Below are 42,542 nucleotides of genomic sequence, written 5' to 3' on the forward strand. Positions count from 1 at the left end.
ATTGAAGGGTAGCGACCAAACCAAGCCGTTGTTAACGAATCGTGAAAGAGAAGTATTTGAACTCTTGGTCCAAGATAAGACAACTAAAGAGATTGCCGGACAACTCTTCATCAGCGAAAAGACAGTGCGCAATCACATCTCGAATGTGATGCAAAAACTAGGCGTGAAAGGACGGTCTCAAGCTGTAGTCGAACTTGTTCGGCTAGGGGAATTGAAGATTTGAACCGCACCGTTTGGACCCTCCCTCTCCAGAATGCGAGAAGGGAGGGTTTTTTTGTTCGGGTGAGGGTATACAATTCGAAAAATGTACTTGCTCCAGAAGTCCTAAATTCCATCTCTTCCATTACAATTATTTACCAATTATACTGAGCACACAATCTCGATTATGTTAACCAGGGCGGTGAAGTATAATATCTGGAACAGGTTCGACGTGAAAAAAGGCCGGGAGTGGATTTGGGGATCGTTGGAGCATCGAAACGGCGTTATGGAAGCGGCACGGAAGAATATTGGCTGTTTTGAGAGGCTGTTTCGTTTGCGGATAAATGCGGCACGGAGGATTGTAGAACATGTCAGTTATTAACGAGTCCAAGATTGCCGCAGACACAGCCAAGGTTTGGAGACTATCTTACGTCACAAGCAGTTGGGCTCGGCAGCTCTTCATTTTCTCACGCCCATCTTCCGGATATACCATCTGCGTTTATGAAAGGAGATCGACCTATAATTCTGGGCCAGTCTGATGATTCGTTCACGAGAAAGTGATGCCGGGTTTGAAGAGAGGCTTTTGTTAAGGGAACTTCTTACAACCAGATGACCGGGGTAGTGAGCTTTCACGAAGTTACCGTAAGTTTCGAACTCGGAGAAGCCGGCATAACTCTGTTTGTTGGTTTTCTTGATAATCGCCCAGTACCACCTAGTCTTATGCCTGGCCTCAATTTTAGACTTCAGCCGGGAGAGCTTCGATTTGTCGAACAGCATATAGTGGGCAACGAAAGAGCGCGAGGCGGTTGGCTTGGTCCCCAGTAATTTCTTATAGGTGCGAAAATACTCGGGACGACTCCAGTTGCGGCAGTAAAAAACGGTTTTTCCGTTGACGAGAAAGACATGAGGGCGGATGAGTATGGTGTCGGCGTCAATCACAAGATAATACCTTTGCTTGGTCAAGTTTCCTCCCGCCAGCTTCAACAATTGTTGGAACAGCCAGCCTGAGCGATTGGTGCGTTTGGTTTGGTAGTGAATGTCTTTTTTTGTAATCGGTAGAACGCGTTTTTCATTGATGAAGGTGCAGTTTTTACGCCGGCAAAGGTCTTGGATTCGCTTGCTTGGCGGCGATACAACCATGATCTTACCGACGGGATGCTTCACTTGCTTACGGATACTGTCAATGACATAGGGAAGGGTGCCAAGGTCTTTCTCAATAGCTGGGATCAGGACATCAATTTTGATAGAGCTGTTGAAGGTGCTTTTCGCTGAACTTGTCAACTTCTCAACTCCATTTCTAAGCAGTTTCAAGCACATGTGTGTACAGGCCGGCCAGTGTCCGACTTTCCAGATAGGATATGATTTTCTTCCTTATGGTGAATACGACAGATACGGAAATCCTGCGAAATGGGTGTTTGTCTGCCTTCTTGAGTCAATGACTCTCCTCACTTTGTCTCGTCGAAATCGTTGACCTGCAACAATGGAAAGCTTCGCATACCAAGAGTACAAATGCCTCTCGTTTTAATAACCTAGCTTTCCTTTTTATTGGTTGAAATGCTGCCGTTGGTCGGACATGAAAATTCACCCCATGAGTTCATGTTACTGAGGGGAAGGTACACAAATAACTAGCCCTTCTTAACATTGATGCTTCGAACAGTCAGCGTAATGGCCCACATAAAGAGAGAGGCAAAAAATATGACTAACCATACCAAAAGGTTTCTTATATAAAGGCTAAATCAAAAGGGCAGGGAAAAAAGAAAAAAATCCCCGCACCCGAGGATTATAACCTGCCAATATTTCTGCTTACTTCAAATCCCGTCAGACTTTTTTTCATTCCAACTTGATTGGCTTCGTAATTAGACGGAATTCCGGTATCTGGTCCATATTCGTCACTCGCTCCGGCAGGGCTTGACTGTTCTAACGCCTCGATGTAATCAGCACCTGCTTGAAACAGGTCTTTTGTGTCACCCTGCTCCTTGGTTTCCTTGGGATTCGCCATTGAAACACCCCTTTCAACGGTAATTTTCCCAAACAAGGGTAAATAAATTCCTTTTAGAGCGGTTGGACACAGCGGTGGATGCTAATGGCGTGGAGCCCATAACATGATGGCTACACCGACGACACATACCAAAGCTCCGATCCAGTCGTACATGTCCGGCGTTTTCCGATCGATCCACCAGCCCCAAAGAACTGCCAGAACGACAAAAACACCGCCATAAGCGGCATACACTCTGCCGAATGTCGGGAAGTTCTGGAGCGTGGGGACGATCCCGTATACAAGAAGAATGATACCGCCAACGATGCCGTACCAAAGGGGCTTGGATTCACGCAGCCACAGCCAAACCAAATACCCGCCGCCAATCTCTGCCAGCCCGGCGAGAATGAATAGAATAATCGCAAGCACAAAGACCCACTCCTTTACAGGCAATTCTACTAAAGAAGGGAGTGACTGGGAAATGGAACACAACTCGTGCTTACGTCCATTTAATTTGGCCGGGGAAAGAAAAAGGCAGCCGCTCTGGCTGCCCGAAACCTCTGATTAATTCTCAACGCCGATGATGGTGAGAAGAATAAACAGCACCAAGATGACTAAGATGCCCTCGCAGCCAAAGATACCTTTAGACATTCAATTTCCTCCTTTTTAGGTTGCCTCACTGCAGCATATGCCTAAAGGGGAGGAGATGTATGGGCGATTTCACCACTTATGCATCACATCATTCCAAAGTCTTGTATACTTACTTTGAAGAGACTTCGAACATCCAGCCTATATGCAAAAGGATGTCGTTTTCGCAGGAGGATGGATCATATGCTTGCTTCATTTCTACAAGCGTCCCGCTCAACAGTCGTCTTCTCAGGAGCTGGCATGTCGACCGAAAGCGGGCTTCAGGACTTTCGTTCTGCCGACCGGGGGATGTGGAACAACCGAAACCCTGTCGAGCTGGCGGATATTGACGCGATGAACGGGAATCGGGACGAGTTCGTCAGGTTTTACCGCTGGCGGATTGAAGAAATGCTGAAACATCAGCCCAATCAGGGACACAAGATTCTGGCAAAATGGGAACGAGCGGGAGTGATCAAAGGGATCATCACCCAAAACGTCGAGAACTACCATGAACAGGCAGGGACAGCTACGATTGCCAAACTGCACGGAGACCTGGGCACGCTGCGGTGCATGACATGCGGCACACAGTATCCCTGCACCGATTACCTGGCTCCGCAGCTGCTAACAAGCTGCCGGACGGAAGGGTGCGGCGGATTTGTCCGCCCTAATGTCGTCCTTTTCGGCGAAATGCTGTCACAGCGGCAAATCGAGCTGGCCAACGAACTGCTGAACGGGGTAGGGCTATTTATCGTGCTGGGCTCATCCCTCTTGGTCAGCCCGGCAAATGAATTTCCCTTGATCGCCAAACGGCGCGGCGCCAAGCTGGTTATCGTCAATCGCGATCCGACGCCTGTTGATAAGTACGCCGACCTGGTGATCCATCGGTCGATCGGCGAGGTGTTGGCGTCGGCGGACCAGGAACTATGACGTCGTTAACGCCTGCTTCACAACCTTCCCCACCGCATTAACCGGCAAGTCGCGAACGAATACGACATCGGGTATCTTGTAGGCAGCCAACCGCTTCCGGCATTCGCCGACGATCTCGGCATCTGTCAACGTACTGCCTTCTTGCTTGACGACGTAGGCGAGCGGTGTTTCCCCCAATGTTTCGTGGGGGACACCGACTACAGCCACTTCCAGTACACCGGGGATTTTCTGGATGACGTCTTCCACCTCGCCCGGGTAAACATTGTCTCCGCCCACCAGGATCATTTCCTTATACCGTCCGGAAATGTACAAATATCCCTCGCGGTCGATGGTGCCTGCATCTCCCGTATGGAACCACCCGTCGATCAACACTTTGGCTGTCGCTTCAGGTTTGTTCAGATAGCCCTTAAAGAGGTAAGGACTCTTCACGATCACTTCTCCTACCTGCCCGGTTGGCATCTCCTGCCCTGTGTCAGGGTGGACGATCTTCACCTGTACATGTTTGAAAGGCTTGCCGACAGAATCTACGGTGTCCATGCCCATCAACGGGTGCCAACCGCTGACGAATGACGCCTCCGTGCTGCCGTATCCCTGCGCCATGGGAATGCCCAGTTCCAGATACCGCCGAATCAGTGCCGAAGAGGCTTTTGTTCCGCCGGTGGATACGAACTTCAGGGAGGAAATCTCCCGATTCTTCCGCTTCCATTCCTCCAGCAGGTAGGCGTAAACCGAGGGGAAGGCAAACATCGTTTCGATGTTTTCTTTTTCGATCGCAGCCAAGATCGAGGCGGGATCCCTTTCCGTCAAGAATACCATGGTGTTGCCGCTGTAAATGTTGTACAAAATCATCGAAGTGCTGCTCATGTGAAACAGCGGGTGAACGGCCAGAAAGCGGACAGGCCGGTCGAAGCGCGGACGGCTTTCCTGCAGGTACCTGTCGTAGCAGGCGTGGGAGAGCATGCATCCCTTGGGAATGCCGGTCGTTCCCGAGGTGTACAGAACGAATGCAAGATCGTCCTCCGACAGGTCGACTTCAGGCGGAATCGCGGTCTTCCGATCGGTGAAGATGGCGGCAAATTCGTCCGTCAGCTCCATCCCTTCTGCCACAGGTACCCGTATCGGGACAAGTCCCGTCGCTTGGATCCGGGAGAGGGACTCCTCGAATTCCTTGTCGTAAAACAGCATCTTGGCCTGTGCGTCCTGCATGATGCCCTCCAGTTCGTAGGCTGTCAACCGCCAGTTGAGCGGGATCGCAACCGCGCCAGCCTGCAGCGCCGCCAACAGAATCGTCGGGTAGGGATGATCGTTTTTGCAGAGGATGCCGACGCGGTCCCCTTTGACAACGCCCAAATCCGCCAGAAAAGCGGACAACTGGATCGTCCGTTGATAAAATTCTCGATAGGTAATACGTCGATGCGGGGAAACGAGCGCTTCCGCATCGGGTGTTTGCGCAGCACGCTCTTTTAAATAAGAATGTAAGACTGCCATGTGGATACCTCCAGCAGGAAATTGCCGTTTGATTCGTTAAAGCTTCCACTCAAGAGGGACTCGACAACTTCTTCGAAAAGGCTTCATATTGAAGCTTTTTTTAATATGGGCCGTTTGCGGTTTTTTACTCTTGATTGGCAAACCTTCAACCGACAGGGGCAACCGTTTTGTGAAAGTTTGGAGTAGGATAGATCCCCTAAAAAATGTTAATATTATCGTACGTCTTGATCTTCATTTCCATCGGAAAGTCGACATCCGAAAGGGGATAGTCTCGTGAAGCAGCTAAAAACCGTTTGTCCGCACGATTGTCCGGATACCTGTTCGATTATTGCAACGGTTGATGACCAAGGCAATGTGATATCGACAAAGGGGGACCCCGAACATCCATTCACGCGCGGGGCCTTGTGCTCCAAGGTGCTGCGCTATGCAGAGCGGGTTCACTCGCCTGAACGATTGCTTTATCCGATGCGCCGGAGCGGCCCGAAAGGCAGCGGCTCGTTCGAGCGGATCAGCTGGGAGCAGGCGCTTGACGAAATAGCCGACCGGCTCAAGCAGGCGGTCGCAAAGCACGGGGGCGAAACCGTCTACTGCCTGTCCGGCAGCGGCAATATGGGCTTGATCCAGATGAATGCCCACGTTCCTTTCTTTCACAAAATCGGTGCGAGCCGCAGCCGCGGCGATCTCTGTTCTCCTGCCGCTGATGAAGGTTGGAACTACACCATGGGCGACATGGTCGGCAGCCGGCCGGAGTCGGTGGCCGATACCGATCTGCTGATCGTCTGGGGCATGAACATGGCGTCGAGCAACATGCATATGCTGGCTTTTTTCAAGCAAGCAAAAAAGAACGGCGCCAGGATGATCGTGATCGACCCGTACAAAAACCGCACGGCAAAACAGGCAGACTGGTACATTCCCATCCGCCCCGGCACCGATGCCGCATTGGCCCTCGGGATGATGAACGTGCTCGTCGGCGAGGGACTGATCGATTGGCCGTACATCGAGAAATACACGCATGGTTTCGATAAACTGCTGCAGATTTTGCCGGAGTATGCCCCGGAGCGCGTCTCTGCCGCGACCGGGGTGCCGGCGGAAGACATACGCCGTTTGGCCCGCCTCTACGGTCAGGCCCGCGCACCTTTTATCCGGCTTGGCATCGGGCTGTCCCGCAGCCGGCGGGGGGGCATGTCCATCCGAACGATCGCCTGCCTGCCGGGACTGGTTGGCGCGTATCACAAGCCGGGCGGCGGAGCGCTGATGTTTACCGGCAAAGCGTTTCCGAGAAGGATGGAAGTGCTGACACGCCCAGATCTCATGCCCGGGGAGACGCGCATCCTCGACCTGGTACGGTTTGGCCATAACCTGCTGCATGTCGCAGAGCCGCCGATCACCTGTCTGTTTGTGTCAGGGGGCAATCCGGCGCTTTCCTGTCCGGACAACAATCTGGTCCGTCAGGGTCTGCTGCGTGACGATCTGTTCACCGTCGTACACGAGCAATTTATGACGGATACAGCCAGATACGCCGATATCGTACTGCCGGCGACGACGTCGTTTGAAAACTTCGACGTGTACAAGAGCTACGGCCACACCTATCTGCAAAAGGCGGAGCCGGTAATCGCTCCGCTCGGCGAGGCGCGCAGCAATCGGGACTTTTACAAGGCGCTGGCGGAGAAAATGGGTTTTGACGACGAGGTCTTTACCAGGCCGAATGAAGAGTTGGCGCTGGATCTGTTTCCGACCTTGAAGCAGGATGAGGCAAAGCGCGCAGCGTTTCTCTCCGGGAAAGCGATTGAGCTCACGGACTGGGACGATCTGCTCTCCGGCGGGTTTCCCACTCCGTCGGGCAAGCTGGAATTTTACTCGGAGCGCATGGCACGCGACGGACATCCGCCGCTGCCTGCCTACCTGGAGCTGCCGGAAGAGGAAGGAGAACTGCACCTGTTGACGCCGCCCGCCCATTTCACCTTGAACACATCCTTTGGAGCCGTGGCAAAGCTGCGGGAACAGGAGGGGAAGCCAACGCTTAAAATCCATCCCGAATCGGCGAGAGAGCGGGGCATTGAGGCAGATGAGTGGATCGAGGTATACAACAAGCGAGGTACAGTGCGCTTCTGGGCACAGCTCACGGACGATGTGCCGCTGGGCGTCGCAGTCGCAGAGGGCGTCTGGTGGACAGAGCACACGCCTGACAACCACTCCATCAACGTCCTGACCAGCGACCGCTTGACCGATATGGGCTGGGGCAGCACGCTTCACGACAACCGGGTGTCGATCCGAAAACTAACGTAGGCTGCATTTTCCCCTGACCGGCATGGGAGCCTTCTGGGCAGCGAGTCAAAAGAGCAAAAAGAATAAGCGGGACGAGTAACTGCGCCTGCATCATTAATCAACGGGACCCTGGGGCAAAATGCCCTTCAGGGTCCTTTTTACAGGTAATTGTCAACTTGAATTATTATAAGGTTGACTAAAATCCGTATTATATGTTAACTTGTTTACTAAATAAGTTTACATATATTCGGAATAAGGAGTGAAGGAGCATATGAGCCGGCCTGGCAGCTCGCCTTTTTCCCTGATCCTGGTCGCGCTGTTTGCGGCCCTTACCGCGATCGGGGCGTACATCAAGATTCCGCTGACAGTCGATCCGTTTACCCTGCAGATCCTGTTTGTCTTTCTGTCGGGGGCGCTTTTGGGCAGCAAGCGGGGAGCTTTAAGCCAGCTCCTCTACCTCGGGGTTGGACTGGCCGGGTTTCCCATCTTCACCTCCGGCGGAGGCATCATCTACGTGCTGAAGCCGACATTTGGCTATTTGATCGGTTTCGTGCTGGCCAGCTATTTGATTGGAAAGCTCATCGAGAAACGGAGCAACCTGCGCTTTCGGGACTATTTGCTGGCCAACTTCGCCGGGATGATCCCGGTCTACGCTTGCGGCGTGCTATATCTCTACCTGTCGATGAACACCTGGGTCGGGGAATCGGCAAGCTTTTGGTACGTTTTCATGACGGGGTTTGTGCTTAATGTGACGGGGGATGTGATCCTCTGTTTCGCCGCGGCGATTCTGGCTGTCCGTCTGCAAAAGGCGCTGCCCCGATTGCCGTACATGAGTGCAAAAGGAGGCAGGTAAGCGTTGGAGCATCTGGGAGTATTCATCACGGGAACGGGGACCGGTGTGGGAAAAACGCTGGTGACAGCTTACCTGGCCGCCCTGTTTCGCCGCGCGGGAATCGACGCCGTGCCATACAAGCCGATTCAAAGCGGGAGCATCCGCCGGGGAGAAGAACTGGTCGCAGAGGACGTCGCCTTTTACCGCGACGTTGCCCGGCTTCCCTATGATCAAGGCGATTTATGCACGTATTGCCTGGAAGCGGCCGTTTCCCCTCACCTGGCAGCACAGCAGGCTGGTCAGACGATTGAACCGCAGCGCATTGCGGAACAGTATCGGCGATTAAAAGCGAAGCATCAACTTGTGCTGGTCGAAGGGGCAGGCGGGCTCGCCGTGCCGCTTGCCGCCAAACCTTCCTTCGTCTATATGACGATGCACTTGATCCACCTCTTGCAGGTGCCGATCATCCTCGTCACGCAGCCGGGCTTGGGAACGATTAATCACACTTTGCTGACGGTATCCTACGCCAGGACCCATCACATTCCAGTTGCCGGATTGATTGTCAACGGAATGCCGGCAAAGCCGACCTGCATGGAAACAGATAATGTCAAGATGATCGAAAAATTGACACAGGTTCCTGTTTTGGGAATTTTGCCGAAGTTTGAACAGCCGCTGATCCCGAGTGTAAAACAGGCAGTGTTGCATGCTGCCGAACCGAGGACAGACGCCGAGAAGATTTTGCGGCGATTAAAAGAAATGGGGGAACAGTCATGACAAATTGGTTGGAACTGGCGAACCGCGTCTTGGCCGGCGATGAGCTTGCCGACGAGGAAGCGATGGCCATCCTGGAGTGCCCTGACGAGGAGCTGCTCGCCTTGCTGCACGGAGCTTTTCACATCCGCCAGCGCTATTTTGGCAAAAAAGTAAAACTGAACATGATCGTAAACGCCAAAAGCGGTCACTGTCCGGAAAACTGCGGGTACTGCTCCCAGTCGTCCGTCTCCAGCGCGCCGATTGAGAAGTATCCGCTCATGAACAAGGAGGATTTGCTCAGGGGAGCCCAGCAGGCTTACCAATTGAAGGCGGGCACATACTGCATCGTCGCCAGCGGCCGCGGTCCGTCCAGCCGCGATGTCGAGATCGTGGCAGAAGCGGTACGGGAGATCAAAGCGAATTACAACCTGAAGATCTGCGCCTGCCTCGGCATCATCAAACCGCAGCAGGCTCTCCTGTTGAAGGAAGCGGGGGTGGAACGCTACAATCACAACCTCAATACATCCGAACACCACCACGCCAACATCACCACCTCCCACACCTACCAAGACAGGGTGAACACTTTGAACGCAATTAAGGAGGCGGGCATCTCTCCCTGCTCCGGTGTGATCATCGGCATGAACGAGACGAAAGCGGATGTGATCAGCGCGGCACGGGCCCTTAAAGCGCTGGATGCGGATTCCATTCCGGTCAATTTCCTGATCCCGATCGAAGGGACGCCGCTTGCCGGAGCAAACCAGCTGCACCCGCGTTATTGCCTCAAGGTGCTGGCCCTGTTTCGCTACATCAACCCGACGAAGGAAATCCGCATCTCAGGCGGCCGGGAAGTGCATTTGCGCAGCTTGCAGCCCCTGGGCTTGTACGCAGCTAATTCGATATTCGTCGGCGATTATTTAACGACGGCCGGTCAGGAGGGTACGGCCGATCATCGCATGCTGGAGGACATGGGCTTTGAAATCGAGCTGATCGCGACATAAATGCAACAGCCGCCTGCACTAAAAGTCAGGCGGCCGTTCCCATTTTTCCTTACTTGAGCTCGTTCAGACGCTCTTCCAGACGATCCCAAGTTTCGGTAATGCCTTGGAGCATCCCCATGTCCATGACAGTCTTGAGGGCCTCCGCCGACACGTATTCCGAACGGCTGACCAGCTTCGTCCTACCGCCCAGATCGATAAATTCCATTGTGACTTCGGTCGACGGCATAGAGTCATTCGAATTGCCTTCGGCATCCGAGAAGTAATCGGTGTAGACGATCTTCTCCGGCTCGACAATCTCCTTATAAACCCCTTTGCCCCAAGATTCCATACCGAAGAATTCACCAAAGTTCCGATCGACGCACTTCATGCAGTAATGCCAAATGCCGCCCGGACGAAAATCGACAGTGCAGACCGGTACCTCCCATCCTCTTGGTCCCCACCAGTGTTTCAGATGCTCCGGCTCTTTAAACATCTTGAACACGAGATCGCGCGGCGCATCGAAAACGCGCTCCAGCACCAGCACACGTTCGTTTTCTACTCTTGAATCCATTGCGTTGTTTGACATTGTAATACCTCCTCAAGATCGTGAAAGATTTTATGATTTTTCCTTGCTTTGCAGTTCCCGTAAGTAGTCATCCAGATTGTCGAATCTTTCTTCCATAACCCGCTGGAAGGACTGTACCCAGGAATTCAGTGACTGGAAGGGCTCGGGCCGGAGTTTGTAGATCCGGCGGTTGGCTTCGGCCTGTACTTCTACAATCCCGTTATCGTAAAGCACCTTCAGATGCTTCGAGGCTTGGGGCTGCCTCAGCCCCAGCCGGTCGGCGATTTCTCCCACGGTCAAGGGTCCGTCGCGCAAGAGTTCAACGATATTCATGCGATTCGGTTCGGCCAAAGCACTTAGCGTCGTCATGTTCATGCCCCGATGCTTCCCTGACATGCTGCTCACCTCATTAAGTAATGGTCCCTTGGTATCAGCTCAACTCCTTTATCATATTGTCGTCTTCCTGTTGAGAATAATATACTCTAAAAGGAATATTCCCGTCAAGGAATATAATTGTTAAAAACGGCACGATCAAGCAGTGGCGCAGAAGAGAAAGAAAAGTTTGACTAGTGAAAAAGTTCAAGTTGGAATACTATGATAGAAGGGGGATAAAGGAAAACAAAGGTAGGAGGTTGCCTCATGAAAGAGAAGGTTGTGATCGTCACGGGCGGGAGCAGCGGGATGGGCAAGGCCATGGCCAAGAGATTTGTGCAGGAAGGCGCGCGGGTCGTGATAACCGGGCGATCAGATGAGCGCCTGCAGCAGGCCAAGACCGAAATCGAACAGACGGGCGGGGAAGTCTATCCCTTTCCCATGGACGTGCGCGACCCGGCGAAAGCGGAGGAAATGGTCAAGGCGGCAAAAGAGCAGTTTGGCCGCATCGACGCTCTCGTCAATAACGCAGCGGGAAACTTTATCTGCCCGGCCGAAGACCTTTCGATCAACGGCTGGAATGCAGTGGTCAACATCGTCTTGAACGGCACCTGGTACTGTACGCAAGCGGTCGGCAAGGAGTGGATCGCCAGCGGCCGGCAAGGCAGCATTTTGAACATTATCGCTACATACGCCTGGACGGCGGGAGCCGGGGTCATCCATTCGGCCAGCGCCAAGGCAGGGGTGCTGGCGATGACCAGAACACTGGCCGTAGAGTGGGGAAGCAAGTACGGCATCAGGGTAAATGCCATCGCTCCCGGTCCGATCGCGGATACGGGTGGAGCGGACCGCTTGTGGCCGACAGAAGAGGCGCACCAGCGGACCGTAAACAGCGTGCCGGTAAAGCGGTTGGGTCAGCCGGAAGAGGTAGCCCACTTGGCCTGCTTCCTGCTGAGTCCAGGTTCCGAATACATCAATGGGGATTGCATCACGATCGATGGCGGGCAGTGGCTGAGCCGCAAGTCTTTTGAGTGATCCCTTCAAGAGCCATTGGGCAGCGGCATCGCACATGAGAAGCGGTCCGGTGATTTTTTCTATTTTGGCTGATGCAGGCCGCACGGACTACAGCTGGAAAAAGGAGAGACGCAAGTGAACAGGCAAAAAATCGGTCCTGTCGAAGTCATCGAGGGGGAGCGCGGCAGCCGAATTCCTTACTCTGCTACCCTGCTGATTCACGGCCGGGATCACTCCGCTTTGATCGATTGCGGCGCTGGGCATGCAGCCCTTGAAGCGATTCGCCAGGCCCACGCCGTAAAACAGATCTTTTTGACGCATTACCATATTGACCACACATGGGGCGCCTATCTGTTCCCGGAGGCAGAAAAGCAGATCAATCCGTACGATCTGGGCAAGGTTGCCAGCTTGACCGAGCTGGCCAAGGCAAACGGTGTTTACGCCGTACTGGGGGAGGAGGGTGCGAAAGCTTGGGTAAAAAAACAGGAACAGTCGGCTCAAGGGGGCGTTGCTTCCTGGAAAAATTGCCTGGGCCTGATCCATTCCTCCTATCATTTCGATCAAGTCATGGAACTGGCGGGTGAAAAAGTCGTGATGATCCATGCGCCCGGACATTGCGAAGGCTTTTGCTGTCCCTATTTTCCCGATTACGGAATCCTGCTCGTCGGCGATATTGACCTGACTTCGTTCGGGCCGTGGTACTGCAATGCGGACAGCCAGATTGACTTGTTTATCCAGTCGGCGAAAAAAACGCTTGAGGTGGAAGCCAAGTACTATATTACCTCTCACCAAAAAGGAGTGGTAACAAAGGAAGAGTACACAAAGAGGCTAGAAGATTACTTGGGGATCATTGAGAAGCGGGACGAAAAAATCAAACGGGCGATCAAGGCGGGGTGTTCCCCTAAGCAGTTGGTGTATCAAGATGTTTTTTACTACAAAAAGAATCATCTGGAGAGCCGGCAGTACATGCCATTTGAACAGATTGGCCTGGCGAAACACCTAAAGCGCCTGATCCATCAAGGCGAGCCATACGTGGATTACTATCAGCAATTTATCACGGAACATCACATGTTCGAAGAGTATATCGACTATCTGGCGCAGGAATAAATTGCTACTGCAAAACCTCGACAGTTTCATCGTGCAATAGGACGCGTTTTTTACGTGTAGGACTACCAGACCGGTTTTCGAGACTCATTGACTTCTCGCGGGATTATCCTTACGGTTATTCCAGTAGGCACCGATAGTGGATGAACAATAGTTGGACAAGTAGCAAAGCCGTTGCGACGGAACCCATGTACCTTGGCATTCATCACAGAGCAGACGCCCCTTTGGACGAAAGAAGGTGCTGTCGGTTACGAAACTACTGTTCAAGGAGTGAGTCGGAATGAAACGGAAACTGGGATTGTCCCTGCTTATGGCAGCGATTGCTGTCGCGTCTATGTTTGTCGGGGCTTACGCCTCACCGGTTAAAACCGTACTGAACGGTCAGGATTCTCAAGGGATGTTTATGGAATCAGAACTACCCGGCGGCGGATTGCAGCTGCCGAAAAATCAGCGCTTGCACCTGTTGACCGACCAGAAGTGGGTGGAAAAGGAGGGCCACCTGTCTGACTTGATCCGCCTGCAGTGGGTCGGCGACCGGGCCAAGCCTGCGATCGCTTGGGCTGACGAGAACGGCAAGGACAAAGCCGCGATCATCGCCCACGACAAAGCGAATGACCCCAGCCAGCCGCCCCACAAGCACATCTCGATCGAAACGACGATGTCGCCGGAAGGGGAGCATGCGAATGAATTATTCACCCGGTTCGAAGTCCCGTTCGACCAAGACGTCGCGGAGATCAACACCCATTCATCCAACTTCACCGTGAGAAGCGGGGCAGCCCGGGTCACCGGGGAAGACGGGCAAAACAAGGAGTTTCAGATTCAAAAGGAAAATGACACAAAAACCGGCGTCAACCGCTGGGCGATTCGCGGGGATTCCACCCGTGAGACGGGGAACAACGCCGGTTCCGATTTTCAGATTGTCCGCTTTGACGACGAGGGAGGGGCGTTGGACGCGGCGCTGTCCATCATCCGAAGCAACGGGTACGTAGGGATCAACACAACCACGCCGGAGCGGCGGCTGGATGTGAACGACAACCGGATTCGGGTGCGCTCGTCGTATACGCCGGCATCCTCCTCGGCGGAGGGTAAGCAAGGGGATATCGCCTGGGATGAAAACTATCTGTACGTATGTGTAAAAGACAATAACTGGAAAAGAATGCCTTTGTCCTCCTGGTAAGAGACAGCATCACATCGCATCGCATGGCGGCATTTGCTGAAGATCGTTGTCAGCAGATGCCGCTTTTTTTCTAAATCGAATGTTTTGACAAAAGTGCGACGAATGTGAACAATAAAACTATAAAACTATTTCCCCTTGAAGGAGTGGCATCTTGATGCTGTCTTGCCGTGAAGAAGTATTGAGAATAACTGATGAACTAGTGAATGTAGAAAGCGTGGTCAATACAGAGGGAGAGATCAGGATGGCCGATCGGCTGCATCAGATCATCGCTGCCTTCCCGTACTTTGCCCAGCATCCCGATCAAGTGATCAAGACTCGGACCGTAGACGACGAACGGGAACGGTACAATGTGCTGGCCTGTGTCAAAGGCACGAAGGCGCCCAGCAGCAAAACGGTCATTTTGATGGGACACATCGATACGGTAGGCATTGAGGACTACGCCCACTTGAGGGAGAAGGCTTGTGATCCGGGCCGACTGATGCTGGCGCTTCGCGAAGAACCCCTGCCGCAGCCGGTGAAGGAACATTTGGACTCGGGGGAGTGGCATTTTGGCCGCGGGGTGCTGGATATGAAAAGCGGCGTCGCCAGCCATCTGTACCTCTTGAAATACTACTCCGAACATCCGGAGGAGCTGGCGGGCAACCTCGTGCTGCTGGCCGAATGCGACGAAGAAGACGGCTCCCACGGGGTCCTGTCCGCCTTGAAAGAGTTGAAAAAGTGGCGGGACCAGCATGGCTTTGACTACGTCGCCCTGATCAACTCCGACTTTGTCTCGGCCGACTGCGAAGGGGACGAGAACCGCTACATCTACAAAGGGACGATCGGCAAGCTGCTCCCCTCGTTTTTTATCACCGGGGCGGAAACCCATGTCGGTTCCTGCTTTGAAGGGCTGGACCCGAACTTCATCGCTGCAGAGCTGACGCGGCAGATCAGCTACAACCCGGATCTGGTCGACGACGCCCTCGGAGAATTTCCGGCGCCGCCCGTCTCTTTGAAGCAGATGGATCTGAAGCCGTCCTACACGGTCCAGACCGCCTTGGCAGCGTATGTGTACTACAACTTTTTCATCCTCTCCTGGTCGCCGAAGGAGGTGCTGGCGAGGCTGAAGGAGCAGGCGGAGATCGCCTTTGACAGCGCCCTGCGAACGCTGCGCGAACGCCATCGGCTGTACTGTGAGCGAAGCGGCGCCGCCATTCGCGAACTGCCTTGGAAGACCCGCGTCCTGATCTACGAAGAGATGCAGGATATGTTGGTAAAAGAACACGGGGAAAGATATGTCCAGCATATGCAAGCGTTCAAGGAGAAGCTGCTCGAAGACAAGAGCCTGGATACGAGGATGTTTGCCGCCAGGGTGGTGGAAGAAGCGTGGAACTGGATGAAGGACAAGAGCCCCGCAATCATCCTCTTCTACTCTTCTCTCTATTCTCCGCGCGTGGAAGTGACGGGAGGGGACGAACGGGAACAGCAGCTGTTGGACGCCCTGGAGCAGGCGATTGCCGCGTTTCAGCCGCACTACCCCCGCCCGATCGTGGCGAAGAACTTTTTTCCGCACATCAGCGACATGAGCTTTGTCGCCCTGAGCGACGACGAAGAAGGAATCCGTGCGCTGTGCGACAACAACCCGGCATGGGGCACGAAGCACTACGTGGAGTACCAGGACATCCGCGATCTCAACGTCCCGGCGATCAACATCGGGCCGTACGGATTTGACGCCCACAAGAAATACGAGCGGATGGAAATTGCCTATTCGGCAGAGATGGTGCCCAATTTGACCAATGAAGTGATTCGCCGTCTGCTGAAATAAAACGGTCCGACCGAAGCCTTCCCTCTGAAAAGAGACGGAAGGCATTTTTTTCAAAGAGGGAATTTTGTAAATATACTTGCAGATTTGTAAAATTGAAATATAATAAAATATAAAAATAGAAACGTTTTCCGAAATACAGAAACGATTAAATAATCATGGCAGACTCTTCGAGATGGGGGGATCAAATCAGGATGATCAAAGTGAAGAATCTGTACAAGTCATTTGGTTCGTTAACCGTCTTGAAGGGTGTCGATCTTTCGGTTGACGAGAGAGAAGTAGTGGTCCTGCTCGGGGCCAGCGGTTCCGGAAAAAGCACTCTGCTCAGATGTTTGAATTTTCTGGAAGTATATGATCAAGGAGAGATCTGGGTCGACGGCAGGCACATCGAACCGCATAAAACGGACCTGAACCGGTTTCGCGCGGAAGTAGGCATGGTTTTTCAGCATTTCAACCTGTTTCCGCATAAGACTGCCTTGGAAAATGTGATGGAGGCGCCGGTCTACGTCAAGAAGATGAATCCGGCAGAAGCGAGGAGCATGGCGCACGACCTGCTGCGCAAAGTAGGCATGGCGGACAAGGCAGACGTCTACCCCGACATGCTGTCGGGCGGACAGAAGCAGCGGGTGGCGATCGCCCGGGCGTTGGCGATGGCGCCGAAAATCATGCTGTTCGACGAGCCGACCTCGGCACTCGACCCGGAATTGGTCGGGGAGGTGCTGCAGGTGATGAAGCAGCTGGCCAAGGAAGGCATGACAATGATCGTCGTCACCCACGAAATGGGATTTGCCCGCGAGGTAGCTGACCGGGTCGTGTTTATGGACAACGGCCAGATTCTCGAACAGGGCCAGCCCGGCCATTTTTTCGGGAATCCGCAGCATGAGCGGACCAAACAGTTTTTGAAAAGCATTTTCAAATAAAACAGAAGCCAGAGGGGGCAATCAATTTATGAAAAAGAAAGCAAAATGGATGATATCAGTCTTGACGACGGTGCTGGCGGGGGCGCTGGCGCTGACCGGGTGCGGTTCGTCGGAAAACGCCTCGACGGGAGGCAGCAGCAGCGGCAGCCAGCCTTCCGACTCCGGAAAACCGGATTTCACCTACGCGATGAGCGGATTGTACAAGCCGTTCAACTTTACGGAGAACGGCGAGCTGACCGGTTTCGACGTGGAGATCGGGAAGGCATTGGCCGAGAAGATGGGGATGAACCCGAAGCCGGTGACCAATCCGTTCGAGACGATCATCCAGGGGCTGCAGGCGAAAAAGTACGATACGGTTATCGGCAGCTTGACCATCAACGAGGACCGTTTGAAAGCGGTTAACTTCAGCGACCCGTACTATCGCTCGGGTTCGCAGGTTTTTGTCCAGGAATCAAACAACGATATCAAAACGGTTGATGACATCAAAGGAAAGAAAATCGGCGCACAAAAAGGCTCGATCTACCTGGAGATCGCCAAGAAGATGACCGATCAGGACAATATCACCTCGTACGACAGCGACATTACGGCATTGCTTGATTTGACGACCGGACGTACGGACGTGGTGATCACCGATCAGATGGTCGGCTTGCGCTTCATGAAAGAGAACCCAGGCAAGATCAAGGATGTTGACAAACCGATGAGCTACGACGAGCAGGCCATTGCCGTGAGAAAAGAAGATACGGAACTGCTGGAAAAAGTGAACAAGGCCTTGGCGGAGATTATCGCAGACGGTACGTATGACAAGATCAGCGAGAAGTGGTTTGGCCGCAGCATTTTGGGCGAAAAGCAGTAATCCGCCGCAACGAACAGGGGTGTCGCAGGCCGGCACCCCTTGTTTTCAAGAAAGCTCGGGGAGTGATGAAGCTTGATCATCTTTGAAATTCTCATGCAGAACTATCCGCTGTTTTTCAAGGCCGCATGGCTGACGCTTCGGTTGACGGCTGTGGCGCTCTTGCTGGGATGCGGCTTCGGACTCATCTTCGCCTTTTTTCGGATTTCTCATGTAAAAGCGCTTAACTACCTCGCGCATGCATACATTACCGTCATTCGCGGCACGCCGCTCATCGTGCAAATCTGTATCCTCTACTTCGGAATCACCAATATCGTCGTACTCTCGAAGTTTTGGGCCGGGGCGTTGGCGCTGGCGGTACACAATGGCGCCTACATCGCGGAGATCTTCCGCGGCGCGATCCAGTCGATCGACCGCGGCCAGATGGAAGCGTCCCGGTCGCTCGGGATGTCCTACCCGCTGGCGATGCGCAGAATTATCCTGCCGCAGGCTTTCCGCAGGGCGATTCCGCCGCTCGGCAACCAATTTATCATCGGGCTGAAGGATTCGTCCCTGGTCGCATACGTAGGTATGATGGACTTGTGGGGAACGGGATTAAGCGTAGCGGCATCCAACTACCGGCAATTGGAGACCTACATCGTCATCGGCTTGTTCTACCTGGTGATGATCATGCTGTTCACGTATTTTGTCCACCAGCTGGAAAACAGGCTTCACACCGGGAAAAAGCAGAAAAAACAGAAAGAGAGCAGTGCTTTGCCACTATCTGAGTAACAGGGGTTGTGGATATGGTTCAATCGATCGACAGGGCAATGAAGATTATCTCTATACTCATCTCCGACGAGAACAAGCCGTCTTGGCCGATCTCGGAACTGGCCGCGGCCACATCGCTTCCGCTCGGCACCCTTCATCGCATCATGTCTACGCTGATCGCGCACGGTCTGGTGATGCAGGAACCCGTGACCAAGCACTACCGTGCCGGATATGCCTGGGTCGAGATAGGCCTGCGCCTTTTGGACAAGCTGGATTTTCGCCATGTCGCCAGGCCGGTGATGGAGCGGCTTGCCCAGGAAGTGGAGGAGAGCATCTATCTCAATATCCCGGAAGGCCTCGATTCGATCCCGATTGAAAAAGTAGACAGCCCGTTGATTATTCGCATCGCAGAAAACCTCGGAGAGCGGATCCCCATGCCGATCGGGGCTCCCAACAAGGCGATTCTGGCTTATTCGCCAAAGCAGGAGGCCGAGAGGATTGTCAGCCAGGTGCTGCCGCCCGAGGAGCGGCAGGCGTTTTTCGATCAACTGTCCAGGATCAAACAAGCCGGTTTCGCCGTCAGCTACGGGGAGCGGACCGAGGGCACCATCGCTGTCGCCGCGCCCATCCTCAGCTACCACAAAACCGTGCTGGCGGCGCTGTCGATCAACGCTCCCAGCTTTCGGGTGACAGAGGATCGGCTCTCCTTGCTGATTGACGCAGTAAAGAAGGCGGCTGCAGAAATATCGGCAAAAATAGGCAGTCCGTAAATGAGTTCCCCCATGGGTATAAGCCATGCGGGTTTTTTTTATCCGAAAAATGCCCCGAAATGTGGCAGGCTTCTGGCATCATTTGACGAATATTGTTTTGGTGAACATGCAGACTCAGCTTGTTTGGCGTTCAGCCTTGTATACATATTTCTGACGCGATCATCAAGTAGGAGGATACGAAAGTCATGCGAAAAAGGAAGAAGTCGCCTGCCATCAACTGGAAATGGACAGTTCCCGTCGGAGGGGCGATTCTGCTGGCAGCATGTTTGTATGCCGCAGGAAGCTCGTCCGCCGATCCGCAAAAGACAGTAGCTCGGTTTCAGCAGGCGATGGAAGAAAACGATGCGAAATTACTATTATCCCAGATTGCTCTTCCGGAAACCGCAGCGGAACGCTCGATGTGGACAGAGGATGCTGCCAGTCAAATGATAGCGGCGGTAAAAGCGAGTGGAAAGCTCGCCGAACTCGTCGAAGGCTTGTCGAAAGAGGCTGAACAATACCAGGGAAAATCCGGGGCCGCTCCTGCTTCGAGTGAGGAAAAGAGCCGCGAGTCCACCTTTGTGCTGAAAAAGAGCGGGAAAAAATGGATGATCTTCGATGACTACAAAGTGCAATACACCCCTGCCTATGCGAAGACAGCCGTCCCCCGAGAGATTGCGCTGGCAACGGATGAGCAGGGCGTCGAGATTAAACAGAGCAGCGGCGGCGGGTCATCGGCGGACAACCAAGCGTACATGATCGGTCCGCTCCTGCCCGGCGAACACCGGATCAAGGCGAAGATGCAGACGGCTTTTGGCGAAGTCGAATCGGAAACCCGTTTTACCGTCCCAATCGGTAAAATTCCCCCTGTCACCGTCAACCTGGAGACAAAAGAAGTGAAGATTGCGGCCAACCTCCCCGGCGGGCAGCTCTATTATCAGGGAAATCCGCTCGAAGCCGAGTTTTCGCCGTCGTGGGGGTCGTATACCGCGACGATTGAAGATGTGCCTTTTGCACCGCTTGACTTCACGTTGAAGGTTCAGACGCCGTTCGGAGAATTGGAGCAGCAAAAGACGCTGGCTCAATCGGATACCAGCCTCGAATTTGCCTTTGATCTCACGGCCGCTCCGCAGTTTAAATCGGCGATCACAGGGGTCTTGCTGGAGTACGAGAAGGCCTGGATCGAATTCGTCAAGGACAAGTCCGGCCTGAAGGGCCTTGCGCCGCTGCTCGCCAAAGATTCGCCAAAAATCGCCCAATTTCAGCGGGAGATCGCCGAGGTGCCCAAACTGATCTTTGACGGCAAACTGACCGGTCTCGCGATCAATTACAACTCGGCGACGATGGATGACCCCACTCGCCTGCAGGTGACAGCCAAAGTAACCTATGAAGGCAAATGGATGCACTCCGAGTCGAAGATTGTGACGCAGGAAGGAAAAGAGGAGCATTATATGACCTTTGATCTGCAGTTGGCAGGGGATAGCTGGAAGATACTCGACAGTCGGGAAAATTACGTCTGGTCGACTGATAAAGGTACATATGAAGACGTGCCCGTAAACAAGTAAAAGGGAAGTGCGGCAGGCTGGAGCTTGAGAGTAAGCTCCAGCCTGCCGCGTTTTGTTGAATGATGCAGGGCAGCGGCATAGGGGTCCCGGCAAACGCATCCCGTTGCCTATCGGAATAACGGGGCTATTTGTTTTTATGTACTAGTTGCATTATGTGTATTAAGTGATATAATACACCATATACATTCTGACTGCCATTATGCCGATCAATTGGTCTCCCGCTGTTACGTCATTCGCTGGTCGGCATAACGGAACGAATCACGATTAATCTCAATTCGGATAAGAAAGGGTGGAGTCACATGCAATCGATTGTTTCTTTATTTATAGTAGTCCTGGTGATCGGGCTCGTGGTCTGGATGAAAAGCAGAGGGAGGAAGCAGCCGATCAAAAGAAATGGCTTCGGAATATTGGCGCCAATTTTAGTGGTGATTCCGCTGATGTCCTTTAGCTTGTACCAAATCACGCATATACCAGGGAAGCCCTTCCACTTTCCTCCCTATTGGGAGCTGCTGATCGCCGGTGTATTGGGCATATTGTTCGGTATGATCATGCTTAGCCAAACGGCGTATGAGCGAAGAGAGGACGGGCTGGTTTATTCAAAGCCGAATAAGAATTTCAAATTCGTCATTCTTGCGATCATCGCGATCAGAATCGCGTTGGCCCAGTACTTCAAGAGCATGGATTATCTCGAGCTGACCGTACTGACGATGTTCATGGCCCTTCTTTACCTCGGCATTTGGAGAATCGGCAGCTTTGTTAAATTTCGCCATGTCTCAGCCTTGGATTAACAAGGAAGCCACTCAATCGGCCGCTAAATGAAACTCTTGTAAAAACAGCAGGTATCGGCTACACTTCCCTATATATCGAATTTCTATGTAGGTGATCCCGATGTTTAACCGCGAACTGGTTAAGGGGAGCAGTTCCCTTTTGATCTTGCAGCTGCTAAGCGAGCAAGACATGTACGGATACGAGATTGCGAAAGAGATGGAAAGGCGCAGCGATGCCAGCTTGCTGTTCAAGGAGGGCACGCTTTATCCGGCCCTGCAGAAGCTGGAGCAAAAAGGGCTGATTTCATCTTATTGGAAAGTGCAGGAGCGGGGCCCGGATCGCAAGTATTACGCGATCACCTCGGAAGGAAGGGTGCGGCTGCAGGAACAGACGAGCGAGTGGCAGCGATTTGTCTCCGTGATGGGGAAAGTGCTGGGGGGACCGGCCGATGAACGCTAAGAAAACAGCATACCTGTACGCTGTCGCCGCCAACCTGCCCAGGCGCCTTGACCGCAGGCAGACACTCGCCGAATTGGAAAGCCATATAGACGAAGCGATCTGCCAGCTGATGGCCAGCGGCCTGTCCGAGCAGGAGGCGACTTCCCGGGCCTTGTCCGAACTTGGCAGTCCGCTCGAGGTAGCCAACGGCTTTCGCGGCATTCGCCCTTTTTCAGCCGATTACTTCAGCAGGGCAATGCTCTTGCAAAACGGTCTGCTGTTTCTCGGCGGCATTCTCGTACTGGCGGTCCAGGCCGTCTGGGGGGAAAAGAACGCCTGGCCGCTGTTCTCCTTGATCGCGCAGTACAAAACAGAGATTCTGATTGGCTATGCGACCTCCTGGCTTGCATTCGGCTATTGCCTGGGACAGAGGTATGGTGTGACAGCTGAGCGCCATATGAAGAAAATGGTGCGGCTTCCGCTCACGTTAAATTACTTGTTCATGTTTTTGGTGCTGCTCCAGGTTCTGCCCAGAGACTGGTTTGGACCGCTGCTTACCACGCCGTTTCTGATCGCATGCGCAGCGGCTACCCTGTTGTTTTCCAGTCTGGCCGGCATTGGCTGCAGGTGGGGGAGACAGCAGATGAGGCTTGACTAAGCTTTGGGCAGCAATCCGGCTGCCCGCTCCGTTTTTTTGTCAATATACATAGAATATCTAGGTATAGGGAGAACCACATGAGCCTGATGATGATCGTGTTTCTGTTCTTGTTTTTGCTGCTGATGTCGCTGGCGGGCGGCGTTCTTGTTTTCAAGCGGCACCGTGTGCTGGGTTTGATCCTGGTAGGTGTGCCGCTGGCCGTCTTTGCAGGCGTGTTTTTTCTATATAAATGGTTTAGTTACGAGACCACGCCACAATCCCTTGATCTGCAGGTGACCAGGGAAGGGGATGCCTATCTGCTGGAAGGCAAGTGGAGGGGACGGCTCGATCCGGACAGCTTCTGGACTGATTTCATTGTGTTTCATCTACCGGAGGGAAGCGAAGTTCACGTGACCCAGATAAAGGAAGCCAAGCCTGATCCGGCTTTTTACGACCTGACAGACGAGGTGTCGAGGGTCGTTGATCAGAACCCCAACACGCCGGACAACAGCCAGATTCAGATGTTCGCACTTAAGCTGGAGAAAACATTCCAGGTCCGTTTTGCCCTGCCGGATCAGCTTCGACTTGAAGACGTAACGATTCAGTACGTGCATGTCGTCTATCCGCCCATGGATCCGCTTTTTTACTGGGTCAAGACGTACAATGGAGAAGTGCCCGATCCGCCGGGGTATACGAGATGAAGCGAAGGCAGCCGATCAATACGGCTGCCAGCGCAAGCGGCGCGCTTGCTGATAGCGTTCGGACACATGGGGCCAGCAGACGATATTCCAAAAAGCTTCAATGTACTTCGGCCGCTCACTGTGATACTTCAAAAAATAGGAATGTTCCCATACGTCGAGCACCAGGAGAGGGATGGACTCCCATTGGGTCAGGTTCTGGTGCTTTTCAGCCTGCAGAATCTCGGTGCGCTGCGCTCTTGGCGACCAGACGAACAGCGCCCAGCCCCCGCCCTCCACTTTTTCTGCCGCTTTGGAGAAGTGGCGCCGGAACGCTTCGAACGAGCCGAAGTCACGGTCGATCTGGTCTGCCAATTCACCTTCGGGAAGTCCCCCGCCGTCAGGCGACATGATCTCCCAAAAAAGCGTGTGCAGGTAATGGCCGGCGCCGTTGAAGGCAGCCTGCCGCTCCCAGTGTTTGATCAGGTCGTAGTCGTCATCCTCGCGGGCCTGAGCCATCATCTTTTCCGCCGTGTTCAGGTCGTTGACGTAGTTACGGTGCAGGATATCGTGATGAATCCGCATCGTTTCGGCGTCGATGTAAGGCTCCAGGGCATCGTAGCTGTAGGGCAGCTCAGGAAGGGTGTGGCGTCCGATTGGGACCGGGCGGCCGATTGGCACCGCTTCCCTCCGCTTGAGCTGTTCACTCCTCTCACTCGATTGATGCTCGTGCACATGCCGCAAAAACCTGTGAAAGTTTCGCTGAATTTCTTCCGCCTTCGCCGTCAGATGGGCGAATTCCACTTCCGAATCCGGCAGTTGAAATGACGCAGCCCGCCGGCCAATTTCGGTGAAAGCAGCGGCAAACCTGTGCAGGTCCTGCTCCGCCCCGCGGGGAAGCTCAGCTTTTCTCTGCAAGTAATCGATCCATTGGCGCCCCCATTCGCTCCAATTGATCAACTGCTGAACATTCGACTTCAACGCGATTCCTCCTTCTCTATGTTCCTTTTACGATATGAAAACAGCCCAAATTTGGTTAACAGACCTTTGCGGATTACGCGTCTCGGTATTAAAATGGGAGTACCCGTCTAAATCTAGCGGCATATCGTAGTAGCACGGATCGCATCCTGTTATCAAAGGAGACTAACCATGATTGAACGCAGAGCAATTGGCATTATCGATTCGGGTGTTGGCGGTTTGACCGTTGTACGGGAAGTAATGAGGCAGCTGCCCCGGGAAGAAATCATCTACTTCGGGGACAACGCCCGCTGCCCGTACGGATCAAGAACAGCTGAAGAGATACGGACTTTTACGAATCAGATGATTCAGTTTTTGCTGCAGTATCCGATGAAAGCGTTAGTGATTGCCTGCAATACGGCGACAGCTGTAGTGCTTGACAAGGTGCGTGAACAGCTCGACCTGCCGGTTATCGGCGTAATAGAGCCTGGGGTGCGAGCGGCGATTTCCGCTTCAGTAACAGGAAGAATTGGGATTATTGGGACAGAAACAACCATTCGCACAGGAGCTTATCAGCGGGCTTTGAAAAGAGTGCAGCCCGATCTATATACTGTAGGGCTGGCTTGTCCTCCGTTTGTTCCGCTGGTAGAACACCGTTTACAGGAGACGGATGAGGCACAAAAGATTGTTGCGGAAACATTGGCGCCGATGCAGGCGGAAGATGTCGATACGCTGATTCTTGGCTGCACCCACTATCCGCTCCTCGCTCCCTTGATTCAGCAGGTGATGGGCAGCCACATTACCTTGATCAACTCCGCCGAGGAGACGGCAAAGGAACTCGGCGTATTGCTGTCCGTGCAAGGCATACTCGCTCCGGATGAAGAGCTGAACGTGCCCAAACACCGCTTTTTTACCAGCGGCGAGGAGGGAATTTTCCGGCAAATTGGCGAGAATTGGCTCGGCCGCCCGCTGGAGCTGGAACGGCGTGAGCTGGAGCCGCTTTATCTAGGTTGATTCAAAGCATAAACCCAAGCCCTGCTCGTATACATAGTAGTACAAAGTGTGTCGAGGGGGATGGGAAACATGAGGATAAAGCGGATCGGCAAAGTGACGGCCGCGCTTGGCATGAGTGCGATTTTAATGAGCGGTTGCAGCCTTTTTGGACCGGAAAAGGAAACGAGTAAGACCGGTATTGACGTTCCGCCCGTAACGGAGACGGTTGCCCAGCCGTTCGGCCCGGACGGACCAGTCGTTGAAGGAAAAGACGAGGAACGGAGCAATGCGCCGGCCGTGGAACAGCAGACCGTGTACCTGGAGGACGCCAATGGCTATGTCGTTCCCGTTTCGTTGGCCCTGCCCGCATCCGAAGGAAAGGCCAAACAGGTACTGAACTACATGGTAAAAGGCGGCCCGGTGGAAAATCTGCTTCCGTCGGGATTCCATGCGGTGCTGCCGCAGGGGACCGAAATCAAAGGGCTCAATATCAAGAATGGTACAGCCACGGTCGACTTTTCCCCGCAGTTTAGGAAGTACGAGGCAAAGGATGAAAACAACATTCTGGACGCCATTGTCGGCGCGTTGACCCAGTTCCCGTCGGTCAAAAACGTATCGATCTGGGTCAACGGCACTCCGCTGCGGGAAATGCCGGTCGACAAGACGCCGATTCCCGCTGTTCTGGATCACGCCCACGGAATCAATCTGGAGCTTACGGAGAACGCTGTGCCTGGCCGTACCAGTGCGGTTACTGTCTATTTTCAGGGACAAATTGACGACAAACGCACCTACTACGTTCCGGTGACGCGGTTGATTCCGCAGACGGACAACATCGCCAAAGCGGCGCTTGAAGAACTGATCAAAGGGCCGAAGGAAGGCTCCCTGCTCTTCAGTTCATTCCTGGGAACAACCAAGGTACTGGATGTGCAGCAGAAGGACGACACCGTCACGGTGAATCTCAGCGGCGAAGTGCTGAAGTACGACTCCGGAAAAGAGGCACATCCGGAAGCGATGGAGTCACTCGTCCTTTCGCTGACGGAGAATACGGGCGCCAAGAAGGTACAGGTTTTGGTGGAAGGACAGCCGCTTGCCACTGCAGGGGCAAACGACTACAGCAAACCGGTCACCAGGCCCAGCCGCATTAATGCGATCTCGTTCTGACCTGCATGACTGAGACAAACAAATACAGCAGAATCTTCCTTTAAAGATAGGATAGACACCTACCAGATCCCGACCAGTGAATAGAGGTCGGTCATACCCTCCCACGGCGATCGGGCCGCTGTACTGTTTGTATAGCGGGTCCCGCGCCGGCGGGAAATCTGCACCTTGCAGCTGAATGATTTTGTTATTGACAGCCTTCACATGCTCTGATAAGATAATATCAGAACAATTAGAATAAACTGACTATATTTACTAAAACCGGTCACATCCGGTTTTTTTATAATACTCAATGTAAAACTGAGTTTTATATAGTAAAACTCCTGGGGGTGTATGAAGTGATGTAGGATGTCGAAGGATCCGGTTCTCTACAAAAATGACAAGGAGGAGAAAGTATGAAAAAATCAATCCGCGCTCTCTTTGCGGCCGTCACAGTCGCCATGACGCTTGTTGTAACCGCTTGCGGCAGCAGCGGTTCTGCCGGATCCGGCAGTCAGTCGGGGGGAGGAGATATCGTAAAAATCGGCATGATCGCTGATCTGTCCGGCAAGTCCGCCCTGTCCGGCAAATTTAAAAAAATGGGCGCGGAATTGGCTGTCGAGGAAATCAACGCGGACGGCGGCGTAGGCGGCAAAAAACTGCAGCTTGTCATTGAAGACAATCTTGGGACGCAGGAAGGTTCCGTCTCTGCGTTTCAAAAACTGGTTGCCGATCCCGATATTGTTGCGGTGATTGGCTCGATTCGCAGCACCAACAACAAAGCGATGGACCAATTCGTAAAGAAGGCCGGTGTCCCGGTCGCGATGGGCGGAACGAATGTCGGACTGACAAAAGAGTTGAAAAACAAATGGTATTTCCGTTTCCGCCCGCATGACGGCTATGCAGCTGAGTCCATTGCGAATTTTACCGCCGACAAGCTCGGGTTGAAGAAAATCGCCATCGTCTATGACACCGATGCATTTGGAACGGGCGGCAAGGACCTGCTCTTGGAAAACTACAAAAAGAAGGGGATCACACCGGTTGACGTGGAGGGATACACCACCGGCACCAAAGACTTTACGCCTTTCCTGGAAAATATCCGCAAGTCCGGGGCGGAGGCGGTCAACACCTACATGACCAATTCGGAAGACGCTGCGCAAATGGTCAATCAGATACGTCAACTGGGCTTAAACGTGCAATTGATTGGATCGCCCTCCATCGCCCAGGAAGTCACGTTGAAACTGGCGGGAGACAAATTGAACGGAGTGTACAGCGTCAACGATTTTGCGTTGGACCAAAGCCCGGAAACCATCGCATTCGTAGAGAAGTTCAGGAAAAAATACGGCGAAAACCCTGATGTTTATACCGCCTGGGCCTATGACGCCCTGCATATGTTCAGCAAGATTATAGCGGAAAATGGGACCGATCCCGAGGCGATTCGCACGGCAATGTTGAACATCAAAGATTACAAAGGAGCGGAAGGTACGTACTCCTTTGATGAATACGGAGACGGGCTGCACTCGTATTCGATTGTAAAAGTGGAAAACGGGAAAATTGTGACGCAAAAATGAGTACTCAGGTTGGTTTGCCGGGGCGGCCCCGCCGGGCTCCCCGGTCATTTCCGCAAAGGGCGGAAGGAGGGTTTGAATGGACGCATTAAATATGCCGTTTCAACTTCTGGTAAGCGGGCTTGCGATGGGAAGCATATACGCGCTGGTGGCACTGGGGTTTGTTTTGGTCTATGTGGCAGTCAATGTGGTGAACTTTGCCCAAGGCGATTTTGCCATGATGGGGGCATTTATCACGTTTACGCTGGTATCCGCTCTAGGTTTGCCGATCTGGATTGGATTGTTGGTCGGCGTGATTGTGATCGGTCTGTTCGGCTATTTGTTTCAATTAGGGGTCTACCGCCCGTTTCGAAACCGGAAAAAAGCGTTTCTTCCGGTGATGATCAGCACGCTTGGCGCATCGATGGTACTGCAAAGCGTCTTTTTACTCATATACGGGCCGTACCCCCAGAAACTGCCAACCTTGTTTACGGTAGACACGATTAAACTGGGCGAAGTCGCCATATCGACGCAGTATTTGGCCATTCTGGGATTTGCGCTCCTGTTGTTCCTGTTTCAATACATTTTTTTCGAAAAGACGATGATCGGAAAGCAGATGCAGGCAACGGCCCAGGATCCCGACACGGCCAGGCTGATGGGGATCAATGTGAGCAGGATGCACGCCATAACTTTTATTTACTGCACCGCTCTCGGCGGTATCGCCGGCATCCTCGTGGCTCCGGTTTTTATGATCACACATACCATGGGACCCATGATCGGATTGAAAGCGTTCGCATCCGCGATCGTTGGCGGATTAAGTGATGTAAAAGGAGCGATTATGGGCGGGCTTGCGATTGGCGTCATCGAAACGTTTGCTGCGGCGTACATTTCAGGACCATACAAAGATGCGTTTGCGTTTCTCGTGTTGGTGCTCTTTCTGATCTTCCGTCCTTCCGGCATTTTCGGAGAAAAAGTGGGACAGAAAGCGTAAACAGCCCGTACAGAAAGGATGTGACGACCTATTGAATAAAGAAAAGAAGCAAGGTGGTAAAAGCATGCAACCAATGGGGAATCTGGCCAAAATCGGCATTCTCCTGCTGGTGGTGCTGGCCGCTGTCGCGCCGTTTTTGCTGCCGGGCGGAAGGCTTGGTGCCTATTACATGACGACGATGATCAAAAGCGTCACCTTTTGCATCGCGACGCTGGGCTTAACGGTCGCACTCGGGTATGCTGGTCAAATCACACTCGCCCAAGCCGCTTTCTTTGGCTTAGGGTCGTACTCGATTGCCATTGCCTGTTCCCTCTACGGCTTTCCTGTATGGGTTGGCGCTCTCCTGTCTATTCTCGTTCCGCTCCTCGTCGGACTATTTTTGGGAGCGGTTTCGCTTCGCCTGGTCACCCACTATTTAGCGCTGGTGACCATTGGTTTTCAGGTGATAATCCAGTTGGTCCTGCACAATTGGCACAGTTTTACGGGTGGTGCCGACGGGATACGCAACATTCCCCGCCCCTTCGGATTGACCAACGATACGGCCTACTATTGGTTTGGACTTGTGGTACTGCTCGCTGCGGTTTACCTGGTCTTCAAAATGAAACACTCGCGGCTGGGACGTGCGTTGTTCGCCCTTCGGGAAGATGAACTGGCCGCAACCGCCTGTGGGATCGATCTGTTTAAGATGAAAATGCTCGCCTTTTCCATCAGTGCCGGGCTGGCCGGGTTGGGCGGATTTTTATTTGCGGCCAGCTACGGGTATATCAGCCCGCAGACGTTCGTCTTTGAACAATCCGTCATGTTCTTTGCCATGGCCATTGCCGGCGGGGCCGAATCAATTATCGGCACGATGCTCGGCACCATATTGCTGACCTGGCTGCCGGAATGGCTCCGCGCCTTTAAAGAATACTATTTGGCCGTCTACGGCGGTTTGATTATCATCGTGATGGTGTTCGTTTCGGATGGGATTTGGGGATTGCTCTCCCGGACGTATCACAGAATCCGCACGGGCAGGCAAACCAAATCAGACAACGTGCAGCAGATAAAGTTTCCCCGCGGCCTGGAACTTTCCTTTCTCAGAGAACGCCAAGCAAAGAAGGCCTGGGATGAGCATCCGGTAACGGCGGCGGCGTTGGAGAAAGCAGATACCCATCGTTCGGTTGTCCTCCTGGAAGCCGTCGGGCTGAAAAAGCATTTCGGCGGGGTAAAGGCCGTGGACGGCGTTGATTTTCAGGTGCGAAAAGGGGAAATTCACGTCCTGATCGGGCCGAACGGTTCCGGAAAGACAACGGTGATCAATGTGCTAAGCGGACTCTATTCGGCTACTGGCGGGCAGGTCCGTTTTAAGGGAAAAGAGATGACCAACAAAAAGCCTCATGTGATTGTGCAAAATGGTATATCCCGGACCTTTCAAAATATTCGGCTCTTCCCTGAACTGACGGTGATAGACAACGTCATGATCGCCGCACAAGTGAGAAGCAAGTCCGGTTTGATGGGAATCGTATTCGGCAGCAAACCGGCGCGGCAAGAAGAAGAGCGAATAAGAGCGAAGGCAGAAGAAGCGCTGGCGTTCGTAGGGTTTACCCATTTTCACGAGAAAGTGAAGAATTTGTCCTACGGTCAGCAGCGGATGGTGGAAATTGCCCGAGCGTTGGCAACAGAACCGGAGCTTTTGCTCTTGGACGAACCGGCTGCCGGCATGAATCCGGAGGAAACAAAAGAATTGGTTCTATTGCTCAAAAGGTTGAATGAACTGGGTCTGACGCTTTTGCTGATCGAACACGATATGGATCTGGTGGTGGAAGTGGCAGACAACCTGACTGTTCTTGACTTTGGCAAGAAGATCAGCGAGGGATCCATCGATCAGGTGTTGAATGATGCTGAAGTGATCAAGGCGTATCTGGGGGAGGAGTTTGCCCATGCTGAAGCTCGCTGATATCGAAACCAGATATGGGGAAATCGTCGCTTTAAAGGATGTCTCTCTCCATGTGGAAGAAGGGGAGATCGTGGTGCTGCTCGGTTCAAATGGAGCGGGAAAGACGACAACGCTGAAGACGATATCCGGTTTGATCCATCCCATCAAAGGTACCATTCAGTTTATGGGAAAGCGCATTGAAGGAATGGATGCAGAACAGATTGCGAAGCTGGGGATTATCCATGTGCCAGAAGGCAGAAAAATATTTCCCGGGTTAACGGTAAGGGAAAACTTGCAGTTGGGAACGTCAAATCGCAAGGCGTCCAGGCGAGAGATCCAACAAGGAATCGATGAAGTTATCGCGATTTTTCCCGATCTGGAACGCTTGCTGGACCAACTGGGGTGGTCTCTGTCCGGGGGGCAGCAGCAAATGTGCGCCATCGGCCGCGGATTGATGGCAAAACCGAAATTGCTCATGCTGGATGAGCCCTCCCTCGGTCTGGCGCCGGTAATTGTAAGGAACATGTTTCAGACAATCAGGAAGATTAATCAGCAGGGCACAACCGTCCTGTTGGTGGAGCAAAATGCCCGCCAAAGCCTGGCCATTTCCCACCGTGGCTACATTCTTGAGACGGGCAGGATCGTCCTGCAAAACCAGGCAGTTGAACTGCTTTACGACGAACAGGTAAAAGAGGCTTATCTTGGATCGGCAAAGCTTGCGGGAGAAGGGAAAGCCAGGAGATGATCCCGACGGTACTCGAAAGGGAGCAGCGTCGTTCGTTGGAAGCGGCTATCCCCCTCGAAAACAAAGGGTTGTATCGTGAAGAGTACAACCCTTGGTCAATCGTCATACAAACAGGCCTGAGCTGCTGCTCAGGTTTTTCCTTATATCCAGACCAATGCTCAGGCGCGGAAGCCGAACAGGGGATGTACCGAATTGGCCTAACGAGTGGCAGAAGCACCATTGCCTTGGTATAATATGAAAAGCGTCGCAGCAGCAGGCGGCCGGCTTCCCTCTCAGGCGGACCGGCAGCCGGGTGTCACGACTTTTGAAGCGCAGAAGATGACCGACGATACATAGGAGGACGAACAATGAGAGTGGATGGACGGGAACCAAACCAACTGCGCCCGGTAACGATCACGCGCAATTACATAAAGCACGCGGAAGGATCATGCCTGATTGAAGTGGGGGACACCAAAGTGATCTGCACCGCTTCACTGGAAGAACGGGTGCCGCCGTTCATGCGGGGGGGCGGCAAGGGCTGGGTGACGGCGGAGTATTCGATGCTGCCGAGAGCGACGGAAACACGCAATGCCCGTGAGTCGTCCAAAGGGAAAGTGGGCGGACGGACGATGGAGATTCAACGCCTGATCGGGCGGGCGCTCCGCTCTGTGGTGCAGCTGCAGGCGATGGGCGAGCGCACCATCTGGCTGGACTGTGATGTGATCCAGGCTGACGGCGGGACGCGCACCGCTTCCATTACCGGCGCTTTTGTGGCGATGGTGGACGCGATGCGCAAACTGGTGGACAGCGGTGTCTGGAAAAGCTTCCCGCTCACCGATTACCTCGCGGCTACGTCCGTCGGCGTCATCGATGGATCGGCCGTACTCGACCTCAACTACAAGGAAGACTCCAGCGCGATCGTCGATATGAACGTAGTGATGACCGGTACCGGCAAGTACGTTGAGCTGCAGGGGACGGGCGAGGAGTCTCCGTTCAGCGGCGAGCAGCTGCAGGAACTGCTTGATTTGGCCAAACACGGGGTGCTGCAGCTGATCGACATCCAAAAACAGGTACTTGGCGAAGTCGTCCTGTTCGCCCCGCCGCAGCCGGAACCGGCTGCCCAGGCTCAGACGTCGCGTCCTGCAGGAGACAGAACAAATGGCTGAGGCAGCATCCGTGAGAAAAGTCGTGTTGGCAACCCGAAACCAGGGGAAAGTGCGTGAACTGCGGCAGATGCTTGCCCCCTTGGGCTGGGAAGTAGCAGGCCTGGACGAATTTCCTGGAGCGCCAGAGGTCGTCGAGGACGGTGACAGCTTTGAGGCGAACGCCTTGAAAAAGGCGCTGACGATCTTTGCCTATACAGGACTTGCCGCCATCGGTGACGATTCCGGGCTGGAAGTTGACGCACTCGACGGGGCACCTGGCATCTACTCGGCCCGGTACGCCGGGGAGGAGGCGACGGACGAGCAAAACTGGCGCAAGCTGCTGGATGAGCTTCGCGATGTTCCCATGGACAAGCGAACCGCTCGTTTCCGCTGCACGCTAGTGATGGTGAATGGTACAGAGCCGGCTCTGACGGCACAAGGAAGCTGCGAGGGAGTCATCATCCGCGACCCGGCCGGCGAAAACGGCTTTGGCTACGACCCGGTGTTTTACCTGCCCGAGCGGAAGTGCACGATGGCTCAGCTTCCCGCCGAGGTGAAAAACCAGATCAGTCACCGGGCAAAAGCGCTGCAAAATCTAGTTACGCTGATCAGGGGGAATCAGGTGTGAGCATTCTCGTACTGAGCGATACGCACGGATTGGTGCAGGAGGTAAAACAAGTGGTGAACCGGCACCCGGCCGAGTTGATTTTGCACTGCGGAGATTTTTGCGTCGACCGCAGGCGGCAGCCGTTTGCCGGGATGGAGCTGGTCCGGGGCAATTGCGATTCAGATGACAGCGTTCCGCTCGACAGGCAGATCAAGTATCGCGACCTGCGGATCTACCAGACGCACGGTCATCTCTACGGGGTGAAAAGCTCGCTGCAGAAGCTGCACTATCGGGCGGAGGAGACCGGGGCCAATGTCGTGCTGTTTGGCCACTCCCACTTTCCGCTGTGCACGGTAGAGCGCGGGATCCTCTTTCTCAATCCGGGGAGCCTGCAGCTGCCGCGGGGGTTTGCCACTCCGACCTGTGCGGTGATCGAGCAGCGGGAATCTAGCAGCGACGGCATTGAAGTAGAAGTGAAGTACTTTGACCACCACGGCAAAACGGTCAAGGAACGAGGCGGACGCTTCAAGCTGCGTCGGTGATTCTTGATATTCTCTAAGTATGTGATATACTATAATGGTTATAATGGCAGGTAAACTGTTCTCACTCGGAAAGATTGCAGCTTCCGGGTGGTTCGCTCATGTTTCTTGGATTCAATCTAGGAGGGGAAGTTTAAGTGGCAGCGAAATGGGAAAAGTTAGAGAATAACCAAGGGGTCTTGACGGTCGAAGTAGAGCCGGAACAAGTGGACCAGGCCTTGGATCAGGCATTTAAAACAGTTGTAAAAAAGGTGAACATACCTGGTTTCCGCAAAGGCAAAATTCCGCGCAAAATGTTTGAAGCGCGTTTCGGCGTCGAGTCGCTGTATCAGGACGCCCTTGATATTTTGCTCCCGACCGCTTACGGACAAGCTGTAAAGGAAGCCGGGATCGAGCCGGTAGACCGCCCGGAAGTAGACGTAGAACAGATGGGCAAAGGCGAAAAGCTCATCTTTAAAGCTACTGTGACCGTGAAGCCGGAAGTGAAGCTGGGCGATTACAAGGGACTGGAAATTGAGCCGAAAGACTTCGCCGTCAAGGACGAAGACGTCGATGCCGAGCTGAAGCGCATGCAGGAGCGCCACGCAGAATTGTACGTGGTGGAAGACGGCAAGGTAGAGTCGGGCGACATCGCTTTGATCGACTTTGAAGGCTTCCAGGACGGCGACGCTTTTGAAGGCGGTAAAGAGGAAAACTACTCCCTGGAAATCGGTTCCGGAACCTTTATCGCCGGATTTGAAGACCAGCTGATCGGCGCAGCAAAAGGCGAAGAGCGCGAAGTCAAGGTCACGTTCCCGGAAGACTACCACGCGCCGAACCTGGCCGGCAAAGAGGCCGTTTTCAACGTAAAAGTAAACGAGATCAAGCGCAAGAACCTGCCTGAACTGGACGACGAGTTCGCCAAAGACGTCAGCGAGTTTGACACCTTGGATGAACTGAAAGCGGATATTAAGAAAAACCTGGAAGAAAAAGCGGTTCGCGATAAAGATACGTACATCCGCCAGGAATTGGTGCTGAAAGCAAGCGAAAATGCAGAGATGGATATTCCTGCCGTCATGATCGATCAGGAAGTCGATCAAATGCTGCGCGAGTTTGCGCAAAGACTGCAGTTCCAAGGCCTGAATCTGGAGCTCTACTACCAGTTCTCCGGAATGGATGAGAGCACGCTCCGCGACCAGTTTAACGCAGAAGCCACCACTCGCGTCCGCACCGCATTGACGCTGGAGGCGATTGCCAAAGCGGAGAACATCGAAGTGACAGATGAAGATGTAACGGAAGAGCTGAATAAACTGTCTGAGATGTACAAACGCCCGGCAGACGAGCTTCGCAGCATCTTCACCTCGCAAGATGGCATGGCTGGTCTCTACCATGACATCAAAACGCGCAAAACAGTCGATTTGTTGGTAGCAGAAAGCAAAGCATCTGCATAATCTAAGTACAAGGCACGAAATTTGAGTTCGTGCCTTGTTTTTCCACCTTCCTTTTTTCACGCGGGAAGGTGTCTATACATAAGAATGAAGTGTGTAAAGGAGGCAAAGCCATGCTGATTCCTATGGTCATTGAGCAAACGAACCGCGGCGAAAGAGCGTATGATATCTATTCGCGTTTGTTAAAAGATCGGATTATTTTCTTAGGAACGGCTATTGACGACGAAGTAGCCAATCTCGTCGTGGCCCAACTTCTCTTTTTAGCTTCGGAGGATTCGGAGAAGGACATCAGCTTGTACATAAATTCGCCGGGTGGTTCAGTGACGGCAGGTCTGGCGATCTACGACACGATGCAGCACGTCAAACCGGACGTATCGACGATCTGTGTCGGGATGGCGGCCAGCATGGGCGCCGTGCTGCTGGCTGGCGGAGCAAAAGGCAAGCGTTACGCCCTTCCCAACAGTGAAGTGATGATCCACCAACCGCTTGGCGGCGTCCGCGGGCAGGCGGAGGACATACGCATTCACGCCGACTGGATCCTGAAGACAAAACGGCAGCTGAACGAGATCCTGGCAGACAGAACCGGGCAGCCGTACGAGCGCATCGAGCGGGACACCGACCGGGATAACTTTATGAGTGCCGAGGAAGCGAAGGCTTACGGCTTAGTCGATGCAGTTATGACGCGTAGGAATTGACCTGACAAGAGGTGAAAAGAGATGTTTAAATTCAACGATGATAAGGGCCAGTTGAAGTGTTCGTTCTGTGGAAAATCACAGGAGCAGGTGCGCAAACTAGTCGCGGGACCAGGTGTGTACATTTGTGACGAATGTATCGAACTCTGCAACGAAATTGTTCAAGAAGAGCTCGGCAACGAAGAAGACGTCGACATGAAGGAAATTCCCAAGCCGGTGGAAATCCGCAAAATCCTCGACGATTACGTCATCGGCCAGGATTTGGCAAAAAAATCGCTCTCTGTAGCCGTCTACAATCACTACAAGCGGATTAATACAGGGGCCAAAATCGAAGAGGTCGAACTGCAGAAGTCCAATATCGTCTTGATCGGACCGACCGGGAGCGGGAAGACCCTGCTGGCACAGACGCTCGCCCGCATTCTCAACGTACCGTTCGCCATCGCTGACGCCACTTCGCTCACCGAGGCCGGATACGTCGGGGAAGACGTGGAGAACATCCTGTTGAAGCTGATCCAGGCGGCCGATTACGACGTGGAAAAAGCGGAAAAAGGCATTATCTACATCGACGAGATTGACAAGGTGGCCCGCAAATCGGAAAATCCTTCCATCACCCGCGATGTGTCGGGCGAAGGCGTCCAGCAGGCGCTGTTGAAAATCCTGGAAGGAACGGTGGCCAGCGTTCCGCCACAAGGCGGCCGCAAACACCCGCATCAGGAGTTTATCCAGATCGATACCTCCAACATCCTGTTTATCTGCGGCGGTGCCTTCGACGGCATCGAACAGATTATCAAACGGCGGATCGGCAAAAAAGTCATCGGCTTTGGCGCAGATACGGCAGAAGGGATCTCGGGCGATCTGAAAGCAGGGGAGTACCTGAAGTACGTCCTGCCGGAGGACCTGCTGAAGTTCGGGCTGATCCCGGAGTTTGTCGGCCGTTTGCCGGTGATGGCTACGCTGGAGCCGCTCGATGAGGAAACCCTCATCCGGATCCTGACCGAGCCGAAAAACGCGCTGATCAAACAGTACCAGAAGCTGCTCAGCCTCGACGGTGTCGAACTGGAATTCGAAGAAGGAGCGCTGCGGCAGATCGCTTTGGAAGCGATCAAGCGCAACACCGGGGCACGCGGCCTGCGGGCGATCATCGAACAGATCATGCTTGACATGATGTACGAATTGCCGTCTCGCGAAGATGTCGAGAAGTGCCGCATCACCGAAGAGACTGTTCGCGAAAAAGCGAAGCCGCTCTTGACGAATAAAGAAGGCGATATCGTCCGAAGCGAATCGGCTTAAAGAACTTCTGCCGCCCTTTTCACTGAAGGGCGGCTTTTTTCGTTTACTCCCCCTCTCTGCGGGCAATACTACTCAATATAGTTTTGCGGACGTGTCCTCGCATACACGGATTTCATGGGAGGGAATACCAAGATGGAGTATACGACTTTAGTCATCGCTAGTATTGAAGTAGTCGTCGGTGTCATCATCGGCGCTTATTTTTGGAATCTGCTCAAAACCCAGAGGAACTCGAAGACGTCCGTCGATCGCGAGTCGCGAAAAGAAGTGGACCAATTGCGCAAGCTGCGAATGGTCGCCCTGACGGAACCGCTCTCAGAAAAGACTCGCCCCGCCTCACTCGGCGAGATCGTCGGACAGGAAGACGGGCTGCGGGCGCTGCGGGCCGCACTGTGCGGGCCCAATCCGCAGCATGTGATCATCTACGGCCCGCCTGGCGTCGGCAAGACGGCGGCTGCCCGCGTGGTGCTCGAAGAGGCGAAGAAGACGGTTCACTCTCCGTTTAAGCAGGATGCCAAGTTTGTCGAGATTGATGCGACGATCGCCCGTTTCGATGAACGGGGTATCGCCGATCCGCTGATCGGCTCGGTTCATGATCCGATCTATCAAGGAGCCGGTTCGCTTGGTCAAGCAGGAATCCCGCAGCCCAAGCCGGGTGCCGTTACCAAAGCGCATGGCGGGGTTTTGTTTCTCGACGAAATCGGCGAGCTTCATCCCATTCAAATGAACAAGCTGCTCAAGGTGCTGGAGGACCGGCGAGTGATTCTGGAGAGCGCTTACTACAGCGAAGAAAATACGCAAATTCCCCAGCACATTCACGACATCTTTCAATACGGGCTGCCGGCGGATTTCCGCTTGGTCGGGGCCACCACCCGCACGCCGGAGGACATCCCTCCAGCCCTTCGTTCGCGCTGCCTGGAAATATTCTTTCGCCCGTTAAAGCCGCAAGAGATTGGCAGTATCGTCAGAACGGCTTCGCAAAAGATGGATATGGATGTCTTGCCGGAAGCTGCTGAAGTGATTCAGCTATACGCGACGAACGGACGGGAAGCGATCAACACGCTGCAGATTGCGGCCGGCATCGCTCTTACCGAAGGCAGACAGGAGATTCGGGCATCCGATGTGGAATGGGTCGTACACAGCAGCCAAAAGTCCCCGCGGCAGGAGAAACAGGTGCACGAGCTGCCGCAGGTCGGACTCATCAACGGTTTGGCCGTCTACGGACCCAACATGGGCACCGTCATGGAGCTGGAAGTGACCGCCTCTCCTGCCCAGGTCCCCGGGAGCGGACGCGTGACGATGACCGGATTGGTGGAGGAGGAGGAGATGGGCGGGCGCAGCCGGACGATCAGACGCAAGTCGATGGCCAAAGGCTCGATCGAAAATGTCCTGACCGTTCTGCAGCGGATGGGCCTGCACCCCTACGATTACGACCTGCACATCAACTTTCCCGGCGGCATCCCGATTGACGGCCCGTCTGCCGGTATTACGATTGCCGCTGCGATCTACTCGGCGATCAAGGAAAAGCCGATCGACAACCGGGTAGCGCTGACCGGTGAGGTGAGCATTCACGGCAAAGTAAAACCGGTTGGCGGCGTCGTCGCCAAGGTGGAGGCTGCCAAGCTCGCCGGGGCGACGCGCGTCTTGATTCCTGCGGAGAACTGGCAGTCAATCTTCGAGGAGATGAAGGAGATCCAGATCATCCCTGTATCGACTGTAGAGGAGGCCATTCGCCTCTCCCTGGTGGAAGAAACAGAAGAGGTAGGCGAACCGGCGGCTGCGCCGTTTTCCGTTGCGATCCAGGCAGACGGCTTGGCCTCGTCAAGCCTGCCGATGTAGCTGCCCAGGCTTTTTTGGGGTCTGGGCTGCCCTTTGTTGTCCGGAATCCGCCGGCAACTGTCCGGCGGATTAGACATTGTCTCCGGTTTACGTTAAAATGGAACGAAAACGCTACAAATCCAAGAAGAGCAAGAGTTTACAGGAGGATTGGGGGAGCATGGCCATGGAAGATGCGAGTGGAAAAAGAGAGATTCCATTGTTACCGCTCCGCGGGTTGCTGGTGTATCCTAGCATGGTTCTCCACCTGGACGTAGGCCGGGAAAAATCAATCAAGGCCTTGGAACGAGCCATGGTGGATGACAATAAAATTTTGTTGGCTACACAGGAAGAGGTTCAAGTAGAAGACCCGGGAGCTGCCCAAATTTTTCAAGTAGGGACGGTTGCCCGCGTCAAACAGATGCTGAAGCTGCCCAACGGTACGATACGCGTTCTGGTTGAGGGGCTGCAGCGGGCGAAAATAGAAGAGTTTACCCGCGAAGACGATTATTTTCAAGTACTGATTACATACCTGGAAGAGAGTCCGGGTCGGGAGAACGAAGTAGAAGCATTGATGCGCTCCGTGTTGAATCACTTTGAGCAGTACATCAAGCTGTCGAAAAAAATCTCCCCGGAAACCTTCTCATCCGTAAGCGACATCGAAGAGCCGGGAAGGCTTGCCGACGTCATCGCTTCTCACCTGCCCCTGAAGATGCAGGACAAACAGCTGATTCTGGAGACTGTCGACATTCAAGAGCGGCTGGAAATCCTGTTGAGAATCCTGGGCAACGAACGGGATATTCTCGAGCTGGAACGCAAGATCGGGCAGCGTGTGAAAAAACAAATGGAAAAGACGCAAAAAGAGTATTACCTGCGCGAACAGATGAAGGCGATTCAAAAAGAGCTCGGGGACAAGGAAGGGCGAGCCGGAGAGGTGGACGAACTGCTGGAGCAGTTGGATAAGTCGGATGTACCGGAGCGGATCAGGAGCAAGATCGAGAAGGAACTGGAACGCTTGGAAAAGATGCCGTCCACATCTGCCGAGGGAAGCGTCATCCGCACCTATGTCGACACGCTGCTGGCCCTGCCGTGGACCCGCAAGACGATCGACAACCTCGATATCGCCAATGCTGAAAAAGTGCTTAACGAAGACCACTACGGGCTGGAGAAGCCAAAGGAACGGGTGTTGGAATACCTGGCTGTACAAAAGCTGGTCAACCACATGCGCGGTCCGATTCTCTGCCTCGTCGGCCCTCCCGGCGTGGGGAAAACATCGCTGGCCCGCTCGATCGCCCGTGCGCTGGAGCGCGAATTCGTCCGCATCTCTCTCGGCGGAGTTCGCGATGAAGCGGAAATTCGCGGCCACCGCCGCACGTATGTCGGCGCCATGCCGGGCCGGATTATCCAAGGGATGAAGACGGCAGGAACAGTCAACCCCGTCTTTTTGCTGGACGAAATCGACAAGCTGGCCTCCGACTTCCGCGGCGACCCTGCTTCCGCCCTGCTGGAAGTCTTGGACCCTAACCAGAACGACAAGTTCAGCGACCACTACGTGGAAGAGACATACGATTTGTCACAGGTAATGTTTATCACGACAGCCAATACACTGCATACCATCCCCCGTCCCTTGCTGGACCGGATGGAGACAATCTACATCTCCGGTTATACCGAGGTGGAGAAGCTGAAGATCATGCAGGGTTACCTGCTGCCCAAGCAAATGGAGGAACACGGACTTGGCAAGGATAAGCTGCAGGTCAATGAAGAAGCGATGCTCAAGGTGGTCCGTCAGTACACCAGGGAGGCAGGCGTGCGCAATCTGAACCGCGAGGCGGCCAACATCTGCCGGAAAGCCGCCAAACTGATCGTCAGCGGCGAGAAAAAGCGGGTGGTCGTGACGCCGAACACCGTTGAGACGCTGCTGGGCAAACCCCGCTACCGCTTCGGCTTGGCTGAGCTGGAGGATCAGGTCGGTTCGGTTACCGGTCTGGCTTGGACCGAGACGGGCGGCGACACGCTCAATGTCGAGGTTAGCGTGCTGCCGGGGAAAGGAAAGCTCACTTTGACCGGGCAGCTCGGCGACGTGATGAAGGAATCCGCGCAGGCGGCGTTCAGTTACATCCGCTCCCGTGCCAATGAGTGGAAGATCGACCCAGAGTTTTACGAGAAAAACGATATTCACATCCACGTCCCGGAAGGAGCGATTCCCAAAGACGGCCCTTCTGCCGGGATCACGATGGCGACCGCTTTGGTATCTGCGCTGACAGGCATTGCCGTGCGCAAGGAAGTAGGAATGACAGGCGAGATCACTCTCCGGGGACGGGTGCTCCCGATTGGCGGTTTGAAGGAAAAGGCGCTGTCTGCTCACCGGGCCGGATTGCAGGAGGTCATCATTCCCAAGGAGAATGAAAAAGACATCGACGACATTCCGGAGAGCGTACGCAAGGAGCTGCGGTTTATTCCTGTGGATCATTTGAACGAAGTCCTTGTCCATGCCTTGGTCAAGAATGATCTGGTGAAATAAGATGAAAGTTACTTCTGCCGAATTTATCATCAGTGCTGTTTCCCCGAAACAGTACCCGACGGAAGGCCTGCCGGAGATCGCCCTGGCAGGTCGCTCCAATGTCGGGAAGTCGTCTCTTATCAACAAAATGCTAAACCGCAAAGCCTTGGCGAGAACGAGCTCCAGGCCAGGCAAGACGCAGACGCTCAACTACTTTCTCGTCAATAAGTCGCTCTACTTCGTCGACTTTCCCGGTTACGGCTATGCCAAGGTGTCCAAATCGCTGAAGAGCCAATGGGGCGGGATGATCGACACGTATTTGACCAGCCGCAAAGAGCTGAAGTTCATCATCCAGCTCGTCGACATCCGCCACGCTCCCAGCAAAGACGACGTGGCCATGTACGAATACTGCAAGCAGATCGGCCTGGACACCGTCGTCGTCGCCACCAAGGGCGACAAGATCGCCCGCGGCAGGTGGCAGCAGCACCTGAAGGTGATCCGCAACACGCTGAACATGCGCTCGTCCGACACGCTGATCATCTTCTCCTCCGAAACCGGCCAGGGCAAGGACGAACTCTGGGCCGAAATCAACCGCCGCTTGAACGAGGCGGGCGAACCGCAGCCTGCAACGGCTTCGCCGGAATCGCCGTAAGCCAGTCGTGAGCTTGGCAGGCGAGCATGCATGGCATCCGGAGTTTGACATAGGGCTGCTCGGCTAGAAATACAAAACGACGGACTTCCCGACATCAAGTAGCAAAGCCCCGTTGAGACCGAGAAAAATGGAGCGAGCTGAGGCCTTGGCAACGCCCACCCAGTCGGAACGGAAAAAAACGGCAC

General features: G+C 53.8%; 41 protein-coding genes. 34 read left to right on the forward strand and 7 right to left on the reverse strand.

The features are described from left to right. Nucleotide 1 precedes the first annotated feature (1 nt). A complete protein-coding gene (locus ACI7RC_RS24895) occupies nt 2-223 on the forward strand; it encodes a helix-turn-helix domain-containing protein (RefSeq protein ID WP_019120228.1) in 222 nt (73 codons plus the stop codon). 434 nt (nt 224-657) lie between these two features. Here ACI7RC_RS24895 and ACI7RC_RS24900 read toward each other — a convergent pair whose 3' ends face one another. The 3 genes from ACI7RC_RS24900 to ACI7RC_RS24910 all read right to left on the reverse strand — a co-directional run bounded on the left by ACI7RC_RS24900 (nt 658) and on the right by ACI7RC_RS24910 (nt 2,602). After that, nucleotides 658-1,479, reverse strand: coding sequence for a DUF6492 family protein (locus ACI7RC_RS24900; protein ID WP_408110881.1), 822 nt, complete (start codon nt 1,477-1,479; stop codon nt 658-660). A gap of 499 nt (nt 1,480-1,978) precedes the next feature. Further along, a complete protein-coding gene (locus ACI7RC_RS24905; protein ID WP_408110882.1) occupies nt 1,979-2,197 on the reverse strand; it encodes a hypothetical protein in 219 nt (72 codons plus the stop codon). A gap of 81 nt (nt 2,198-2,278) precedes the next feature. Continuing rightward, on the reverse strand, nt 2,279-2,602 hold the full coding sequence (locus ACI7RC_RS24910; RefSeq protein ID WP_408110883.1) for a YnfA family protein: 324 nt from the start codon (nt 2,600-2,602) through the stop codon (nt 2,279-2,281). 402 nt (nt 2,603-3,004) lie between these two features. On the opposite strand from ACI7RC_RS24910, the gene ACI7RC_RS24915 reads away from it, so the two are divergent. Then, entirely contained in the window at nt 3,005-3,727 is a 723-nt protein-coding gene (locus ACI7RC_RS24915; RefSeq protein WP_408110884.1) for an NAD-dependent deacylase, read from the forward strand. On the opposite strand, the gene ACI7RC_RS24920 is transcribed toward ACI7RC_RS24915, so the two are convergent. Then, the gene (locus tag ACI7RC_RS24920; protein WP_408110885.1) at nt 3,722-5,215 is read right to left on the reverse strand and encodes a class I adenylate-forming enzyme family protein; all 1,494 of its coding nucleotides are present in this window, start codon (nt 5,213-5,215) and stop codon (nt 3,722-3,724) included. The genes ACI7RC_RS24915 and ACI7RC_RS24920 overlap by 6 nt on opposite strands. A 273-nt stretch (nt 5,216-5,488) precedes the next feature. Here ACI7RC_RS24920 and ACI7RC_RS24925 point away from each other — a divergent pair, with 273 nt between their 5' ends. The 4 genes from ACI7RC_RS24925 (at nt 5,489) to bioB (ending at nt 10,063) form a co-directional block, all read left to right on the forward strand. After that, nucleotides 5,489-7,501, forward strand: coding sequence for a molybdopterin-containing oxidoreductase family protein (locus ACI7RC_RS24925; protein WP_408110886.1), 2,013 nt, complete (start codon nt 5,489-5,491; stop codon nt 7,499-7,501). Nucleotides 7,502-7,751: 250 nt separating this feature from the next. Then, nucleotides 7,752-8,333: a biotin transporter BioY gene (locus ACI7RC_RS24930; RefSeq protein ID WP_408110887.1), complete on the forward strand. Its 582-nt coding sequence runs from the start codon at nt 7,752-7,754 to the stop codon at nt 8,331-8,333. Nucleotides 8,334-8,336: 3 nt separating this feature from the next. Then, complete coding sequence (bioD, locus tag ACI7RC_RS24935; RefSeq protein WP_408110888.1) at nt 8,337-9,086, forward strand: dethiobiotin synthase; 750 nt, start codon at nt 8,337-8,339, stop codon at nt 9,084-9,086. Then, nucleotides 9,083-10,063 (forward strand): biotin synthase BioB, encoded by a 981-nt coding sequence (bioB, locus tag ACI7RC_RS24940; protein WP_408110889.1) that lies wholly within the window; start codon nt 9,083-9,085, stop codon nt 10,061-10,063. The genes bioD and bioB overlap by 4 nt, the downstream gene beginning before the upstream one ends. A 49-nt stretch (nt 10,064-10,112) precedes the next feature. On the opposite strand, the gene ACI7RC_RS24945 is transcribed toward bioB, so the two are convergent. Both ACI7RC_RS24945 and ACI7RC_RS24950 read right to left on the reverse strand, forming a co-directional pair. Further along, entirely contained in the window at nt 10,113-10,628 is a 516-nt protein-coding gene (locus ACI7RC_RS24945; RefSeq protein WP_408110890.1) for an SRPBCC domain-containing protein, read from the reverse strand. A gap of 30 nt (nt 10,629-10,658) precedes the next feature. Next, nucleotides 10,659-11,003 (reverse strand): ArsR/SmtB family transcription factor, encoded by a 345-nt coding sequence (locus ACI7RC_RS24950; protein ID WP_408110891.1) that lies wholly within the window; start codon nt 11,001-11,003, stop codon nt 10,659-10,661. 243 nt (nt 11,004-11,246) lie between these two features. Between ACI7RC_RS24950 and fadH the strand changes: the two genes are divergently transcribed. The 13 genes from fadH (at nt 11,247) to ACI7RC_RS25015 (ending at nt 23,453) form a co-directional block, all read left to right on the forward strand. Further along, nucleotides 11,247-12,014, forward strand: a complete 768-nt coding sequence (gene fadH, locus ACI7RC_RS24955; RefSeq protein ID WP_408110892.1) for a 2,4-dienoyl-CoA reductase — start codon at nt 11,247-11,249, stop codon at nt 12,012-12,014. Between the two features lie 114 nt (nt 12,015-12,128). After that, nucleotides 12,129-13,100, forward strand: a complete 972-nt coding sequence (locus ACI7RC_RS24960; RefSeq protein ID WP_408110893.1) for an MBL fold metallo-hydrolase — start codon at nt 12,129-12,131, stop codon at nt 13,098-13,100. A 277-nt stretch (nt 13,101-13,377) separates the two neighbouring features. Next, entirely contained in the window at nt 13,378-14,274 is an 897-nt protein-coding gene (locus ACI7RC_RS24965; protein WP_408110894.1) for a hypothetical protein, read from the forward strand. 154 nt (nt 14,275-14,428) lie between these two features. Continuing rightward, entirely contained in the window at nt 14,429-16,078 is a 1,650-nt protein-coding gene (locus ACI7RC_RS24970; protein ID WP_408110895.1) for a M20/M25/M40 family metallo-hydrolase, read from the forward strand. Nucleotides 16,079-16,269: 191 nt separating this feature from the next. After that, a complete protein-coding gene (locus tag ACI7RC_RS24975; RefSeq protein WP_408110896.1) occupies nt 16,270-16,995 on the forward strand; it encodes an amino acid ABC transporter ATP-binding protein in 726 nt (241 codons plus the stop codon). Between the two features lie 28 nt (nt 16,996-17,023). Then, nucleotides 17,024-17,848 carry a transporter substrate-binding domain-containing protein gene (locus tag ACI7RC_RS24980; RefSeq protein WP_408110897.1) on the forward strand — a complete coding sequence of 275 codons (825 nt, stop codon included), beginning with the start codon at nt 17,024-17,026 and terminating at the stop codon, nt 17,846-17,848. A gap of 93 nt (nt 17,849-17,941) precedes the next feature. After that, nucleotides 17,942-18,616, forward strand: a complete 675-nt coding sequence (locus ACI7RC_RS24985; RefSeq protein WP_408110919.1) for an amino acid ABC transporter permease — start codon at nt 17,942-17,944, stop codon at nt 18,614-18,616. 14 nt (nt 18,617-18,630) lie between these two features. Then, nucleotides 18,631-19,365: an IclR family transcriptional regulator gene (locus ACI7RC_RS24990; RefSeq protein WP_408110898.1), complete on the forward strand. Its 735-nt coding sequence runs from the start codon at nt 18,631-18,633 to the stop codon at nt 19,363-19,365. A gap of 185 nt (nt 19,366-19,550) precedes the next feature. Beyond that, entirely contained in the window at nt 19,551-20,909 is a 1,359-nt protein-coding gene (locus ACI7RC_RS24995) for a TcaA second domain-containing protein (RefSeq protein WP_408110899.1), read from the forward strand. A 299-nt stretch (nt 20,910-21,208) separates the two neighbouring features. Further along, nucleotides 21,209-21,697 carry a CcdC protein domain-containing protein gene (locus ACI7RC_RS25000; protein WP_408110900.1) on the forward strand — a complete coding sequence of 163 codons (489 nt, stop codon included), beginning with the start codon at nt 21,209-21,211 and terminating at the stop codon, nt 21,695-21,697. 100 nt (nt 21,698-21,797) lie between these two features. Next, nucleotides 21,798-22,136 carry a PadR family transcriptional regulator gene (locus ACI7RC_RS25005; RefSeq protein WP_408110901.1) on the forward strand — a complete coding sequence of 113 codons (339 nt, stop codon included), beginning with the start codon at nt 21,798-21,800 and terminating at the stop codon, nt 22,134-22,136. Then, complete coding sequence (locus ACI7RC_RS25010; RefSeq protein ID WP_408110902.1) at nt 22,126-22,773, forward strand: permease prefix domain 1-containing protein; 648 nt, start codon at nt 22,126-22,128, stop codon at nt 22,771-22,773. The genes ACI7RC_RS25005 and ACI7RC_RS25010 overlap by 11 nt, the downstream gene beginning before the upstream one ends. A 77-nt stretch (nt 22,774-22,850) precedes the next feature. Then, a complete protein-coding gene (locus ACI7RC_RS25015) occupies nt 22,851-23,453 on the forward strand; it encodes a hypothetical protein (protein ID WP_408110903.1) in 603 nt (200 codons plus the stop codon). Between the two features lie 15 nt (nt 23,454-23,468). Here ACI7RC_RS25015 and ACI7RC_RS25020 read toward each other — a convergent pair whose 3' ends face one another. Further along, nucleotides 23,469-24,410, reverse strand: coding sequence for a superoxide dismutase (locus tag ACI7RC_RS25020; RefSeq protein ID WP_408110904.1), 942 nt, complete (start codon nt 24,408-24,410; stop codon nt 23,469-23,471). A 168-nt stretch (nt 24,411-24,578) separates the two neighbouring features. Between ACI7RC_RS25020 and racE the strand changes: the two genes are divergently transcribed. From racE to yihA, 15 genes are all read left to right on the forward strand, one after another. Next, nucleotides 24,579-25,400, forward strand: a complete 822-nt coding sequence (gene racE, locus ACI7RC_RS25025; protein WP_408110905.1) for a glutamate racemase — start codon at nt 24,579-24,581, stop codon at nt 25,398-25,400. A gap of 69 nt (nt 25,401-25,469) precedes the next feature. Further along, nucleotides 25,470-26,540 carry a GerMN domain-containing protein gene (locus ACI7RC_RS25030; protein ID WP_408110906.1) on the forward strand — a complete coding sequence of 357 codons (1,071 nt, stop codon included), beginning with the start codon at nt 25,470-25,472 and terminating at the stop codon, nt 26,538-26,540. Between the two features lie 392 nt (nt 26,541-26,932). After that, nucleotides 26,933-28,087: an ABC transporter substrate-binding protein gene (locus ACI7RC_RS25035; protein ID WP_408110907.1), complete on the forward strand. Its 1,155-nt coding sequence runs from the start codon at nt 26,933-26,935 to the stop codon at nt 28,085-28,087. Between the two features lie 76 nt (nt 28,088-28,163). Continuing rightward, nucleotides 28,164-29,054: a branched-chain amino acid ABC transporter permease gene (locus ACI7RC_RS25040; protein WP_408110908.1), complete on the forward strand. Its 891-nt coding sequence runs from the start codon at nt 28,164-28,166 to the stop codon at nt 29,052-29,054. A gap of 64 nt (nt 29,055-29,118) precedes the next feature. After that, nucleotides 29,119-30,990, forward strand: a complete 1,872-nt coding sequence (locus tag ACI7RC_RS25045) for a branched-chain amino acid ABC transporter ATP-binding protein/permease (RefSeq protein ID WP_408110909.1) — start codon at nt 29,119-29,121, stop codon at nt 30,988-30,990. Next, on the forward strand, nt 30,974-31,714 hold the full coding sequence (locus ACI7RC_RS25050; RefSeq protein ID WP_408110910.1) for an ABC transporter ATP-binding protein: 741 nt from the start codon (nt 30,974-30,976) through the stop codon (nt 31,712-31,714). The genes ACI7RC_RS25045 and ACI7RC_RS25050 overlap by 17 nt, the downstream gene beginning before the upstream one ends. Before the next feature lie 347 nt (nt 31,715-32,061). Next, nucleotides 32,062-32,859 (forward strand): ribonuclease PH, encoded by a 798-nt coding sequence (gene rph, locus ACI7RC_RS25055; RefSeq protein WP_408110911.1) that lies wholly within the window; start codon nt 32,062-32,064, stop codon nt 32,857-32,859. Beyond that, the gene (locus ACI7RC_RS25060; protein WP_408110912.1) at nt 32,852-33,466 is read left to right on the forward strand and encodes an XTP/dITP diphosphatase; all 615 of its coding nucleotides are present in this window, start codon (nt 32,852-32,854) and stop codon (nt 33,464-33,466) included. The genes rph and ACI7RC_RS25060 overlap by 8 nt, the downstream gene beginning before the upstream one ends. Beyond that, nucleotides 33,463-33,987 carry a metallophosphoesterase family protein gene (locus tag ACI7RC_RS25065; RefSeq protein ID WP_408110913.1) on the forward strand — a complete coding sequence of 175 codons (525 nt, stop codon included), beginning with the start codon at nt 33,463-33,465 and terminating at the stop codon, nt 33,985-33,987. Before ACI7RC_RS25060 ends, ACI7RC_RS25065 begins: the two co-directional genes overlap by 4 nt. 134 nt (nt 33,988-34,121) lie before the next feature. Then, a complete protein-coding gene (gene tig, locus ACI7RC_RS25070; protein ID WP_408110914.1) occupies nt 34,122-35,414 on the forward strand; it encodes a trigger factor in 1,293 nt (430 codons plus the stop codon). 110 nt (nt 35,415-35,524) lie between these two features. Then, nucleotides 35,525-36,106: an ATP-dependent Clp endopeptidase proteolytic subunit ClpP gene (gene clpP / locus ACI7RC_RS25075; RefSeq protein WP_408110915.1), complete on the forward strand. Its 582-nt coding sequence runs from the start codon at nt 35,525-35,527 to the stop codon at nt 36,104-36,106. 21 nt (nt 36,107-36,127) lie between these two features. Next, nucleotides 36,128-37,393 carry an ATP-dependent protease ATP-binding subunit ClpX gene (clpX, locus tag ACI7RC_RS25080; protein ID WP_408110916.1) on the forward strand — a complete coding sequence of 422 codons (1,266 nt, stop codon included), beginning with the start codon at nt 36,128-36,130 and terminating at the stop codon, nt 37,391-37,393. A 132-nt stretch (nt 37,394-37,525) separates the two neighbouring features. Beyond that, the gene (gene lonB, locus ACI7RC_RS25085) at nt 37,526-39,229 is read left to right on the forward strand and encodes an ATP-dependent protease LonB (protein ID WP_408110917.1); all 1,704 of its coding nucleotides are present in this window, start codon (nt 37,526-37,528) and stop codon (nt 39,227-39,229) included. Between the two features lie 163 nt (nt 39,230-39,392). After that, nucleotides 39,393-41,726 (forward strand): endopeptidase La, encoded by a 2,334-nt coding sequence (gene lon / locus ACI7RC_RS25090; RefSeq protein ID WP_408110920.1) that lies wholly within the window; start codon nt 39,393-39,395, stop codon nt 41,724-41,726. A gap of 1 nt (nt 41,727) precedes the next feature. Next, nucleotides 41,728-42,357, forward strand: a complete 630-nt coding sequence (yihA, locus tag ACI7RC_RS25095; RefSeq protein WP_408110918.1) for a ribosome biogenesis GTP-binding protein YihA/YsxC — start codon at nt 41,728-41,730, stop codon at nt 42,355-42,357. Nucleotides 42,358-42,542 lie beyond the last annotated feature (185 nt).

Origin of the sequence: Brevibacillus sp. B_LB10_24 (assembly GCF_046036945.1) — a bacterium.
In the GTDB taxonomy this organism is placed as follows: domain Bacteria; phylum Bacillota; class Bacilli; order Brevibacillales; family Brevibacillaceae; genus Brevibacillus_C.

Excerpts from the sequence above, each read along its gene's own strand:
- ACI7RC_RS24905 (WP_408110882.1), bottom strand. The coding sequence starts at position 2,197 with ATGGCGAATCCCAAGGAAACCAAGGAGCAGGGTGACACAAAAGACCTG.
- ACI7RC_RS24915 (WP_408110884.1), top strand. The coding sequence starts at position 3,005 with ATGCTTGCTTCATTTCTACAAGCGTCCCGCTCAACAGTCGTCTTCTCA.
- ACI7RC_RS24920 (WP_408110885.1), bottom strand. The coding sequence starts at position 5,215 with ATGGCAGTCTTACATTCTTATTTAAAAGAGCGTGCTGCGCAAACACCC.
- ACI7RC_RS24930 (WP_408110887.1), top strand. The coding sequence starts at position 7,752 with ATGAGCCGGCCTGGCAGCTCGCCTTTTTCCCTGATCCTGGTCGCGCTG.
- bioB (WP_408110889.1), top strand. The coding sequence starts at position 9,083 with ATGACAAATTGGTTGGAACTGGCGAACCGCGTCTTGGCCGGCGATGAG.
- ACI7RC_RS24945 (WP_408110890.1), bottom strand. The coding sequence starts at position 10,628 with ATGTCAAACAACGCAATGGATTCAAGAGTAGAAAACGAACGTGTGCTG.
- ACI7RC_RS24950 (WP_408110891.1), bottom strand. The coding sequence starts at position 11,003 with ATGTCAGGGAAGCATCGGGGCATGAACATGACGACGCTAAGTGCTTTG.
- fadH (WP_408110892.1), top strand. The coding sequence starts at position 11,247 with ATGAAAGAGAAGGTTGTGATCGTCACGGGCGGGAGCAGCGGGATGGGC.
- ACI7RC_RS24965 (WP_408110894.1), top strand. The coding sequence starts at position 13,378 with ATGAAACGGAAACTGGGATTGTCCCTGCTTATGGCAGCGATTGCTGTC.
- ACI7RC_RS24970 (WP_408110895.1), top strand. The coding sequence starts at position 14,429 with ATGCTGTCTTGCCGTGAAGAAGTATTGAGAATAACTGATGAACTAGTG.
- ACI7RC_RS24975 (WP_408110896.1), top strand. The coding sequence starts at position 16,270 with ATGATCAAAGTGAAGAATCTGTACAAGTCATTTGGTTCGTTAACCGTC.
- ACI7RC_RS24980 (WP_408110897.1), top strand. The coding sequence starts at position 17,024 with ATGAAAAAGAAAGCAAAATGGATGATATCAGTCTTGACGACGGTGCTG.
- ACI7RC_RS24985 (WP_408110919.1), top strand. The coding sequence starts at position 17,942 with ATGCAGAACTATCCGCTGTTTTTCAAGGCCGCATGGCTGACGCTTCGG.
- ACI7RC_RS24990 (WP_408110898.1), top strand. The coding sequence starts at position 18,631 with ATGGTTCAATCGATCGACAGGGCAATGAAGATTATCTCTATACTCATC.
- ACI7RC_RS24995 (WP_408110899.1), top strand. The coding sequence starts at position 19,551 with ATGCGAAAAAGGAAGAAGTCGCCTGCCATCAACTGGAAATGGACAGTT.
- ACI7RC_RS25000 (WP_408110900.1), top strand. The coding sequence starts at position 21,209 with ATGCAATCGATTGTTTCTTTATTTATAGTAGTCCTGGTGATCGGGCTC.
- ACI7RC_RS25005 (WP_408110901.1), top strand. The coding sequence starts at position 21,798 with ATGTTTAACCGCGAACTGGTTAAGGGGAGCAGTTCCCTTTTGATCTTG.
- ACI7RC_RS25010 (WP_408110902.1), top strand. The coding sequence starts at position 22,126 with ATGAACGCTAAGAAAACAGCATACCTGTACGCTGTCGCCGCCAACCTG.
- ACI7RC_RS25015 (WP_408110903.1), top strand. The coding sequence starts at position 22,851 with ATGAGCCTGATGATGATCGTGTTTCTGTTCTTGTTTTTGCTGCTGATG.
- racE (WP_408110905.1), top strand. The coding sequence starts at position 24,579 with ATGATTGAACGCAGAGCAATTGGCATTATCGATTCGGGTGTTGGCGGT.
- ACI7RC_RS25030 (WP_408110906.1), top strand. The coding sequence starts at position 25,470 with ATGAGGATAAAGCGGATCGGCAAAGTGACGGCCGCGCTTGGCATGAGT.
- ACI7RC_RS25035 (WP_408110907.1), top strand. The coding sequence starts at position 26,933 with ATGAAAAAATCAATCCGCGCTCTCTTTGCGGCCGTCACAGTCGCCATG.
- ACI7RC_RS25040 (WP_408110908.1), top strand. The coding sequence starts at position 28,164 with ATGGACGCATTAAATATGCCGTTTCAACTTCTGGTAAGCGGGCTTGCG.
- ACI7RC_RS25045 (WP_408110909.1), top strand. The coding sequence starts at position 29,119 with ATGCAACCAATGGGGAATCTGGCCAAAATCGGCATTCTCCTGCTGGTG.
- ACI7RC_RS25050 (WP_408110910.1), top strand. The coding sequence starts at position 30,974 with ATGCTGAAGCTCGCTGATATCGAAACCAGATATGGGGAAATCGTCGCT.
- rph (WP_408110911.1), top strand. The coding sequence starts at position 32,062 with ATGAGAGTGGATGGACGGGAACCAAACCAACTGCGCCCGGTAACGATC.
- ACI7RC_RS25060 (WP_408110912.1), top strand. The coding sequence starts at position 32,852 with ATGGCTGAGGCAGCATCCGTGAGAAAAGTCGTGTTGGCAACCCGAAAC.
- clpP (WP_408110915.1), top strand. The coding sequence starts at position 35,525 with ATGCTGATTCCTATGGTCATTGAGCAAACGAACCGCGGCGAAAGAGCG.
- clpX (WP_408110916.1), top strand. The coding sequence starts at position 36,128 with ATGTTTAAATTCAACGATGATAAGGGCCAGTTGAAGTGTTCGTTCTGT.
- lonB (WP_408110917.1), top strand. The coding sequence starts at position 37,526 with ATGGAGTATACGACTTTAGTCATCGCTAGTATTGAAGTAGTCGTCGGT.
- lon (WP_408110920.1), top strand. The coding sequence starts at position 39,393 with ATGGAAGATGCGAGTGGAAAAAGAGAGATTCCATTGTTACCGCTCCGC.
- yihA (WP_408110918.1), top strand. The coding sequence starts at position 41,728 with ATGAAAGTTACTTCTGCCGAATTTATCATCAGTGCTGTTTCCCCGAAA.